The 51,676-nt window shown below is 44.3% G+C and carries 51 protein-coding genes; 47 read left to right on the top strand and 4 right to left on the bottom strand.

Annotated features, from left to right (window positions below; genetic code table 11):
* The 3 genes from ACKI5G_RS12360 to ACKI5G_RS12350 form a co-directional block, all read left to right on the top strand.
* On the top strand, window positions 1-625 hold a 625-nt coding region (locus ACKI5G_RS12360; protein ID WP_407400786.1), incomplete at its 5' end, for an ATP-binding protein.
* Window positions 626-726: 101 nt separating this feature from the next.
* Window positions 727-1,113: a hypothetical protein gene (locus ACKI5G_RS12355; RefSeq protein ID WP_407400785.1), complete on the top strand. Its 387-nt coding sequence runs from the start codon at window positions 727-729 to the stop codon at window positions 1,111-1,113.
* A 19-nt stretch (window positions 1,114-1,132) separates the two neighbouring features.
* Complete coding sequence (locus tag ACKI5G_RS12350) at window positions 1,133-1,675, top strand: M48 family metallopeptidase (protein WP_407400783.1); 543 nt, start codon at window positions 1,133-1,135, stop codon at window positions 1,673-1,675.
* Between the two features lie 46 nt (window positions 1,676-1,721).
* On the opposite strand, the gene ACKI5G_RS12345 is transcribed toward ACKI5G_RS12350, so the two are convergent.
* Window positions 1,722-2,627, bottom strand: a complete 906-nt coding sequence (locus ACKI5G_RS12345) for a DMT family transporter (protein ID WP_407400781.1) — start codon at window positions 2,625-2,627, stop codon at window positions 1,722-1,724.
* Window positions 2,628-2,915: 288 nt separating this feature from the next.
* Here ACKI5G_RS12345 and ACKI5G_RS12340 point away from each other — a divergent pair, with 288 nt between their 5' ends.
* The 35 genes from ACKI5G_RS12340 (at window position 2,916) to ACKI5G_RS12170 (ending at window position 41,366) form a co-directional block, all read left to right on the top strand.
* Window positions 2,916-3,773: a shikimate dehydrogenase gene (locus ACKI5G_RS12340; RefSeq protein WP_407400779.1), complete on the top strand. Its 858-nt coding sequence runs from the start codon at window positions 2,916-2,918 to the stop codon at window positions 3,771-3,773.
* Window positions 3,774-3,795: 22 nt separating this feature from the next.
* Window positions 3,796-4,410 (top strand): Holliday junction branch migration protein RuvA, encoded by a 615-nt coding sequence (gene ruvA, locus ACKI5G_RS12335; protein ID WP_407400777.1) that lies wholly within the window; start codon window positions 3,796-3,798, stop codon window positions 4,408-4,410.
* Between the two features lie 6 nt (window positions 4,411-4,416).
* Window positions 4,417-5,436, top strand: a complete 1,020-nt coding sequence (gene ruvB / locus ACKI5G_RS12330; protein WP_407400775.1) for a Holliday junction branch migration DNA helicase RuvB — start codon at window positions 4,417-4,419, stop codon at window positions 5,434-5,436.
* Window positions 5,436-6,056 (top strand): epoxyqueuosine reductase QueH, encoded by a 621-nt coding sequence (locus tag ACKI5G_RS12325; protein ID WP_407400773.1) that lies wholly within the window; start codon window positions 5,436-5,438, stop codon window positions 6,054-6,056. Before ruvB ends, ACKI5G_RS12325 begins: the two co-directional genes overlap by 1 nt.
* 10 nt (window positions 6,057-6,066) lie before the next feature.
* Complete coding sequence (locus ACKI5G_RS12320) at window positions 6,067-7,518, top strand: SpoIID/LytB domain-containing protein (protein ID WP_407400771.1); 1,452 nt, start codon at window positions 6,067-6,069, stop codon at window positions 7,516-7,518.
* A gap of 22 nt (window positions 7,519-7,540) precedes the next feature.
* Window positions 7,541-8,572, top strand: coding sequence for a tRNA preQ1(34) S-adenosylmethionine ribosyltransferase-isomerase QueA (gene queA, locus ACKI5G_RS12315; protein WP_407400769.1), 1,032 nt, complete (start codon window positions 7,541-7,543; stop codon window positions 8,570-8,572).
* Window positions 8,573-8,576: 4 nt separating this feature from the next.
* Window positions 8,577-9,143 (top strand): GTP cyclohydrolase I FolE, encoded by a 567-nt coding sequence (gene folE, locus ACKI5G_RS12310; protein ID WP_407400767.1) that lies wholly within the window; start codon window positions 8,577-8,579, stop codon window positions 9,141-9,143.
* Window positions 9,133-9,987, top strand: a complete 855-nt coding sequence (gene folP, locus ACKI5G_RS12305) for a dihydropteroate synthase (RefSeq protein ID WP_407400802.1) — start codon at window positions 9,133-9,135, stop codon at window positions 9,985-9,987. The genes folE and folP overlap by 11 nt, the downstream gene beginning before the upstream one ends.
* Complete coding sequence (gene folB, locus ACKI5G_RS12300; protein ID WP_407400765.1) at window positions 9,984-10,358, top strand: dihydroneopterin aldolase; 375 nt, start codon at window positions 9,984-9,986, stop codon at window positions 10,356-10,358. Before folP ends, folB begins: the two co-directional genes overlap by 4 nt.
* 61 nt (window positions 10,359-10,419) lie before the next feature.
* A complete protein-coding gene (gene folK, locus ACKI5G_RS12295; RefSeq protein WP_407400763.1) occupies window positions 10,420-10,932 on the top strand; it encodes a 2-amino-4-hydroxy-6-hydroxymethyldihydropteridine diphosphokinase in 513 nt (170 codons plus the stop codon).
* 13 nt (window positions 10,933-10,945) lie between these two features.
* Window positions 10,946-11,323: a hypothetical protein gene (locus tag ACKI5G_RS12290; RefSeq protein WP_407400761.1), complete on the top strand. Its 378-nt coding sequence runs from the start codon at window positions 10,946-10,948 to the stop codon at window positions 11,321-11,323.
* 528 nt (window positions 11,324-11,851) lie between these two features.
* On the top strand, window positions 11,852-12,469 hold the full coding sequence (locus ACKI5G_RS12285) for a phosphoribosylanthranilate isomerase (RefSeq protein ID WP_407400759.1): 618 nt from the start codon (window positions 11,852-11,854) through the stop codon (window positions 12,467-12,469).
* A complete protein-coding gene (gene trpC, locus ACKI5G_RS12280; RefSeq protein WP_407400757.1) occupies window positions 12,466-13,236 on the top strand; it encodes an indole-3-glycerol phosphate synthase TrpC in 771 nt (256 codons plus the stop codon). The genes ACKI5G_RS12285 and trpC overlap by 4 nt, the downstream gene beginning before the upstream one ends.
* Before the next feature lie 55 nt (window positions 13,237-13,291).
* Complete coding sequence (gene trpB, locus ACKI5G_RS12275; RefSeq protein ID WP_407400755.1) at window positions 13,292-14,476, top strand: tryptophan synthase subunit beta; 1,185 nt, start codon at window positions 13,292-13,294, stop codon at window positions 14,474-14,476.
* Window positions 14,476-15,270 carry a tryptophan synthase subunit alpha gene (gene trpA, locus ACKI5G_RS12270; RefSeq protein WP_407400800.1) on the top strand — a complete coding sequence of 265 codons (795 nt, stop codon included), beginning with the start codon at window positions 14,476-14,478 and terminating at the stop codon, window positions 15,268-15,270. Before trpB ends, trpA begins: the two co-directional genes overlap by 1 nt.
* Window positions 15,271-16,767: an anthranilate synthase component I gene (trpE, locus tag ACKI5G_RS12265; protein ID WP_407400753.1), complete on the top strand. Its 1,497-nt coding sequence runs from the start codon at window positions 15,271-15,273 to the stop codon at window positions 16,765-16,767.
* Window positions 16,748-17,323 (top strand): anthranilate synthase component II, encoded by a 576-nt coding sequence (locus tag ACKI5G_RS12260; RefSeq protein WP_407400798.1) that lies wholly within the window; start codon window positions 16,748-16,750, stop codon window positions 17,321-17,323. The genes trpE and ACKI5G_RS12260 overlap by 20 nt, the downstream gene beginning before the upstream one ends.
* A 256-nt stretch (window positions 17,324-17,579) precedes the next feature.
* Entirely contained in the window at window positions 17,580-18,623 is a 1,044-nt protein-coding gene (locus ACKI5G_RS12255) for a helix-turn-helix transcriptional regulator (RefSeq protein ID WP_407400751.1), read from the top strand.
* A 250-nt stretch (window positions 18,624-18,873) separates the two neighbouring features.
* Window positions 18,874-20,472 carry a ribonuclease J gene (locus ACKI5G_RS12250; RefSeq protein WP_407400796.1) on the top strand — a complete coding sequence of 533 codons (1,599 nt, stop codon included), beginning with the start codon at window positions 18,874-18,876 and terminating at the stop codon, window positions 20,470-20,472.
* Between the two features lie 140 nt (window positions 20,473-20,612).
* On the top strand, window positions 20,613-22,097 hold the full coding sequence (locus tag ACKI5G_RS12245) for a PTS transporter subunit EIIC (protein WP_407400749.1): 1,485 nt from the start codon (window positions 20,613-20,615) through the stop codon (window positions 22,095-22,097).
* 476 nt (window positions 22,098-22,573) lie between these two features.
* Window positions 22,574-23,521 (top strand): aspartate carbamoyltransferase catalytic subunit, encoded by a 948-nt coding sequence (locus ACKI5G_RS12240; protein WP_407400747.1) that lies wholly within the window; start codon window positions 22,574-22,576, stop codon window positions 23,519-23,521.
* Complete coding sequence (locus ACKI5G_RS12235) at window positions 23,518-24,810, top strand: dihydroorotase (RefSeq protein ID WP_407400745.1); 1,293 nt, start codon at window positions 23,518-23,520, stop codon at window positions 24,808-24,810. The genes ACKI5G_RS12240 and ACKI5G_RS12235 overlap by 4 nt, the downstream gene beginning before the upstream one ends.
* A gap of 2 nt (window positions 24,811-24,812) precedes the next feature.
* Complete coding sequence (carA, locus tag ACKI5G_RS12230; protein ID WP_407400743.1) at window positions 24,813-25,886, top strand: glutamine-hydrolyzing carbamoyl-phosphate synthase small subunit; 1,074 nt, start codon at window positions 24,813-24,815, stop codon at window positions 25,884-25,886.
* Between the two features lie 3 nt (window positions 25,887-25,889).
* Window positions 25,890-29,126 (top strand): carbamoyl-phosphate synthase large subunit, encoded by a 3,237-nt coding sequence (carB, locus tag ACKI5G_RS12225; RefSeq protein ID WP_407400741.1) that lies wholly within the window; start codon window positions 25,890-25,892, stop codon window positions 29,124-29,126.
* Window positions 29,127-29,135: 9 nt separating this feature from the next.
* Window positions 29,136-29,852, top strand: coding sequence for an orotidine-5'-phosphate decarboxylase (gene pyrF / locus ACKI5G_RS12220; protein ID WP_407400739.1), 717 nt, complete (start codon window positions 29,136-29,138; stop codon window positions 29,850-29,852).
* Window positions 29,852-30,445, top strand: a complete 594-nt coding sequence (gene pyrE / locus ACKI5G_RS12215; protein WP_407400737.1) for an orotate phosphoribosyltransferase — start codon at window positions 29,852-29,854, stop codon at window positions 30,443-30,445. The genes pyrF and pyrE overlap by 1 nt, the downstream gene beginning before the upstream one ends.
* A 236-nt stretch (window positions 30,446-30,681) precedes the next feature.
* The gene (locus ACKI5G_RS12210) at window positions 30,682-32,061 is read left to right on the top strand and encodes a YjiH family protein (protein WP_407400735.1); all 1,380 of its coding nucleotides are present in this window, start codon (window positions 30,682-30,684) and stop codon (window positions 32,059-32,061) included.
* A gap of 189 nt (window positions 32,062-32,250) precedes the next feature.
* Window positions 32,251-33,432 carry a type III PLP-dependent enzyme gene (locus ACKI5G_RS12205; protein WP_407400733.1) on the top strand — a complete coding sequence of 394 codons (1,182 nt, stop codon included), beginning with the start codon at window positions 32,251-32,253 and terminating at the stop codon, window positions 33,430-33,432.
* 88 nt (window positions 33,433-33,520) lie between these two features.
* A complete protein-coding gene (locus ACKI5G_RS12200) occupies window positions 33,521-34,354 on the top strand; it encodes a deoxyribonuclease IV (protein WP_407400794.1) in 834 nt (277 codons plus the stop codon).
* Window positions 34,355-34,478: 124 nt separating this feature from the next.
* Window positions 34,479-35,132 (top strand): GntR family transcriptional regulator, encoded by a 654-nt coding sequence (locus tag ACKI5G_RS12195; RefSeq protein ID WP_407400731.1) that lies wholly within the window; start codon window positions 34,479-34,481, stop codon window positions 35,130-35,132.
* Window positions 35,133-35,277: 145 nt separating this feature from the next.
* Entirely contained in the window at window positions 35,278-36,195 is a 918-nt protein-coding gene (gene garR / locus ACKI5G_RS12190; protein ID WP_407400792.1) for a 2-hydroxy-3-oxopropionate reductase, read from the top strand.
* A 16-nt stretch (window positions 36,196-36,211) separates the two neighbouring features.
* Window positions 36,212-37,636: a four-carbon acid sugar kinase family protein gene (locus tag ACKI5G_RS12185; RefSeq protein WP_407400729.1), complete on the top strand. Its 1,425-nt coding sequence runs from the start codon at window positions 36,212-36,214 to the stop codon at window positions 37,634-37,636.
* Between the two features lie 15 nt (window positions 37,637-37,651).
* A complete protein-coding gene (locus ACKI5G_RS12180; RefSeq protein ID WP_407400727.1) occupies window positions 37,652-38,497 on the top strand; it encodes a ketose-bisphosphate aldolase in 846 nt (281 codons plus the stop codon).
* A gap of 92 nt (window positions 38,498-38,589) precedes the next feature.
* A complete protein-coding gene (locus ACKI5G_RS12175; RefSeq protein WP_407400790.1) occupies window positions 38,590-39,930 on the top strand; it encodes a GntP family permease in 1,341 nt (446 codons plus the stop codon).
* 170 nt (window positions 39,931-40,100) lie between these two features.
* A complete protein-coding gene (locus ACKI5G_RS12170) occupies window positions 40,101-41,366 on the top strand; it encodes an NAD(P)/FAD-dependent oxidoreductase (RefSeq protein ID WP_407400725.1) in 1,266 nt (421 codons plus the stop codon).
* A 58-nt stretch (window positions 41,367-41,424) separates the two neighbouring features.
* On the opposite strand, the gene ACKI5G_RS12165 is transcribed toward ACKI5G_RS12170, so the two are convergent.
* Window positions 41,425-42,651: a nucleotidyltransferase family protein gene (locus ACKI5G_RS12165; RefSeq protein ID WP_407400723.1), complete on the bottom strand. Its 1,227-nt coding sequence runs from the start codon at window positions 42,649-42,651 to the stop codon at window positions 41,425-41,427.
* A 166-nt stretch (window positions 42,652-42,817) separates the two neighbouring features.
* On the opposite strand from ACKI5G_RS12165, the gene mnmA reads away from it, so the two are divergent.
* The 7 genes from mnmA to ACKI5G_RS12130 all read left to right on the top strand — a co-directional run bounded on the left by mnmA (window position 42,818) and on the right by ACKI5G_RS12130 (window position 48,786).
* On the top strand, window positions 42,818-43,894 hold the full coding sequence (gene mnmA, locus ACKI5G_RS12160; protein ID WP_407400721.1) for a tRNA 2-thiouridine(34) synthase MnmA: 1,077 nt from the start codon (window positions 42,818-42,820) through the stop codon (window positions 43,892-43,894).
* Between the two features lie 28 nt (window positions 43,895-43,922).
* Window positions 43,923-44,972, top strand: coding sequence for a hypothetical protein (locus tag ACKI5G_RS12155; protein WP_407400719.1), 1,050 nt, complete (start codon window positions 43,923-43,925; stop codon window positions 44,970-44,972).
* A 20-nt stretch (window positions 44,973-44,992) separates the two neighbouring features.
* Window positions 44,993-45,787, top strand: coding sequence for a hypothetical protein (locus ACKI5G_RS12150; protein ID WP_407400717.1), 795 nt, complete (start codon window positions 44,993-44,995; stop codon window positions 45,785-45,787).
* Between the two features lie 115 nt (window positions 45,788-45,902).
* A complete protein-coding gene (locus ACKI5G_RS12145; RefSeq protein WP_407400788.1) occupies window positions 45,903-46,790 on the top strand; it encodes an ABC transporter substrate-binding protein in 888 nt (295 codons plus the stop codon).
* A 24-nt stretch (window positions 46,791-46,814) separates the two neighbouring features.
* Window positions 46,815-47,579 (top strand): ABC transporter ATP-binding protein, encoded by a 765-nt coding sequence (locus ACKI5G_RS12140; RefSeq protein WP_027396933.1) that lies wholly within the window; start codon window positions 46,815-46,817, stop codon window positions 47,577-47,579.
* Window positions 47,567-48,310, top strand: a complete 744-nt coding sequence (locus ACKI5G_RS12135; protein WP_407400715.1) for an ABC transporter permease — start codon at window positions 47,567-47,569, stop codon at window positions 48,308-48,310. The genes ACKI5G_RS12140 and ACKI5G_RS12135 overlap by 13 nt, the downstream gene beginning before the upstream one ends.
* 176 nt (window positions 48,311-48,486) lie before the next feature.
* Window positions 48,487-48,786, top strand: a complete 300-nt coding sequence (locus ACKI5G_RS12130) for a late competence development ComFB family protein (RefSeq protein WP_407400713.1) — start codon at window positions 48,487-48,489, stop codon at window positions 48,784-48,786.
* An 84-nt stretch (window positions 48,787-48,870) separates the two neighbouring features.
* On the opposite strand, the gene ACKI5G_RS12125 is transcribed toward ACKI5G_RS12130, so the two are convergent.
* Both ACKI5G_RS12125 and ACKI5G_RS12120 read right to left on the bottom strand, forming a co-directional pair.
* Complete coding sequence (locus ACKI5G_RS12125; RefSeq protein WP_407400711.1) at window positions 48,871-50,241, bottom strand: pyruvate carboxylase subunit B; 1,371 nt, start codon at window positions 50,239-50,241, stop codon at window positions 48,871-48,873.
* Window positions 50,242-50,395: 154 nt separating this feature from the next.
* On the bottom strand, window positions 50,396-50,590 hold the full coding sequence (locus ACKI5G_RS12120) for a DUF896 domain-containing protein (RefSeq protein WP_407400709.1): 195 nt from the start codon (window positions 50,588-50,590) through the stop codon (window positions 50,396-50,398).
* Between the two features lie 327 nt (window positions 50,591-50,917).
* Here ACKI5G_RS12120 and ACKI5G_RS12115 point away from each other — a divergent pair, with 327 nt between their 5' ends.
* Window positions 50,918-51,187, top strand: coding sequence for an ACT domain-containing protein (locus tag ACKI5G_RS12115; protein ID WP_027396938.1), 270 nt, complete (start codon window positions 50,918-50,920; stop codon window positions 51,185-51,187).
* A 63-nt stretch (window positions 51,188-51,250) separates the two neighbouring features.
* Window positions 51,251-51,676: DUF711 family protein (locus ACKI5G_RS12110; protein ID WP_407400707.1), on the top strand; the 426-nt coding region annotated here is incomplete at its 3' end.

The raw sequence follows: 51,676 nt of genomic DNA, 5'->3' as shown, positions 1-51,676 counted from the left end.
TAATGGGGTGCTGTTTTTAGATGAATTGCCGGAATTCAGTAAACAGACACTGGAAGCTATGCGCCAACCCCTGGAGGACGGTGTGGTGAGCATTGCCAGAGTAAATGCATCACTTACTTTTCCATCACGTATCATTTTATGTTGTTCAATGAACCCGTGCCCTTGTGGTTATTACAATGATCCGGAAAAACAGTGCGATTGCTCCTATCAGGAAATCAGACGCTATAATCATAAAATTTCCGGCCCGTTGCTGGACCGGATAGATATTCAGATTCGTGTTCCCAGAGTAACCTATAAGGAATTGACAGCTACTGAAAAGGCTGAGCCATCGGCAGTTATCCGCCAACGGGTGGTGGCTGCTCGCCAGCGTCAGCTTAAACGGTTTGAAAAATATGGTATTGTATGTAACGCCCAGATGACCAGTGCCATATTAAAGGAAACCTGTCATGTTACCAAGGAGGCTCAGCAAATTCTTCGTTCAGCTTTTATAGAAAAGAATTTGTCCGCCCGTTCTTATGATCGCATCAAGAAGGTAGCCCAAACTATTGCGGACCTTGATAACAGTGATGAAATAAAGGGCATCCACCTGGCGGAGGCTATACAGCTGAAGAATGATATTAGATAATGCTATTAGAATTATAACGGGCTAATGACTTTTCTGTGCTAAGATTATATAATTAAGTTCAGAGAATTAGCTTCACTATTGATATGCAAGGGGGGATAGCGGTGAAGATGGATTCTGTACAAAACAACAGTAACGTGCTCTGGCAGCAGGCTCAGGAGAAGAAAAAGAGCAATAAAGGAGTTCCTGTCAGCGATGAATTTTCCAAGATGTTACAAAATATGAGGGAATATAAACCAGCCAATTACGATGACTCTATTAAGGTTGATGATAAAACTACGGTGACGACACAGGTATTGTCTGATGGTTCCACTCTTACCACTGTCAGAAAAGAGGGGAAGATTATCTCTCAGAGTAAAACCCCTGCGACTCATCCGGAAAAAAATCCAACAGTAATTTCAACAGAAACTGTAAAGGGACTTAAACAGGAAGATGAGGAACAGTCACAAAATGTGGTTAGCCCTGATGTGACAGCAAAAACAGTGATTTAAAAGAAATATGATAAAAGCAATGGCAAATTTGCCCAATGGGCATCCCGTGCCCTTTCGGGGCAAAACATACACCTTGGAAATAACCAGTACATTGGGAAAACCGATGGTAAAAATCGAAGAAGAACGGTTGATGGTGAACTTTTATGCACCTCATCCCAAGGTTCCGGTGCAGGTCCCATTAGTAAAGTGGTATCGTCAAAGAGCAAAAGAATATCTGACACAACGTGCGGCATTTTGGTCAGAAAAAATGGGAAAGGCCTACAATAAAATTTTCATTAAGGATCAGGAGTCCCGGTGGGGCAGCTGTTCCAGTCTGAATAACATAAACTTAAATTGGCGTATAATAATGGCCCCGGATGAGGTTATAGATTATCTGATAATTCATGAGCTGGCTCATTTGCAGGAAATGAACCATTCCAGACGATTTTGGCGGTTGGTAGGTCAGTATGACCCTTCGTTTAAAAAACACGTAAAGTGGCTTAGGGAAAATGGACGAGGATTATTTTTGATATTGCCAAAGCTGCCAGTCAGCATTATTAATAAGGTGACTTTTTATTGTTGAGTTACAAATATAGAGACAGTACAGTTGAAGAATGATATATAGCAGTCTATTTCCTATGAATAAGCGACAAATAAAGAACTGGGCAGAGTATCATCACAGTTCCAATGAATTCCGGCAACTGATATAGTACGTCCAGTAACCACACGGAAAGAAGAATGGCACTGACTGGTTCTACAAGCTCGTAAATGGCGGCTATATGTGGCTTTATGTACTTCAGGCTGGCCAGGAAGGTCCAAAAGGCAATGGCAGTGCCAAAGAGGACGGTGTAAACTACGTTGAAAATGGTAAAGGCATCCAGTTCTGTTGAATCGGTAATAGTCCATGGATGAACCAGCGGCAATAGAACTGTTCCGCCAAGTAAAAGTCCCCAGCCAGTTACATTTGAGGGACGGAAGGTTTTCATCAGGTAGCCTGGTTGTACGGTGTATACTACGCCAGCTATGGGGAGCATGATTCCGTAAATTATGCCATCTTCCGATACGGAAAGGGTGGTCATATCTCCGTGGGTGGCCATGACGGTGGCGCCGAGTACAGCGGAGGTGCAGCATAGGGCTTCATAAAAGTGGGGCAGGCGGCGTCTGCGTAAAGCCATCCAAAGAATGGTGGCAATAGGAGCAAGGCTTACAAATACAGTAGCCATGGCCGCATTCATGTGTTCAACGGCTGACAGATAGGCATATTGCACCCACATTATGGTAATAAAACTAAAAATAAGCATCTGACAGATATTCTTTGTACCCTTCCAAGGTGCGAAGAATTCTTTTTTATATATGAAATAATCTGCTATTAAAAGAACAATACCAGCAAAGAACATGCGCACCGTTACAACCCACATGGCCGGCAGGCCTTTATTCTGAAGCAGGTACTGGCTGGTAACTCCCATTATGCCCCATAGAATGGAACCCGTAATGGCAAGTGCCGCTCCTTTTTTTGCAGGAGACAGATTAAGCATTAATAATCACCTCTATTATTATGTGTAGCAAAACGTAAGTATTATATCATAGATGAATATTATTAGGATAAAATTAATGAATGTAGAACTGAAATCCCTTGATTATTTAAACCACAAAACTGAGATTTTACAATAACCTCTTTTTTTTACACACATTCAATATCCATAAATTAGGTTTTTATTCCTTTATTTAGGAATGTTTTTGGATTTCCTATTATGGTATAATATTAAAGATATTCTTTTACTGGAAATAGATGTTTTTTGAGATAGTTTTGAGGTGTTTGGCTTATGATTACTGGGAAGACGAAGACGCTGGCGGTTATTGGCAATCCTGTGGCCCATTCACTGTCACCGGTGTTTCAGAATGCGGCTATTGAGGCAGCAGGGCTGGATTACATTTATACTGCATTTCCCGTGGCGGATGGCAAGCTGGAGGCGGCGATAAATGGCATGAAGGCCATGGATATTTCTGGCCTTAACGTCACTATTCCTCACAAGGAAAGGGTTATGAAATACCTCGATTCTATTGACAAGGATGCGGAAATCCTTGGGGCAGTGAATACCATTGTAAATAAGGATGGCGTTTTAACTGGCTATAATACAGATGTAAAAGGCTTTGTCGGTGGTATGAAGGAGAAGGGCTTTGACCCAAAAGGGAAAAAGGCAGTCCTACTTGGTGCCGGCGGGGCGGCCAGGGCCATTATTTGGGGCCTGATTCAGGAAGGGGTTGCTTCTCTTACCATTGGTGTGCGTAATGTACCAAAGGTTCGTCCTCTTGTGGAATATTTCTCCAAATATATGGAAATAACCTTGCTGGAGTGGAGCACTGGGGAATTTGAGGCTGCGTTGGAAAGGACCGAGCTTCTCATTAATGCCACTCCACTGGGGATGTGCCCCTATGTGGAGGCTATGCCGCCTGTGAATTGGGACAGGGTGCCAAAGGGGATTTTGGCCTATGATATTATCTATACCCCGGCGGAAACTCTTTTCTTAAAGACAGCCCGTGAGCATGGTTGCGATATTCTCAATGGTGAGGCGATGCTTGTAGGGCAGGGGGCTGAGTCCCTGCGTCTTTGGACTGGTATTGAGCCGGATACTGAGGTGATGAAAAAGGCTTTGCGTCAGGCTTTGGAAGAACGAAAATAATAAATCGGAGTTTTGATTTTAGATGATTGGTTTTTTAAAGGGAAAAGTAGAATTCATTTTTATAGATTATTGCCTTCTGGATGTTGGAGGCGTGGGCTATAGGGTATTTGTGTCCAATAATACAAGAGCCAGACTCAGACAGGGGCAGGATACCATGCTGTTTACCCATCTCAGCGTTCGTGAGGATGCCATGCAGCTTTATGGTTTTTCCACCCAGGAGGAGTATGACCTGTTTCAGCTTCTTATTGCCATTAGTGGTATCGGACCAAAGGTGGCCATGGGTATTATTGGCGCTATCACTCCTGATGGACTGGCCCAGGCGGTGCAAAACAAGAATGTAAAGGCTCTTACCGCACTGCCTGGTATCGGCAAGAAATCTGCAGAGCGCATGATTCTTGAATTGAAGGATAAGCTGACCTTCAGCAGTAATAATGATGATGTACAGCATGTTGGAGGCCTCTTTGGTGAATCCCAGGTGGGCGAGGATATCTTAAGTGAGGCAACAGCGGCCCTTCTATCTCTTGGCTACAGTCAGGCGGAGGTCAATACAGCCTTCCAGAATATGGGAAAAATTGATCCGGAGTCTGATGTACAGAATGTAATTAAGTTGGCGTTAAAACAGCTTTCCAGGAGGTGATAGGGGATGGAGGAAATAAATTTTGGTGATGACCGAATTGTTACCATGAATGAGCAGTCAGGAGATGACTGGCAATATAGTCTGCGTCCCCGTCACTTGCGGGAATATATCGGTCAGGACAAGGCCAAGGATAATCTGGATATTTTTATTAAGGCGGCTCTTAACCGGCAGGAGGCCTTGGATCATGTGCTGCTTTACGGCCCTCCTGGCTTGGGCAAGACCACTTTGGCGGGTATTATCGCCAATGAAATGGGGGTTAATTTTCGCATAACCTCTGGTCCTGCCATTAATCATTCCGGAGATTTGGCAGCACTTTTAACTAATCTTAATGAACGTGATGTACTCTTTATAGATGAAATTCACCGTCTTTCACGAAATGTGGAGGAGGTGCTTTACTCTGCCATGGAGGATTTTGCCCTGGATATTGTTATCGGTAAAGGGCCAAGTGCACGCTCCATACGTCTTGATATTGCACCATTTACATTGATTGGCGCCACCACCAGAGCGGGAGCCCTGGCAGCTCCTTTGCGTGACCGCTTTGGAGTGATTTCACGTCTTGAATACTACAAGCCTGAGGATTTGGTGCTTATCATAAAGCGGGCGGCGGAGATATTAGATATTGGTATAGAGGACAAGGGGGCACTGGAAATTGCCCGTCGTTCCCGTGGTACTCCCCGTATTGCAAATCGCCTGTTAAAGCGTGTCCGGGATTTTGCTCAGGTAACAGGAGATGGGGTTATTACTGATCAGATTGCGGATGAAGCCTTGATGCGCCTTGAGGTGGACAAGATGGGCCTTGACCACACTGACAGACGTATGCTGGATTCCATGATAAAGAAGTTTGGTGGCGGACCTGTGGGTATAGATACTCTGGCGGCGGCCATCAGCGAGGAAAATGACACTATTGAGGATGTCTATGAGCCATATCTTTTGCAGCTTGGGTTTATAAACCGTACCCCAAGGGGGCGTACGGTGACCAGAGCAGGTTATGAGCACATGGGCATACCTTATCCGGAGATGGACTGATGAATTTATTGCTTCACATGTGCTGTGGGCCTTGCTCCTGCTACCCGGTCAAGAAGTTGCGGGAGGATGGTATCGAGCCTACGGGATATTTCTTTAATCCCAATATTCACCCTTATAGGGAATGGGAAATGCGGCTTAATGCGGCCAAGGATTTTGCCCGGAAGGTGGATATGGAAATAATCATTGATGAAAATTATATGCTTAGGGATTTCCTGAAAAAGGCTTTGGCAGCAGAGTCAGTGGAAAATGGTCGCTGTCGCATGTGCTACACCTGGCGTTTGGAGCAGGCGGCCAAATTTGCGGCGGAAAATGGCTTTGAGGCCTTTACATCAACCTTGTTTTACAGTATTTATCAGCAGCATGAGCTTATGAAGGAAACGGCTCAGCATTTTGCTGATATATATGGCGTGAAATTCTATTATGAAGATTTTCGTCACGGATGGCAGGAGGGCATTGACATCAGCAAGGAGCTGGAGCTTTATCGTCAGCCATATTGTGGGTGCATTTTCAGCGAGGAAGAACGCTATAGCAAAGCCATAAGAAAACAGCGGAAAAAGGAAGCCAAGGCCAGAAAAAGGGCTATGATGGAAGCGGCAGAAGGGGATAATGATAATATTTGAGGTGGATTAAATGATAAAAAAAGCTTTACATAAAAAAATTGCACAGTGTATGCTGGCAGCCTTTATTGGTTCCCTGGGAACCATAGTGATGACCTGCGGTATGCCATCTACTGAGGCCAGTGTTATCACTCCGGATACCGGTACCAAGCCAGCTGCAGTACCTAAGAAGACGGATCCGCCTAAACCAGCTTCTTCTTCAACTCATAAGGATGAGAAAAAAGAGGAGACTGCTCCAACCTGGAAGCGAAATGCCGGCGTGGATAATGTTATCAGAATTGGTGTTGGCACAGGAGTAGTAAAGGGGGTTATTAGCTCCGTAAACGGTATGAATGCCCTGGGGGGTGATGATGGCAAAAAATATGGTGATTATAAGAGCAATATAGCGGCCAGCATTTCTGCAGAGGGAAATAAACTTGTCGTAAACGGCAAAAACACCGGCGTTTCATCCTTGGTGTTTGCTCCTGTGGAGACAGCAACCAGTGGCAAGATTAAATATAATGGACACGAATATCGTGGGCAGATGGTGGTTAGTGCTGAAGGAGGTAAGCTTCTTATCGTAAATCGCCTGTCTTTGGAGGACTACATCAAGGGGGTACTGCCTTCTGAAATGACTCCATCCTGGAACAGCGAGGCCTTAAAGGCCCAGGCGGTGGCAGCAAGAACCTTTGCCTTATATACAAAAAATCAGAAAGCTCATCTGGGTTCCGGCTACGATCTTTGTGACTCCACTCACTGTCAGGCTTATGATGGACTTGCCAATGAAGCTGATTCAGCGTCAGCGGCGGTGGATGCCACCTATGGTCAGATTATGACTTATCAAGGTAAGGCAATATATGCACCATATCATTCTTCCTCCGGCGGATCTACGGAAAACTCCGAGGATGTTTGGGGTAACTATCTGCCATATCTGCGTTCAGTACGAGATGACGACAGCAAATCACCTTATCATAACTGGTCTGTACGTTTCACTGCGGCCCAGGTGCAAAAGCTGCTGAGTGCTGCTGGGAAAAATATAGGCAAGCTTAAGGGGATTTCCATGACAGCAGTGAAGGGCAGCTCCAGCGTCAATGGTGTATTGGCATCCGGCAGAGCAAACGGAGTAAAATTTGTGGGTACAGGTCAGACCATCGTATTGAGCGGTCAGGATGTACGGAAGATTTTCGGCCTTAAGAGCACCTATTTCAATATTCGCACCGAACGGCCAGCTACCATACCACCTATCAAGAAGGAGGTTAGAGGCACTGGTTCCACCCAGACCATTGATGTAGCTCCAGCGGCTATGCATGGCACAAATCTTAAGGTGGAGGGTGACAATGTAGCCATAATTTTTGATGGCCACGGCTTTGGTCATGGCTTGGGTATGGCTCAATACGGTGCCAAGGCTATGGCAGATGCGGGCAAGAAATTTGATGAAATATTGCATCACTACTATACAGATGTGGAAATCACAAAGCTGTATTAATATATGGGAGATAACTTAAAGAATGAAATTAACGGAATTTGACTATGATTTACCAGAGGAGCTTATTGCCCAGACACCGGTGGAGCCTAGAAATTCTTCCCGTCTTATGGTGCTGGATCCTGTGGATGAAACTATAGAGCATAGACATTTTTATGATTTAAAGGAATATTTGGAGCCGGGGGATACCCTGATTTTTAATGATACCAGAGTTTTGCCGGCAAGACTTTTGGGCTGGCGCGAGGGCACTGGCGGTAAGGTGGAGGTTTTCCTTCTCAGACGTATTGACGGTGATACATGGGAAACCTTGGTAAAGCCAGGCAGAAAGGCCCGTGAGGGCCAGGTGGTCCGCTTTAGTGATGAGCTTACGTGTACTGTGCAGGATAGTACAGATTTTGGTGGCCGTATTGTAAAATTTAACTACGAAGGTATTTTCGAGGAGATACTTGACCGCCTGGGTGAGACGCCGCTGCCTCCATATATCCACGAGAAGCTGGAGGACAGTGAGCGCTATCAGACGGTATATTCCCGTGAAAAGGGATCCGCAGCAGCACCTACAGCTGGTCTCCATTTTACCAAGGAGCAGATGGCAGAATTAAAGGATATGGGGGTAAACTTGGGCTTTGTTACTCTTCATGTGGGGCTGGGAACCTTTAGACCAGTAAGTGTTGATAACATTGAAGAACATGTTATGCATAAGGAATATTACAGTATTTCCCAGGAGACGGCAGATCTCATAAAGGCCACAAAAGCGGCAGGGAAGCGGGTTATTGCAGTTGGTACCACCTCTATCCGAACCCTGGAATCTGCGGCTACATCTGTGGGAGAGATAAATGGACGTACTGATTGGACAAATATCTTTATTTATCCTGGATATGAGTTTAAAATAGTAGATGGGATTATTACAAATTTCCATCTGCCGAAGTCAACCCTTATAATGCTAATCAGTGCCTTTGCGGGACGTGAGTTTGTGCTGAAGGCTTATGAAGCTGCTGTGAAGGAGAAATATAGATTCTTTTCATTTGGGGATGCTATGATGATAAAACGGAAGGGATAATTCGATGAACAAAAAAGCTGTACAGGCCATGCAGGATTTTCTTGAGGCGGTGGGAGTTGATCTCAGAGCTTCAGGAATGGAAAAGACCCCTGAACGGGTTGCGGGGATGTATGAGTATCTGTTCAATGGAATAGGTGTCAGTACTGATGATGTGTGGGGAGAGCTTTTCAAGGTAGAAAATGAAGGCATAGTGGCTGTAAGGGATATCCCATTTTATTCCATGTGTGAACATCATTTGGTGCCATTCTTTGGTAAGGTATCCATTGCTTACAAGCCCCATGAAGGTTCTATTGCTGGCTTTAGTAAGTTTACACGTATGGTGGAAATTATTTCTCATCGGCCACAGCTTCAGGAGCGCATGACTGAGGATATCGCCAGGGCTGTGGAGCAGGGACTGAAGGCTGATGGCGTGCTGGTAATCGTGGAGGCACAGCAGCTTTGCATGATTATGCGTGGAGATATGGCTCATGGTTCAAAGACAATAACATCTTCAACCCGTGGCTGTTTCAAGAGTGACAGGGATAGCTATCATCAGGCCTGGAATATGTTAGGATGGGATAATAATGAGTAAGAGAGTTTATAAGTGGACCGATGGAAAGTGTTTGGAGATTGGCTCCAGAACGCTGATTATGGGGATTTTAAATGTTACCCCGGATTCATTTTCCGACGGTGGAAAATGGAATACTGTGGATCATGCCTTGCAGCACATGAAGGATATGGTTGACGCAGGGGCTGATATTATAGATATAGGTGCTGAATCCAGCAGACCCGGTTTTAAGACCATGTCTGCAGAGGAGGAAATAGAAAGACTGAGTCATTTTTTGGAGCCGGTGCTCAAGGAGTGCCCGGTGCCTGTTTCCATAGATACCTTTAAGGCTGATACCGCTGAATATGCAGCCTCGAAGGGGGTACATATTCTGAATGATATTTGGGGCCTTCAGTATAGGGAGGAGCCGGGGAAAATGGCCCGGGTAGCTGCCAAATATGATTTGCCGGTGGTGGTTATGCACAATCGGGATTCCAAGGAATATGATATGGATATAATGGATTCCATGAGAGAATTTTTCCGGGATAGCATTAAGATCGCCAGAGAAGCCGGCATGAAGGAGGAAAAAATCATTCTTGATCCGGGAATTGGCTTTGGCAAAACCGTGGAAGGTAATCTTTATGTAATGCAAAATCTGGAAAAAATAAAAAATATAGATGGCCTGGACTACCCTGTATTGCTGGGGACCAGCCGCAAGAGCTTCATTGGCAATACCCTGAATTTGCCTGTGGAGGAAAGGATGGAGGCTACTGGAGCCACCTGTGTTATGGGCATAATGAAGGGATGCGAGATTATGCGCATCCACGATGTTTTGCCTATTTCCCGTATGTGCCGTATAACAGATGCTATTTTGGAGGCGAAAGCGTGAAGGATAGTATTTTTCTTGAGGGTATGGAATTCTTTGGCAGACATGGGGTATTGCCGGAGGAACAGCGGCTGGGACAACGCTTTATTGTTGATTTGGTCATGAATTTGGATTTGCATAAGGCAGGGTACACAGATGATTTGGAGGCAACTGTCAATTATGCAGAGGTTTTTGCCAGGGTTAAGGAAATCGTGGAAGGGGTTCCGGTTAAATTGCTGGAATGTTTGGCGGATAGAATTGCCCAGGCAGTATTTGAAGGCTATTCTTTAGTGGAAAGCTTGGAGGTCACCATTCATAAGCCCGGGGCTCCAATACCCGGTATCTTTAAAGATGCTCAAGTAAAAATAAGGCGTCAGCGACAGGAATATATTTAAGTGTTTTAAATATAGAGAGTTATGTTTTTGTGTATTAAGCGCGAGTAAAGGAATGAGTGAAATGAAGAAGACGTATGAGTGCTACATCAGTATCGGTTCCAACATGGGGGATAAGGAAGCGACCATCAGAAAGGCCATTAAAATGTTAGCGGCTTCAGACAAAATTCATTTGGTCAGTGTATCATCCTTCTATGAAACCCCACCATGGGGTAAATCAGATCAGCCGTTGTTTTTTAATGGAGCCCTCTGTGTGAGAACAGAGCTTGAACCTATGGAGCTTTTACATGTGTGTCAGGATATAGAAAAGCAGCTGGGCCGTGTTCGTCATACTCATTGGGGACCTCGTACCATAGACCTGGACCTTCTTTATATTGATGGGGTGGAGATGGATACGCCGGAGCTTACACTGCCTCATAAGCACATGCTGGATAGGGCATTTGTGCTGGTTCCTTTGTCTGAGATTGCCCCGGGACTGCGTATAAAAGGTAAATTTATTGGCGATTACCTCATTCATACCAGGGATAAGGATGATATGGTGCTGATTAAGAGAATACGCCAAAGACGAGAAGCGTAAGGAGTGAACAGTTATGATTTGTCAGAAGTGTGGCAGCCAGCTTAATATGGATGGTACCTGTCCTAATTGCGGACAGGGTAATGTGCGTATTATGGAAAAGTCTGAGATTAACGCTTATGACGGCATAACTATTGAAGAAAACAGCTATGAGCAGGAGAGTGCCGGGACTGGAAAAAATGATAACCAATTTGGCGGTTTTGGTGGTTTTGGTGGCTACGGCAGTGGGCCTCGGATCATTCGCTTTTCTGGCAGTGGCACTCTAACCAAGCTGTTATTTGCAATAGCCATCGCTCTGCTGGTGGCCGGTCTTGTTTTTGTTGCCTTGCCCTTGATGGTTTTGGCCGTAATTATTGGTCTGGCAGTTTATATGGTTTACAGTTTTTTAACATAAAAATAATAAATATACAAAAGTTTACATTTTTTGTTGACAGCCAGTGAAATTTATATTATTATAGCGGTGTTGATAATTAAATATTCAAATCATTGATTGGGAAATAGTAGCTATTCCAACTTTTGATAGCGAGCAGGTGCCGAATATTATTCGGAGGTGGAATGACCTGTGAAAAGCGTTTAGTGAATGGTCCCAAGAGAGTCCACCGAAAGCATTGGATGTGATTAGGCTGGAACGGTTGCCACCGTTATTGGGCTGCGGTATCGGACCAAGTTCCCGTACTTAAGAGGGTGATATTACCAGTGGCATAAACATTTTATCTCGGTAAGGGATGAGATGTTTTTTTATTACACGAATAATATCACTGAAATTGGGTGGCACAGCGAAACCATTTCGCCCCATGTAGAGCTTTAAGCAGCTTTACATGGGGCTTTTTATTTAGAGCTTCCACTTTGGAAAAGCATCTAAAGGTACCAGGAGCAAGGCTCCGTCGGTTTCAGTGCAGCTGACGGATGAGGTGACAAAGATATGGCAAGAGTAAAGATATGTGGCATAAGGGAAATGGAAGCTGCCAGAGCAGCAGGTGGGGCGGATTTCATGGGTTTTATTATGAGTGACAGGTTCAGGCGTTATTGTCCACCTGCTGCAGTAAAGCATATCTGCAATACAGTACAGGGACCAAAAAAAGTCGGAGTATTTGTGGATCAGCCCATTAATGAGGTTAATGCAATAGCTGAGTATTGTGGCCTTGATATGATACAGCTTCATGGACATGAAAGCATGGAGTACGCTGAGAAAATACAAAAGCCCATTATAAAAGCATTTCGCTATGGCGAGGATTTCTCACTGGAACGGGCTGAGGCCTTTCCGGCAGAGTACATTCTTATAGATAGTTACAGCAAAGCGACTGTGGGAGGCAGCGGCATCAGCTTTAAATGGCGGGAGGCCGCCAGTACCATAAAGAAATTAAAAAAGCCGTATATTATCGCCGGAGGAATATCTGCTGAAACATTGCAGGAAGCCATTAAGATATTTGATCCCTATGGTATAGATGCCTCCGGGTCCATGGAAATAGATGGAAGAAAGTCGCCAGAGCTGATAAGGGAATTTTTGGCGGTGGCAGGAAAGAAAGTGGTGGAAACATGAGAGATTATTTAGCAGAAATTGTTGCACAAAAAAGGGATATTGTGGAAGCCGCAAAAGAGCAGCTGTCCTTGAAGAATTTGAAGAAACGACTGGAAAAGGGTACCTTTGCCATGTGCTCCCAGTTTCAGAAAAGGGAGTGGAACCTTATAGCTGAGTGCAAGCTACAGTCCCCGTCCAAGGGAAAATTCAATCATCCATATTCAGTTTTGGAATTGGCCAGGATGTATGAAAAAAATGGCGCCAGCATGTTGTCGGTACACACGGATCCTCACTTTTTAGGGAAGAATGAGGATTTGGTGGAGGTCAGAAGGGCCGTAAAAATCCCTATCCTTCGTAAGGATTTTATTATTGATGAGTACCAGATTTATGAGGCCAGAATGCTGGGGGCTGATGCGGTTTTACTCATAGCAAGAATACTTGAAGAAAAGCAGCTGGAGGATTATCTGAATCTGACATGGAGTCTGGGGATGGACGCCTTGGTAGAGGTGCATGACAGGGAGGATATGGAAAAGGCCATGAAAACACCAGCCAAGTTTATCGGTATCAATAACCGAAACCTGAAGCTGTTTAAAACCACTATTGATAATACCTTGGATCTTTTGCCTTTGGTGGAGGATAATCGGACTGTTATCAGTGAAAGTGGTATACATACCCTGGATGAAGTGAGGATGCTTCATGAAGCGGGAGTAGATGGCATATTGGTGGGTGAGGGCTTGTCCACGTCAAAGGATGTGGAAAAAGCCACCCGGGATTTTGCCCTATTATGAAAAAAATAGTAATGAAGTTATAGCGTGTGAAAGAGATTTGTAGGAGGAAGAAAGTATGTCAAAGGGAAGATTTGGAAAATATGGTGGTCAATATGTACCTGAAATTGTAATGCCGGTATTAACGGAGCTGGAGGCAGCCTATGAAAAATATAAGAATGATCCGGATTTTTTGGCAGAGTTAAGGAAATATTATGTGGAGTATGCGGGGCGTCCAACACTTCTCTATTATGCGGAGAGGCTCACCAAGCACTATGGCGGGGCAAGGATATTTTTAAAGAGAGAGGATTTACTTCATACAGGGGCCCATAAAATTAACAACGCGTTGGGGCAGGTGCTGCTGGCCAAGAGAATGGGCAAAAACAGGGTTATTGCAGAAACCGGTGCTGGCCAGCACGGTGTGGCCACAGCAACAGTGGCAGCTCTCTTTGGAATGGAGTGCAAGGTGTTTATGGGGGCAGTTGACATGGAGCGTCAGAAGCTGAATGTTTTCAGAATGAAGCTCCTGGGAGCTGAGGTGGTGCCTGTAACAACAGGAACCTCCACTTTAAAGGATGCCACCAGCGAGGCTATTCGCTACTGGGCAGCACATATTGAGGACACTCATTATATTATCGGTTCTGCTGTGGGGCCTCATCCATATCCAACCATGGTTCGAGATTTCCAGTCAGTTATTGGCAAGGAAATCAGAGAACAGATTAAGGAGGAGGCCGGAGGGCGCCTGGATTATCTTATTGCCTGTGTGGGCGGTGGCTCCAATGCCATCGGTACCTTCTATGAATTCAGAAATGATGAGAGTGTAAAGAAGTTTGGCGTGGAGGCAGCTGGCCGTGGCCCTGCTGTAGGGGATAATGCCCAGACCCTTTCCAATCCTGCCAGTCGTCCAGGGGTCCTTCACGGTGCCTACAGCTATTTGGCCCAGGATGATGATGGTCAGGTTATAGAGGTGTATTCCATTTCCGCAGGTCTTGATTATCCAGGGGTAGGCCCGGAGCATGCCATGTTCCATGAGAAGGGCGTGGTGAAATATGTGGGTATCGACGATAAGGAGGCTTTGGATGCCTTCCAGCTTCTTTGCCGTGAGGAGGGTATTATACCAGCTGTGGAAAGCTCCCACGCTTTGGCATATCTTGAAAAGCTCATGCCGAATACAAAGAAGGATGAAGTGGTGGTAGTTACCCTGTCCGGCCGTGGTGACAAGGACGTACAGCAGGTGGCAAAGGTATTGGGAGAGGAGATTTGATTATGAGTCGTTTACAGGATAAATTTAATGAGCTTCAGTCTGCACAAAAAAAGGGTTTGGTTATTTATCTTACCGCGGGCATTCCCGATGCCGCTGGCACCCTTGAGGCAGTAAAAACAGCAGTGGATAATGGGGCTGATGTTATAGAGCTGGGTATTCCCTTCTCCGATCCTATGGCTGACGGCCCGGTTATTCAGTCAGCTTCATATAAGGCAATACAGAAGGGCATGACCCTAAAAAAAGTGCTGGAGCTGGTTCGTGAGATTCGTAAGTTTACCCAGGTTCCTATTTTGGGCATGGGCTATATAAATGTTATGCTTAATTATGGCTTTGAAAAGCTGGCAGAAGATGCCAAAACAGCAGGCATTGATGGCTTTATTGTTCCCGATGTTCCCCATGAGGAGTCCGGGGAAATGAAAAGGGTATGCAAGGAGCAGGGACTTCATTTGGTGGAATTCGTAACACCTGGAACCACCGACAAGCGAATAAGTGAGACCTGTACTACGGCAGATGGCTTTATTTATTGCGTATCTGTAAACGGGGTAACTGGTGTCAGAAAGATTGATTACAGTCCCATTAATAAGGTCATTGAACACGTTAAGAAGCAAACAGATACCCCGTGTGCTGTAGGATTTGGTATTGGTTCCCCTGAGGCAGCGGTGGCTGCCGCTCAGAAGGCAGATGCTGTTATTGTGGGCTCGGCTGTGGTAAAGCTGGTAATGGATAACAAACTGAATGAGGCCGGTAAACTCATTGGCGATATTCGTCATGCTTTGGATAAGAAGGTGAACTAAATGAAGCTGACCCCATCATTGGAGGATTTTAAGGAAAAAGCTAAAAAAGCAAATATGGTGGCCCTCAGCATGCCGATTTCCACAGACCTCGATACTCCAGTGTCCATTTTTTACAAGCTGGTGGGTGAGGAAAAGGGATTCCTTCTGGAATCTGTGGATGCTCACCAGAAATTTGGGAGATTTTCCTTTATAGGAGCAGAGCCTTTTATAAAATTACAGGTATATAAAGACCGCCTTATGATTCAGGAAGAGGACGAAATGCGGGCAGTGGACGGTGATCCTACAACAGCTATAAACAAGTATATGGCTGGTCTTAACAGTGCCATCGGGAATTTTGAGCTGCCTCTGACCAATGGCGGTGCTGTAGGATATTTCAACTATGAAATATCTGCTGTGTTTGACAGGGTCCGTAATGTGCAGGTGGAAGACGAGGAGCTGTTGGGGCAGTTTATGATCTGCCGCATTCTCATGGTTTTTGACCAACAGAAAAATGCCTCCCAGCTTATTTATCTGGCCAGTGTGAAAAATGGGCAGGATCTGGATGAAGTGTACGAAAAGGCAGAACAGCGAATGAAGGAGCTGGAGGAAAAGCTGTATGCAGCCGTAAAGACCCCAAAGGTAAAGGTGGCAAAGCGTAAGGAAAAGGTGGATTTCCTTGGTAAATACGGGAAGATGCCTGCTGATTTTGCTGCTACAATAAAGAAATGCAAGGACTATATTGTGGCGGGGGATATTTTTCAGGTGGTGCCTTCCAGGCAATTTCGGGAAAAGATTACCAAGCCAGCCTTTCACTTCTATCGTCGCCTTCGTCAGGTAAATCCTTCTCCCTATATGTTTTATCTGAATTTTGGCAAGAAAAAGTTTGTGGCGGCCTCCCCGGAGATGCTGGTAAAGGTGGCGGGAAAGCAGGTTTATACTTATCCTATTGCCGGAACCCGTCGACGTGGAGCTTCTGAGGAGGAGGATCAGGCTCTGGAAAAGGAGCTGAAGGCAGATATAAAGGAGCGGGCAGAGCATTCCATGCTGGTGGATTTGGCCAGAAATGATATTGGCCGTATCAGTGAGCCTGGCAGTGTGGTGGTAACCAAGCTGCAGGAGGTGGAACGATTCTCCCATGTGATGCACATGGTATCTGAGGTTATGGGGACCTTGAAAAAGGGCTTTACATCAATGGATGTTATAAAGGCCTGCTTCCCGGCAGGGACAGTAAGTGGTGCTCCAAAGCTGCGGGCCATGGAGATTATTCAGGAGCTGGAGCCAGTGAAACGTGGAGCCTATTCGGGTACAGTGGGATATATGGATTTCAATGGCAATATGGATATGTGTATTACCCTGAGGACAATGGTTATTGATGGAGACAATGCCTTTATTCAGTCCGGGGCTGGTATAGTGTATGATTCCCAGGCTGAATTTGAGTATAATGAAATTCTGCAAAAATCCAAGGCTATGTTTAAGGTTGTGGAGGAGGTGGAGAATGATGTTGTTACTTTTAGATAACTATGATTCCTTCACCTACAATGTATATCAGCTGCTGTGTGACTTAGGGGCCGAGGTGGAGGTAATCCGCAATGATATGGCCACAGTGAAGGAAATTGCAAAAAAGGGCTATGAGGCTATAGTAATTTCTCCAGGACCAGGTGTTCCCAGGGATGCGGGAATTACGGAGGAGCTTATAAATACTATGAAGGGCAAGGTGCCGATTCTTGGGATATGCTTGGGGCATCAGGCAATTGGAGAGGTTTTCGGCGGCAGGGTAACTGGTGCTGGTGAAATCTGCCATGGTAAGACTTCACCAATTACCCATAATGGAACAGAAATATATAGGGACCTGCCTCAGCAAATAGAGGTGGGCAGATATCATTCACTTATCGTGTCAAGGGATGGGTTGCCGGATTGTCTGGAGGTAACCTCGGAGCTGGCAGATGGTACTATTATGGGCTTAAAGCATAAAGAATATCCTATTTATGGGATGCAATTTCATCCCGAATCTATCCTGACACCCCAGGGTAGAACCATGATGGAGAATTTTTTGTCATTAATTAATTTAAAGTGAAAAGTTTTAGATATAGTTTTATGCTTTATTTTTTAGAAGGTATTGTCATATCCCCCGACAATATCTTCTTTGTTTTCCTTGACGGCAGTGGAATAATGTGATAATACATAATAAATTGAAGTGTGGGCGTTTTTTTGCTATGAAATCTTAGTGAATCAAATCCAAAGGATGCAGATGAGCTTTAGATTTCGTGTAAGGGCGTAGTGCAAAATATCATTTTGCACGGAGTTTACTATCTTGAATGGGAGGGATTTTCGTGGCATACGATTATATAAATGACGGCAACATTGATGCTGACGCCTTGCAAAAGGGAATAAAGGGCAATAAAAAGGCCCGTATGCTGCAGCTTCTGAAAATGCTTAATGAAGAAACTGACGAGAATCACCCTATTTCCACAAATGAAATTATTGCCAGAATGAAGGAACTGGGGCTGGAGGTTAACCGCAAAACTGTAAAGGATGATGTGGACCTTCTAATTGCCTTTGGCTATGATGTGGTAATAATAAAATCCTCCAACAATTCTTTTTATATGGGGGAGAGAAATTTTGAGTTGTCCGAGCTCAAAATGATGGTGGATGCCATTTCTGCTTCCAAAATTATTTCTACCAAGGCCAGCAATGCCCTTATTGAAAAGCTGCAGCATCTGTGCAGTAAATATCAGGCGGATGAGCTGCTTTGGAACAGGGATGTAAATATAAGCATTAAGCCATATAGCAAGAATGTTAATCTGATTATTGACAAGCTCACCAAAGCCATCGGCAAGAAGCGGCGAGTAAATTTTAAGTACAATGAGTATAATATAAATAAGGAGCTTCAGCCACGTCACGATGGCAAGGTTTACGATATAAGTCCATATTTTCTGGTGTGGAATGAGGACCATTACTATCTGGTGGGCAATGAGTACAGCACCAAAACCACCAAGACCTTCCGTATAGATCGTATCGATGGTTCCTCACTGGTGGTTTCCAAGGAACAGGCTGTGAGAAAGCCGGAGCGGGATCTGCTTTCCAAGTATTCCCAGCGTACCTTTAGCATGATGGCTGACGAGAAAAATGAGCGTACGGTGGTGCTTCGTTGCAAAAATAATATGATTACCATTATGGTGGACCGATTTGGTGTAGATGTTGATACCAAGGTACGGGATAGGGAACATTTCGATTTGACAGCAAAGCTGTATGTGACCAAGGGCTTTTTTAGCTGGCTTGCCAAGTTTGGTGATGATATCAAGGTAATTAGTCCTCCTCAGGTGGTCAATGACTATAAGGAATATCTTGAAAAAATACTCGTGCAGTATAAATAACGATTAAAGGTGACTGTTTCGGCAGTCGCCTTTTAAATTTATGACTTTACAAAAATGATATAAATATCCTATAATGGAGTGTAATGAGCTGTTCGGATAAATAATCTTATTAGATTTGTGAGACGGTTAATACGGTTCGGATTTAATCATAAATGTGTTTATATAATTAAATATGGAGGTGTGATTTTTGCCAAAAGAGAAAAAATTACAGATTATTCCTTTGGGCGGATTAGGTGAAATCGGCAAAAATATGACAGTTGTGCGGTACGGCGAAGAGATACTGCTTATTGATGCCGGTCTGATGTTTCCAGATGAGGAAATGCTGGGTATAGATCTGGTTATTCCTGATTTTACTTTTCTGGTGGAGAACCGGGAGCACGTTAAGGCAATTGTGTTGACCCATGGTCATGAGGACCATATCGGGGCACTGCCTTATGTGCTGAAGGAGATAGACGCGCCAGTGTACGGTACAAGACTTACCCTGGGTATCCTGGAAGGACGTTTGAAGGAAAATGGAGTAGGCAATGATATGTTACGTCCCGTAAAGCAGGGTGACAGTATCAAGGCTGGCTCCTTTAACGTGAATTTTATTCGCGTGAACCACAGTATTCCTGATGCCGTGGGTCTGGCTATTACAACCCCTATGGGTACCATCGTTCATACTGGTGATTTTAAGCTGGACTACACTCCAATTGACGGAAAAATGACGGATTTCAGACGTTTTTCCGATTTGGGCAACAAGGGTGTACTGGTTTTGATGGCGGACAGTACCAATGCTGAACGCCTTGGGCATACTCCTAGTGAAAGCACTGTTGGTGCTTCCTTTGAAAAGGCCTTTCATAATGCAAATTCCCGCATTATAGTAGCTACCTTCTCATCCAATGTTCACAGAATACAGCAGATTATTAACACGGCTGTAACCTATAAACGCAAGGTGGCTGTTTTGGGGCGCAGCATGGTAAATGTTGTGAATATTTCCCGAGAGCTGGGTTATATTACCGCTCCTGAAGGAACAATTATCGATATTGACGAAATCAATAATTATCCGGCTAATCAGGTTGTGGTTATTACCACAGGCAGTCAGGGGGAGCCTATGTCTGCACTGACTCGTATGTCCCAGTCCGATCACCGCAAGGTGGGTATCGTTCCAGGGGATACCATTATTATTTCTGCTACTCCTATTCCAGGAAATGAAAAGCTGGTTTCCAGAACCATAGATAATCTTCTGAAGCTGGGGGCTCATGTGGTATATGGCCGTGAAAATGGCATCCATGTATCAGGTCATGCCAGTCAGGAGGAGCTTAAGCTTATGCACAATCTGGTGCGTCCGAAGTTCTTTATCCCGGTTCATGGTGAGTACCGTCACTTGGTTAAGCATGCCAAACTGGCCCAGGAGCTGGGGATGAAGAAGGAAAATATCTTCATCGGTGAAAATGGCCAGATTTTGGAATTTACCAAGAACAAGGGCGTAGTAGCCGGCAAGGTTACCTCTGGCCGTATCTTGGTTGACGGTCTTGGTGTAGGTGATGTTGGCAATATCGTTCTTCGTGACCGCCGTCAGCTGTCCCAGGATGGTATCATTATCATCGTGGTTACCATGGACAAGGAACAGGGCGTTGTAGTTGCTGGTCCTGATATTGTCAGCCGTGGCTTTGTTTATGTTCGTGAATCCGAAGAGCTCATGGAGGATGTTCGCACCCGAGTGGAGGAAGCTCTGGCCCGCTGTGAGGATGAAGGCATTACCGAATGGTCCGGTCTGAAATCCGCCATGCGTGACGCACTGGGGCGCTATATTTTCGAGCGTACCCGCCGCCGTCCAATGATTTTGCCAATTATTATGGAAATTTAATACTGAAGTTAAGATTAGACGCATCTTTTTTTGAAGGTGCGTCTTTTTTAGTTGGAGCAGAAGGACTATAGCATTCAATGTAGAATTCCTTAGGTCGGGACTAATAATAAAGACCGCGAAAAAGAAAGGGGTTATCTTAAATGAAATTTCTTCAAAAAATAGGGAAGTCGCTGATGCTTCCTGTGGCGTGTCTGCCCTTATGCGGTATTCTTATGGGGCTGGGGTATCTGCTGTGTCCGGCCTCCATGCAGGGTGGGGAAATAACTGGCCTGGTGCCTACTATCGGAATATTTCTGGTGAAGGCAGGGGGAGCCTTGATTGATCACATTGCCCTGTTGTTTGCCGTGGGTGTCGGCGTGGGCATGGCGGATGACCAGAATGGCACCGCAGGCCTCACGGCGCTGGTTTCCTGGTTGATTATTACCACCCTTTTGCAGGCCGATTTTGTGAAGCTGCTAGCACCTGCCATTGCCGACCAGCCAGCATCTCTGTTGGCGTTTCAGAAGATTGAAAATCCTTTTATCGGTATATTGGCGGGTATAATAGGTGCCCAGAGCTATAACCGTTTCAAAAATACGGATTTGCCGGAATGGCTGGCCTTTTTCAGCAGAAAAAGAAGTACAGTTATCATATCTGGCCTGAGCTCAATTTTGGTGGCGGCAGTGCTGTTTTTTGTATGGCCGGTGCTGTTTGGTGCTTTGGTAAGTCTGGGACAGGGTATTGCTGGTATGGGAGCTGTTGGTGCAGGTATCTACGCCTTTCTGAATCGTCTCCTTATACCGCTGGGGCTTCATCATGCCCTTAACAATGTTTTTTGGTTTGATACTATTGGCCTTGGTGACCTTACACATTTTTGGGCCGGTCACACTGATGCAGATGTTCCATGGTCGTTGGGTATCTATATGTCCGGCTTCTTCCCATGCATGATGTTTGGTATTCCGGGGGCAGCACTGGCGATTATTCACTGTGCGGACCGGAAAAAGAGGAAATATGTGGTGGGTATTTTGGGCTCAGCAGCATTATGCTCCTTTGTATGTGGTATTACCGAGCCCTTTGAATTTGCCTTTATGTTTGTGGCACCAATGCTGTATGTGGTTTACGCCCTGCTGTACGGACTTTTCAGCTACGTAACGGCACTGGCTGGATTTAGGGCCGGCTTCTCCTTTTCAGCCGGTGCTACGGACTTGATGTTCTCATCCTCTTTGCCGGCGGCGCAGGATACTTGGCAGATTGTACCATTGGGCTTGGCGGCATTTGTGATATTCTATGTTGTTTTCCGGGTGTTGATACGCAAATTCAACCTTCCTACGCCGGGAAATGAGGCAGAGGATTCCAATGATATGGCTGATGCCTTGGAGACAGCAGGTGACAGGGCCGATGTGGTGGAAGGCGTAGATATTGCTTCACTTCTTGCTGCTCTTGGAGGGAAAGATAACATTCTTATATTAGATAACTGTGCCACAAGGCTGCGGCTTGAGCTGAAGGATGACAGCGTTGTTGATGAAAAGCGGCTAAAGGAAGCCGGTGCCAAGGGTGTCATAATGCTGGGGGAAAACAGTGTGCAGGTCGTTATTGGCATGAAGGTTCAAAAGGTGGCCGATGCGCTCGATGAACAGCTGAAATAATTTTTTAAAAAGTCGCATTTCAGACGACACTATCAATAATTCCATTATTGTAAAAATGATATTGTTATTATTTTAAAGTAATGTACATTCATCAAATTACTGAGATGTGGAATATAGATTTATCGGCTATATCCAACAAGGGAAAGATGGAGAAGCGATTTGATTATGTGGTAAAACAGATAGCATGATTTATGGTATTGAAACTAATTTTTACGGAAGTAGTGGAAGTTCCTTGCTTTCGTATCGGCTATGTGTTATAGTGTTTACAGTTGAATAATGACCTTTGAAATTAGTCCTGTGAGGCTGATAAAGGAAGCTGGTAAGATAGTGCGCTATCAAAATTACTGGGATAACTGTATCTAAAAGCATTTATAGCTTTCTTGTGCCTCGGCATGAGAAAGCTTTTTTTATGGGAAAAGTTATCATAACGTACATTTCACAGCTGGTCGGGTCAAAAGTATAAAGGAGTGATTGTCTTGGATAATTCTAAAGTAAACCTTCGGGGGAAAGATGTGCTGGCTCTGGCAGATTTTTCCAAGGAGGAAATCCAGGTGATTCTGGAAAGTGCCAAGGAGATGAAAAATATTATTCATCGTGACATCAAAAAGGTGCCGGCTCTGCGTGGCAAGTCCATTGTGACTCTGTTCTATGAGCCAAGTACCCGTACCCGTTCATCCTTTGAACTGGCTGGAAAGTATTTGGGAGCTGATGTGGTAAATATTACCGCCGGTACCTCCAGTATCGTAAAGGGGGAGAGCCTTCGTGATACCCTTTATACCGTGGAAGCTATGGGAGTAGATGCCATCGTTATGCGTCACAAGGCCGAGGGCGCTGCTGAATACGCTTCCAAGGTGGCAAGCCCGGTAATCATAAATGCTGGTGATGGTGCTCACGCTCACCCTTCCCAGGGCTTGTTGAACCTCTTTACTGTGCAGGAGCACAAGGGATATCTTGAGGGCCTGAAGTACGTTATTTTAGGCGATATTACCCACAGTCGCGTTGCCCGTTCGGACATTCAGGGGATGCGGAAAATGGGGGTTGAGGTTCATTTGGCTGGACCTAGAACACTTATGCCAAGATTCCTCTTTGAGGAAGAGGGTATTGTGATTCACGATAATGTGGAGGAGGCAATCAAGGATGCGGATGTAATCAATGTCCTCCGCATTCAGCTGGAGCGCCAGAAGGCTGGCCTTTTCCCATCTCCAAGAGAATATGCCCGTATCTACGGTCTTAATGATAAGCGTTTGGCTCTGGCCAAGGATGATGTGCTTGTACTGCATCCAGGACCAATGAACAAGGGCCTGGAAATTTCTCCATTCGTAGCTTATGGTGACCACTCCGCTATTCAGGAGCAGGTTCAGAACGGTGTAGCAGTTCGTATGGCTATTCTGACCCACGCGTTGATTGGAGGTAACAAGGCATGAAAACATTGATTAAGGGTGGCAGAGTAATTGATCCTGCCAATTCATTTGATAAGGTTGCTGATGTATTAATCGAGGATGGCAAAATCGCCAAGGTGGCAGGAAATATTAAGGGTGCCGCTGATGAAGTTATTGATGCTGAGGGCAAGATTGTGTGCCCTGGGTTTATTGATATGCACGTTCATCTCCGTGAGCCTGGCCAGGAAGCCAAGGAGGATTTTGAGTCCGGGTCCAGAGCTGCGGCAGCAGGTGGATATACCACAGTAGCAACCATGCCAAATACTAACCCTGTAGTGGACACCGCGGCTATGGTGCGTTCTTTACAGAAAAGAGCTGAGGATGCAGCTGTGGTTCATATAGAGATTATTGGTGCAGTTACTAAAGGCCAGAAGGGCGAGGAAATGGCAGAGATGGGGGATATGACCCAAGCTGGTGCTGTGGCTTTCTCCGATGATGGTCATTTCACCAAGTCTGCCAAGGTAATGCTTAACTGCTATGATTATCTGAAGTCCTTTGATAAGGTAATCATCAACCACGAGGAGGAGCCAAGCCTCATCGAGGAAGGCGTAATGAATGAAAGTCACAGAAGTGCCATGCTTGGCATGAAGGGTCGTCCTACCGTGGCTGAGGATATTGCAGTGTATCGTGATATTGCTCTGGCTGAATATGCAGGGGCCAGAGTTCATGTGGCACATATAAGCTCTGCCAATGCGGTAGATTTGGTGCGTCAGGCTAAGAAGCGCGGGGTTAAGGTTACTGCTGAGGCTACTCCACAGCATTTGACTATGACTGATGATATGGTAAATCTATTTGACAGCTCCACCAAGGTTAATCCGCCACTGCGTCAGCAGAAGGACGTGGAGGCAGTGCTTGAGGGCATTAAGGATGGCACTATTGACTGCATCGTAACAGATCATTCCCCACATGCTCAGGAAGAAAAGGACAGAGAGTATATTTATGCACCAAGCGGCTTCCCTGGACTGGAAACCTCCCTTGGCTGTCTTATGACTGATTTGGTGGCTACTGGCAAGCTGGATTTGGTTACCATGATTTCCAAGCTCACTGCTGAGCCAGCTAAGATTTTCGATTTAAATGCCGGAAGCCTCTCTGTAGGTATGCCTGCTGATATAACTGTAATTGACCCTGAATTGGAATGGACCGTTGATGAAAAGAAATTCTATACCAGGGGCTCCCATTCTCCGTTTATTGGCCGTAAGTTCAAGGGCAAGGCTGTTAAGACCCTGGTGGACGGCAAGCTGGTAATGGACGATGGCGTAGTTTTGGAGGTGTAATCTTGAAAGGAAAACTTATTCTCGAGGATGGCAGCGTCTTCACTGGAGATCTGTTAAATGAATACAAAGCCACCGGCGAGGTGGTGTTTAATACTGGTATGACCGGTTATCAGGAGATACTTACTGACCCATCCTATTGCAGTCAGATTGTTACCCTGACATTCCCCCTAATTGGCAATTACGGTGTGGCAGATAAATTTATGCAGTCCAGAAAATCCTTTGTCAACGGATTCATTATCGGTGAGCTTTGTGATGAGGGCAGCAACTGGCAGAAGGAAAATGAGCTGGCAAAGTTTTTGAATGACCAGAAGATTCCTTGCCTTTATAATGTTGATACCCGTGCAGTTACAAGAACCATCCGTTCCCAGGGCTGCATGAAGGGCATTATCGTATCCGAGGATGCCAGCCAAGAGGAAATAGATAAGCTCATGGGTGTGCCAATCAAGCTGGATGTGGTGGCAGAGGTTACTACTCCCGAAACCTATGTAATGGATAATGATGGCCCTCATGTGGTGGTAATGGATTTTGGCATCAAGCAGAATATATTGAATTCCCTCCACAATCTTGGCTGCAAGCTCACAGTAGTGCCTGCTGATACCAAGGCTGATGAGATTATGGCCATGAATCCTGATGGAATTTTCCTCTCCAATGGTCCTGGAGATCCTAAGGATGTTCCGGAGATTATTGAGGAAGTGAAGAAGCTCATTGGCAAGAAGCCAATGTTTGGTATTTGCTTGGGACATCAGCTGATTTCTCTGGCTCTTGGGGCAAACACCTATAAATTGAAGTTTGGTCACCGTGGCTCTAACCAGCCAGTAAAGAATCTCCTTAACGGCCGGGTTCATATTTCTTCCCAGAATCATGGCTATGCTGTAGAGGAAGCATCTTTGAAGGAGCTTCCGTTGGAGGTTACTCACATTAACGTTAATGATGGCACTGTGGAGGGTATGCGTCATACATCTCTGCCATTGTTCTCCGTCCAGTATCACCCTGAGGCTTCCCCGGGTCCTGACGACAATATGTATCTGTTCGATCAGTTCTGGACACTTTTAACCGGCGAGACAAAGGGGGAATAATCAGTGCCAAAGAAGGAAAATTTGAAGAAGGTTATCGTTATTGGTTCCGGCCCGATTATTATCGGACAGGCGGCTGAGTTTGACTACGCAGGCTCCCAGGCTTGTCGAGCCCTTAAAGAGGAAGGCTTGGAGGTTGTATTGGTAAACAGCAATCCAGCCACCATTATGACAGATAAGCACATGGCGGACCGCGTATATATTGAGCCATTAACTGTAGAGTTTATGGAGCATATTATCAGCAAGGAAAAGCCGGATGGACTTTTGGCTACATTGGGCGGCCAGGCGGGTCTGAATCTTGCTGTACAGCTTTCTGAACAGGGCATTTTGGAAAAGTACAACGTGGAGCTTTTGGGCACTTCCTTAAAGGCCATTGAGCAGGCAGAGGACAGAGAGCTGTTTAAGGAAACCATGAACAAGCTGGGTGAGCCTATCCCTGAGTCCACCATTGTTGAGGACGTGGAGTCCGCCGTACAGTTTGCCAATGAAATCGGCTATCCTCTTATCGTTCGTCCTGCCTATACTATGGGTGGCACTGGCGGCGGTATTGCTGACAATGAGGAAGAGCTGGTGGACATCGTCATAAAGGGACTTAAGTATTCCATGATTGGTCAGGTCCTCATTGAGCGTAGTGTGGCCGGCTGGAAGGAAATTGAGTACGAGGTAATGCGTGACGGCAACGACAACTGTATTACCATCTGTAATATGGAGAATTTCGACCCTGTAGGTGTTCATACCGGTGACTCCATTGTTGTGGCACCTTCCCAGACACTTACAGACCATGAGTATCAGATGCTGAGAAGTGCCAGCATTCGCATTATCCGTGAGCTGGGTATTGAGGGCGGTTGTAATGCCCAGTATGCTCTGGATCCTAATTCCAATCAGTATTATGTAATTGAAGTAAATCCTCGTGTAAGCCGTTCTTCAGCATTGGCCTCCAAAGCAACCGGTTATCCTATTGCCAAGGTATCTGCCAAGATTGCCATCGGCTACAGTCTTGACGAGATTACAAACGCTGTAACCCAGAAGACCAAGGCCTGTTTTGAGCCGGCTCTGGACTATTGCGTGGTTAAATTCCCACGCTGGCCTTTTGATAAGTTCGTATATGCAGACAAGACTCTGGGAACCCAGATGAAGGCTACTGGAGAGGTTATGTCCATTGACAGAAACTTTGAGGGAGCTATCTTAAAGGCAGTCCGTTCCCTGGAAATCGGTGTACACCGTCTTCACATGGAGGATATGGATGCCTGGGATGATGAAAAGGTTATTAAGGCCTTGTCCAAGTGCAATGATGAGCGCCTCTTTGTAATAGCTGAGGCCATGCGCCGTGGCATTGTTGATGTGGATGGGATTCATAGCATTACTAAAATAGATAAATGGTTCCTGCGGAAAATCAAGAAGATTACCGATTTGGAGCTTAGAATTCAGAATGAGCAGATTACTCCTAGTCTTATGCTGGCTGCCAAGGACGTTGGACTGGCTGACCGCTCCATTGCAGAACTGGCGGGAAAGACAGCTGATGAAATCCGTACACTGAGAAAGACCATGAACATTCTGCCATGCTACAAGATGGTAGATACCTGTGCTGCTGAGTTTGAGGCTGCAACCCCTTACTATTATTCCACCTTCCATGCCCAGGAGGATGAGGTGGATACCTCCAGCAAGCGTCGCAAGGTTTTGGTACTGGGCTCCGGACCTATACGAATCGGTCAGGGCGTAGAGTTTGACTATTGCTCAGTACATTCGGTATGGGCTCTCCGTCAGATGGGCATAGAGGCAATTATTGTCAACAATAACCCTGAGACCGTATCCACTGACTTCGATATTTCCGACAGACTTTACTTTGAGCCACTGACCTCTGAGGATGTTCTTAACATCATTGACAAGGAAAAGCCAGAGGGTGTTATCGTACAGTTTGGTGGACAGACGGCTATTAATTTGGCAGAGGATCTCAGCAAGGCTGGGGTGAAAATCTTCGGTACTTCTGTAAATGATATTGATAGGGCAGAGGACAGAGAGCGCTTTGACGAGGTGCTTACTCAGACCGGTATTCCTAGACCACAGGGCATCAGCGTAACCAATTTGGAGGATGCCATAAAGGGTGCGGCTGAAATCGGCTATCCTGTAATGGTTCGTCCTTCTTATGTATTGGGTGGCCGTGCCATGGAGATCGTTTATAACGAGGAAGAGCTTATTGACTATATGGGACGTGCAGTAAAGGTAACACCGGAGCATCCTGTTCTGGTGGATCGCTATATGCAGGGCACCGAGGTGGAAGTGGATGCTATTTCCGATGGTGTGGATGTAATCATCCCAGGCATAATGGAGCATATTGAGCGGGCCGGTGTTCATTCCGGTGATTCTATTGCTGTGTACCCACCACAGACTCTGCCACAGAAGGTAAAATATACCATTGTGGATTATACCAAGCGCCTGGCAGTGGGCCTCCATGTAAAGGGCCTTATGAACATTCAGTATGTTGTGGCCAATGATGAGGTCTTCGTAATTGAAGTAAATCCACGTTCCTCCCGTACAGTACCATTCCTCAGCAAGGTAACAGATGTTCAGATGGTGGATATTGCCACCCAGATTGCTATGGGCTCCACAATTAAGGAGCTTGGCTTCAAGCCAGGTCTGGTAAGCCCTAAGCATTATGTGGCAGTAAAGGCCCCAGTATTCTCCTTCAATAAGATGGCCGATGTGGATATATCCCTTGGGCCGGAGATGAAGTCCACTGGCGAGGTTATGGGTATCGACTACCACTATAACCGTGCTCTGTATAAGGCTATGACTGGTGCGGGCATGAATATTCCTGTAAATGGAACAATCCTGTTCACTGTGGCTAACAAGGACAAGGACGAAATGAAGCAGCTGGCCAAGGCCTTCTCCGAGCTGGGCTTTAAGCTGGTGGCTACTGCCGGCAGTGCCAAGGCCATTAAGTCCATGGGCATTGATGTTGAGGTAGTGGGCAAGATGCATGAACGCAGTGTTGACATTATCCAGCAGATCAAGAAGGGCCGTATCCACATGGTAATCAATACTATGACCCAGAATCAGGGCAAGAGCGTAGTACACGACGGCTTCAAGATTCGTCGTGCTACGGTGGAGCATGCTATCCCGTGTCTCACTTCTCTGGATACCGCCTGGGAGGTGCTGAATGTACTGGAGTTCATGCGGGAGCGCCGCTTGGTTTATAGCCTGGCTATTCAGGATTATGTAGGCGGCGGCTACGATTTAGCTTAAGGAGGAAAAATGGCAGATAATCGTTTGATTGTAGCCCTTGATTTTCATAAATTTGAGGATGTGGAGAAGCTGGTAGATACCTTGGGGGACAGCGTCAGCTACTACAAGGTAGGCATGGAGCTTTTCTACAGCGAGGGAGCCAAGGTTATTTCTTACCTAAAAGAAAAGGGCAAGAATATCTTTTTGGACCTGAAGCTCCACGATATTCCAAACACTGTGGCTGAGGGACTTTGCTCTCTCATGGTACAGGGGGCGGATATTATGAATGTTCACGCCTCTGGTGGCTTTACCATGATGAAGACAGCGGCAGATAAAGTTCATAAAAAGGCTGAGGAGATGGGGATTCCATGTCCAAAGCTGATTGCGGTAACTATCCTTACCAGCATAAATCAGGAGGATTGGCAGGGCCTGGGTATGCAGCGGGAAATTCGTGAGCAGGTGGTTCGTCTGGCCAAGCTCACCCAAGAGGCTGGACTTGATGGGGTGGTGGCTTCCCCTCAGGAGGCAGCAGCCATTCGTGAGGTCTGTGGCCCGGATTTTCTCATAATCACTCCTGGGGTGCGCCCAGCGGGAGCCAGCATTGACGACCAAAGCCGAATTGCAACTCCTGAGGCAGCACTGAAAAATGGCGCTACCCATCTGGTGGTGGGCCGTCCTATCCGTGCTGTAGAGAATCCGAGGGAAGCTGCGGAAGCAATTATTAAAGAAATGGAGAGGGTAAACTAATGGCAGAATTAAAAGCTCTTACTGAAAAAGAAGTAGAGGATATGCTTCTGGAAACCGGTGCAATTATGGAAGGTCATTTTCTTCTTACCTCCGGCCTTCACAGCCCACGCTATGTGGAGAAATTCAATGTGCTTCAGAAGCCTGAATACACCGAAAAGCTGTGCCAGGCCATGGCAGCCAAGTTCGTTGACGCCAATATTGAGACCGTGGTGGGTCCTGTAACCGGCGGCATTCTGCTGGCCCATGAAACCGGCAAGGCTTTGGGTACCCGTGCTATTTTCACCGAGCGTGAAAACGGCAAGATGACCTTCCGTCGTGGCTTTACCCTCCATGAGGGTGAGCGTGTTCTCATCGTTGAGGATATTGTTACCACCGGCGGTTCCATTCGTGAGGTTATTGATGTGGTTAAGGAGCATGGTGGCATTCCGGTGGCTGTAAGTATGCTGGTAGACCGCAGCGGTGGTAGGGCAACCTTTGGTGATGTGCCAAGCACTGCCCTTTTGCACATGGATGTTCAGACCTATGAACCTGATAACTGCCCACTCTGCCAAAAGGGGATTCCAATGACCAAACGTGGCAGGACAGGAAAATAATTTGCTAATAGAATAAGAAAAGCTGTAGATACCGTCAGGGGAATGTCTTCCTCTGGCGGATTTTTTTGCTAATTATCCATTGCATAAAATTCCATAATAATGTATTATATTATGCGTTGGTGTTCTGAATTAAAATTCACTATTAACCCATATTTTTTGGATAAAAATTAATTTTATGTGAATTTCATGAATATAGAAAAATTGGAACAATTAATTTATACACGAAAGGGATATTTATGCAGGCTATGGTAGAAAAGCAGGATGTAGCACAGCAGGAAACTTCAGAAAAGGGTTACAATATTTCGGATATTTTTAAATTTTTAGGGTGTTCATTATTTGGCTGCTTTATGTTTTTATATCCTTGGGATACCACAGGGGGGACATATAATACAGCTCTCAGCGTGCTGACGGAGGCACTGGATAAGGCCATTCAGGAAAATGTTCCTTGGCTCCTCACGGTAGTGGTGGTATTCTCTGCTATAAGTGCTTTGGTGGGCTGCTTTTGGAAGATTCAGAAATCTGGCAGATTCAGCTGGATTTTTCCACTGATGTTTGTTTCAAAGCCATATATGTTGACCCGTCTTATTGCCTTGGCAGTAACTATATGCGTTGTGTTTGAGGTTGGGCCTGAGGCAGTTCGCAGTGAGGACGTTGGGGGCAGCATGGTTTCTTTGGCGCAGACATTGATTGCAATTGCTGTAACCCTGAGCTTTGTACTTCCTTTTCTTACCGACTGTGGTATCATGGAATTTATGGGTATATTGTTGAGGCCGCTGATTCTCCCATTGTTTAAGGTTCCGGGCCGTGCCTCTGTGGATCTTATTGCTTCTTGGCTTGCTTCCTCCAATACGGCTGTATTGATTACGGGTAATCAGCACCAAAATGGCTATTATAGCAAGCGTGAAGCTGCTTCAATTATGACAAATTTCTCGTTGGTATCCATTCCTTTTTGTATGGTAATTGCCGAGACGTTGAATGTAACCAATCATTTTTTGTTGCTTTATGGTTCTGTTACTGCTATTGGTCTGCTGCTGGCCATGATAGGTGTCCGTATTCCACCATTGTCCAATATTCCGGATGAATATTGCGGTGAGAAAAATATCAATGAGGAAGTGCCTGAGGCCTCATCTTTGCTTGGGTGGGCATGGTTAGCGGCCATGAAACGTGCCAAAAAGTTTGGTTTTATGAATGCGCTGGATGCTGCCGGCAAAATGACTATTGGTATTATTATGGACCTTATTCCAATTGTTATTGCTTGGGGTACCTTGGGATCTCTGCTTGTTAATGAGACCTCTATTATGCAGTGGATTTCTTATCCTATGGGAGCGTATATGAGTTTCCTTGGTATCGAGGGAGCTTTTGATATTGCACCAGCAACTTTGGTTGGATTTATTGATATGTTTATTCCAGCCCTTATTACCAGCCCGGATTTTCCTGTGCAGACCCGCTTTTTGGTAGCAGGCCTGTCTTTGGTGCAGATTATATATCTCACCGAGGTGGGAAGTATTATTGTAAAGTCCAATGTGGGACTTGATATCAAACGCCTTTTTGTAATTTTTCTGGAGCGAACAATTATTGCTTTGCCTTTGCTGGCATTTATATCCAAATCTTTGTAAATTAATACATTGTTTTAATTGGGATCGGGTAACGGTCCCTTTTTTTATTGTCAATGTATGTAAAAAAATACAATAATATGAATTTTTCTATTGTAGAATACTGTTGAATGTAATAAAATACACTCTGAAAGTATATTTCATTATATTAGGTATACTTAATATTTATAGAAAAGGTCGTGTTAATGTGATATGAAAAGTTTCAGACTTACCGAAAAGGAAATGAACGCAATGGCAGAACGGATTCAGACCCCGTTTCTGGTAACATCACTGGATAAAGTGGCAGAGAACTACCGCTTCCTGCGGACTCATTTGCCTCGGGCTAGTGTATATTACGCTATAAAGGCAAATCCTACGCCAGAGGTTTTGCAGATGCTGGCAGAAATGGGCTCCCATTTTGATGTGGCCTCCGCTGGTGAAATTGAAGCACTGGCAGAGCTGGGGATTGATGGTTCCCGCATGATTTACGCCAACCCTGTTAAGGATGCTAAGGGATTGCAGGCATCTGTGGATAATGGAGTGAATCGCTTTACCTTCGATGATGAATCCGAGATTACAAAGATGGCTGATGCTGTTCCGGGTGCTGATGTGCTGGTTCGTATACAGGTTCGCAACAATAAGGCGTTGGTGGATCTGAATACCAAGTTTGGGGCGCCGATGGATGAGGCGCTGGAGCTTTTGGAGCAGGCAGAAAAGGCTGGTCTTCATGCCAGGGGGATTTGCTTTCATGTAGGCAGTCAGTCCCTTTCAACAGCGGCTTATGAAGAGGCTCTGCTCTTGGTTCGTAATCTTTTCGATGAGGCTGAGGCCCGTGGTATGCATTTAACCGATTTGGATATCGGCGGTGGCTTCCCGATTCCTGATGCTGATGGACTGGCCGTGGATTTGGCAGCAATGATGGCGTCCATCAACCACCAGCTTGATCGCCTTTTTCCAGATACAAAGGTGTGGATGGAGCCAGGAAGATTTATGTGTGGTACAGCAGTAAATCTGGTAACATCTGTAATTGGCACAAAGAATCGAGGGGGCAACCCTTGGTATATTCTTGATGAGGGGATTTATGGATGCTTCTCTGGTATAATGTACGACCACTGGACATATCCTTTGCATTGCTTTGGTAAGGGACCCCTTAAGGCATCTACCTTTGGTGGCCCAAGCTGTGATGGTATAGATGTGCTTTATCGTGACTTTATGGCACCCAAGCTGTCTGTAGGAGACAGGGTATTGGTAACTGAAATGGGTTCCTATACCAGTGTCAGTGCGTCCCGTTTTAATGGCTTTGAGTTGGCTCCTAACTTTATTTTTGAGGAGCAGCCTGAGTGTGCCGCCAGATCGTCTGATGAGGTGGAAGAAACAGACGATGTGGCTATTTAACGGGTCAAATATATGATTATTCTACCGCTAATTTGATTTTTATTTGGTCAGATTAGCGGTAAATTTTTTAAGGGAAGGGTATATGGAAATGCTTAATATTGGAAATCATGTGTCTTCCTCAAAGGGCTATTTGGCCATGGGTAAGGAAATTACCGGCATAAACGGTAATGTATTTGCTTTTTTTACCAGAAATCCGCGGGGTGGTAAAGCTAAAGAGATTGATGAATCTGATGTAAAAAAGTTTTTGGAATACAAGAAGGATCATAATATTGGTACTTTAGTAGCCCACGCGCCATATACATTGAATCCATCTGCTGCAAAGTCGGAGCTTCGAGAATTTGCCCACAATGTTATGGCTGATGATTTGGTGCGCATGGAATATACACCTGGTAATCTCTATAATTTTCACCCGGGAAGTCATGTCCAGCAGGGGGCAGAGGTGGCTGTTGAACTTATTAGTGAGCTGCTCAATAATGTGTTGAAAAAGGAACAAAGTACAACTGTGTTGTTGGAAACCATGTCAGGTAAGGGTACTGAAGTAGGTCGCAGCTTTCAGGAGCTTAAGGCCATTATTGACAAGGTTGCTTTAAAGGATCAGCTTGGAGTATGCCTTGATACTTGTCATGTATACAGTGCTGGTTATGATATAGTCAATAATCTTGATGGCGTGCTAAAGGAGTTTGACGAGGTTATTGGCATTGACCGTCTGAGGGCAATTCATCTTAATGACAGCATGACACCATTTGGGTCCAATAAGGATCGCCATGAAAGGATAGGCAAGGGCACTATTGGATTTGAGGCATTTGTAAGGATAATAAATCATCCTCAGCTGAGACACTTGCCATTTATATTGGAAACTCCAAACGATAATGCAGGCTACGCCCATGAAATATCTATACTTCGTCAGGCATACAAAGAATAATATGCTTGGTGTATAATGCGAAATATTCACACAAAAATATAAAAAATGAAAAAATAATAAAAAGTGATTGCAAAATGTGTGTTGTGTGTAGTATACTACATACAACAAGGGAGGGTATCATAACATGATAAAAAAGGTATCCTATAAAGATCAGGTATATGATTATTTGCGTCATGCTATTGTAGATGGCACTCTTCATGAGGGTGAAATATACTCAGAGCAGATGATAGCAGACCAGCTGAATGTTTCCAGGACTCCGGTTCGTGAGGCGGTTCAGCAGCTTAGAAATGAAGATTTTATAGAGGTGTATCTGAATCGTGGCTTTGGCATAAAGCCGGTTTCAGTGGAGCTTGTCAATGAAATTATCCAGGCTCGGGAAACAATAGAGGGCTGTACGCTTCGCTGTCTTGCGGATGGCTTAAATACAAAAAAAGGACAGGACGCCATTGCTATAATGGATGATTGTCTGGAAAATACCATGAAAAAGCTGCGGGGGCAGGATAACCATTATGAGTATATGCAGGCAGATGTGGTATTTCATGAAGCCAGTATAAATTATACGGGGAATATTTATTTTATCCGTATGTTTCATATGATGCAGGCCCAGGTGGAAAGAATTACCATCAGTTCACTGGCTTTCCAAAATCGTCATGAGATGGCCTTTCATGAACATGAAAGCATTTTGAAGGCACTTAAGTCCGGTGACGGCGATGGAGCAGTACAGGCACTGCATGAGCATATGGATAAAACTCGGGAATTACTAAGCAAGCATGTATAACGCTATACAATGTGATTTTGTTAGAAAAAAGGGGTAAAGCATATCCCTTTTTTATAGGCAAGAGTAGTATGCTACATGCTACATTGTTTTAACATTAAGTAGTATGCTACACATCACATACTAAAATAAGGGTAAAATAAGAGAGATTTTTTTAAGGGAGGAAGTTTTTATGTCAAAGGTAGGTTTTATTGGTCTCGGAATCATGGGTAAGCCTATGGTTCGTAATCTTCTTAAGGCAGGTATCGAAACAACTGTATATGATATCAATGCCGAGGCTGTGGAGACTCTGGCAAAGGAGGGTGCAAAGAAGGGCAGCTCTCCTAAGGAAACAGCTCAGGGACAGGATGTAGTTATTACAATGGTTCCTAACGGCAAAATAGTTGCTTCTCTTTTGCAGGGTGAGAATGGAATTTTAGCAGGTGTAAAAGAAGGAACAATAATTGCTGATATGAGTTCTGTAACCCCTGTTGAGTCCAAACAGTTTGCCCAGTGGGCACAGGAAAAGGGCTGTGATTTCCTTGATTCGCCAGTAAGCGGCGGTGAGCCTGGTGCCATCAATGCAACTTTGGCATTTATGATTGGCGGCAAAGAAAGTGTCGTGGAAAAGATGAAAGACGTGTTCGATGCCATGGGTACATCTGTTACTGTTGTAGGCCCTAATGGCAGCGGGTCTGTTACCAAGCTGGCAAATCAGGTTATTGTTAATTTGAATATTGCAGCCGTTTCAGAGGCTTTGGTTCTGGCCCAGAAGGCAGGTGCAGATCCTAAAAAGGTTTATGAAGCCATTCGTGGAGGCTTGGCTGGCAGCGTGGTACTGGATGCCAAGGCACCTATGATGTATAGTCGTAATTTTAAGCCAGGTGGGACATTGGCCATAAACTTAAAGGATATTACCAACGTTATGGATACTGCAAAGAGCTTGGAGGTTCCTCTCGTTCTTACCAGTGAACTGCAGCAGATTATGCTTAGTCTGAAGGCAACTGGTCATATTATGGATGACCACAGCGGCATTGTTCAGTTCTATGAGCATATTGCCGGTGTTGAGGTAAAAACTGCTGAGTAAGTTGGGAGGGTCAGTTATGGCAAAGGTTTTAAAAAGTGAGCTTTTTGCAAAAATTAAACAAGTGGATGAGGCTAAAGTTGATGCTGCTTTACAGGTGGCATTAAAAGATTTTGATAAGAAAATCGTAGTTTTGGATGATGACCCAACCGGTGTTCAAACTGTTCACGATATTTCAGTATATACTGATTGGACAGAGGAAAGCATTGCAGCTGGCTTTGAAGAAGCCAATTCAATGTTTTTTATCCTGACCAATTCCCGGGCATTTTCTGCTGAATATACCAAGGAACAGCATACTATTATGGCACAGCGTATAGCAGCAGAGGCAAAGAAGCGTAATCAGGGCTTTATGATTATAAGCCGCAGCGATTCCACACTTCGGGGACATTATCCATTGGAGACAGAAACCTTGCGCAAGGTGGTAGAAGCTGAGGGGAGTCAGCTTATTGATGGTGAAGTATTAATGCCATTCTTCAAAGAGGGGGGGCGTTTTACCATTGAAAATGTCCATTATGTGCAGGAAGATGAATATCTGACTCCTGCTGGGGAAACGGAGTTTGCCAAGGATAAGACCTTCAGTTATACCAAGTCCAATATGGCTGAGTATATTGAGGAAAAAACCAAGGGTCAGTTTAAGAAGGAATGTGTTACTTGCATTTCCCTTGATGACCTTAGGGATTTCAATATAGATAAAATTTCAGATCAGCTTCTGGCTGTTAAAGACTTCAATAAAGTAATTGTTAATGCTGTTGATTATGTAGATGTGAAGGTCTTTGCAATTGCTTTAATAAAGGCCATGAATAAGGGTAAGAGCTTCATGTTCCGTACAGCAGCGGCCTTTACAAAGATTATTGGCGGTGTTTCGGACAAACCTCTCCTGACCCGTGATGAGCTTGTTGCCCCTGGCAATAATAATGGGGGACTTATCATTATCGGTTCCCACGTCCAGAAAACTACCAAGCAGTTTGAAGAGCTTAAAAAGAGTCCATACGTAAAATGTATTGAATTTAATCACATGCTGGTTTTGGAGCCTGAAAAGCTGGAAGCTGAACTGAAAAGAATTGTTGAAGAAGTGGAGAATGATATCCAAAATGGGCAGACAGTTGTGGTTTATACAGGACGTAAACGGTTTGATGCAGGCTCTGAGGAAGAATCTCTGCGGGTATCAGTAAAGATTTCCGAGGCTATCACCAGTATCGTAAATCGTATTTCCATTCAGCCAAGCTTCCTTATTGCGAAGGGTGGCATTACCTCCAGTGATGTGGGCACCAAGGGATTATCTGTAAAGCATGCTCTCGTTATGGGGCAGGTGGCTCCTGGTATTCCTGTATGGAAAACCGGCACTGAGAGTAAATTCCCGAATATGGCCTATGTGATTTTCCCAGGCAATGTGGGAGCTGTTGATACTCTTCGTAAGGTTGTGGATATGCTTTGTACTAAGTAATAGGAGAATGTAGTTATGTTGATGAATTTGCGAGAAATTCTGCAATTGGCTGAAGAGAAAAAAATGGCCGTTGGTTCCTTTAACGTGTATAATGTGGAATCTATACAGGCAGTTATGTCAGCAGCTCACAATACTGGCTCACCGACAATTGTATCCTTTGGAGAAAGCTATGATAAGCACATGCCATTGGAGGCTATGGCTTCATTGTTTAAGTTTTATGCTGAAAATAGTGATTTGCCGCTGGTGCTTCATCTTGACCACAGTAAAAATAAGGAAACAATTTATAGGGCATTAAAGGCTGGGTTTACTTCCATTATGTATGATGGTTCAGCAAAACCATTGGAGGATAATATTCAGGAAAGTCGTTATGTGGCAGAGGTTGTCCATGGCATGGGGGCCAGCTTGGAAGGGGAGCTGGGATATATGAATCCAGAGGACGGTACCCCTACTGTTCCCGGAGAGCAAGGGAGCTTCACGACAGTAAATGATGCCAGGGAATATTCCAAGAAAGCTGGTGCCGATGCACTGGCTATAGCTATCGGCAATGCCCATGGCATATACAAAGGAGAACCGAAGCTGGACCTAAACCGCCTTGATGATATCAATAAGGCTGTTAAGATTCCATTGGTTTTGCATGGAAGCTCTGGTATTCCAGAGAGTCTGCTGCGTCAGGCAATAGATTTGGGCATAAGGAAAATCAACATAAATACTGAAGTATCTACTACAGGTGTTAAAACTGCAAGGGAGTTTTTGGCTGCTCATACAGAGGCAAATACAAGATTTGAAGCTGTAACCAAGGCGGCTGAAAAGCAGATGACAAAAGTGGTAGAGTCATATATGAATTTGTTTAATAAGGCTTAAACAGAAAAAGTGGGGCTGATGTCTTTTAGGGGATGACATCAGTGTTATAAAGCTAAAAAAGAATTTTATGTAAGGGGGAGATTCTTTTGTTAATGGTTATTTTCTTAAGTGGTATCATTTTATTGATGCTGCTGATTATCAAGTTTAAGGTAAATCCATTTTTGGCATTAATTTTAACATCCTTGGTTATTGGAGTAGCGGCAGGATTGCCAGTACCAAAAATCTTAAGCAGTGTATCATCAGGATTTGGAGGTACACTGGGTGGTATAGGTATAGTAATCGCCTTAGGTATAATGCTGGGTGAGTTGTTGTATCAAACTGGTGGAACTGAAGAAATAGCCAGCTTGGCACTTCGAAAAATAGGTGTAAAAAATTCACCTTTGGCTATGGCCTTGACTGGTGTTATAGTAGCCATTCCTGTGTATTTTGATGCAGCCTTTGTAATCCTTGTAAATCTTGCCCGTCAATTATCTGAAAAGACTGGTATTCCATTGGCAAGATTCGTAACAGCTCTGGGTGTAGGCCTTATTATTGGTCATTGTATAATCATTCCTACTCCAGGCCCAATGGCTGTTGCAGGGGCATTAAATGCTTCCGTTGGTTCCTTCGTTCTATATTCTATCATTGTTGCCGTACCAGCTGCTTTGGTGGGTGGTGTGCTGTATTCCAAGCTGACAGTAAAGCATTTCTTTCCAGAGCAGTGCGGACACGAAAAAATGGATGTTGATGTATCTGAGGACTATGGACGGTCCAGTGAGCATTGTTCCGGAACTCTGGCTATACTGCTGATTTTGTTCCCTATTATATTGATTCTGATTGGTACAGTTGCCGGTGCTGTTTTGGATAAGGAATCTACCCTTGGTATGATTTGCGCATTTATTGGTGACAAGAATGTTGCCCTGTTCCTTGGTGTAGTTGCCGCATTAATGGCTCTGAAGAAATATTTTAAGTCTCCTGCAGAAGAGATGATTACTGGTGCAGCCAGTCAGGCTGGTATGGTGCTCCTGATTACAGGTGCAGGCGGAAGCTTTGGTGCTCTTATTAACGCCACCGGAATTGGTGATTACATTGTCGCCACAATGCATGATTTTAATGTACCACTTATCATTCTTGGTTTTACTCTTAGCCAGATTCTTCGTGCTGCCCAGGGCTCTGCTACCGTAGCCCTTGTTACAACTGCAGCAATTGTTGCCCCATCTATTGAATCTATGGGGGCTTCCCCGATTCTTGTTGGTTTGGCTATTTGCTGCGGCGGTGTAGGCTTGTCTTTGCCAAATGATTCTGGCTTCTGGGTTATTAACCGTTTCTCCGGCTTTACCTTCCCACAGACGATGAAGGCGTGGACAATCGGTGGATTTGTGGCTGGCCTTACAGGATTGGTGATTATTTTGATTCTCAGCATGTTCCAGAATGTACTGCCAGGTCTTATGTAATTAATCTTTGAATAGTCCATTTATTATCCCATATTTTCATTATATAAATGTCCCTACAAGACTTTTGTAAAAAAGCTTGTAGGGATGATTTATATATGTATATTATTTATTGCAAAGATGTGGTATAATAACTTGTCTTAATAGTAATAGCTAAAAAGGAGCGATATGTATTGACTGAGAAAATACCTCATGTTGTTATAGTTGGTGCAGGGTTTGGTGGCGTTGCAGCCATGAAGGCTCTTAAAAATGAAAATGTAAAGATTACATGGGTGGATAGAACCAATTATCATCTGTTCCAGCCATTGTTGTACCAGTTATCTACGGCGGTGCTTTCCACAGATGATATTTCCTTCCCGGTTAGAGCCATGTTCCGTAAGCGGAAAAATATGGATCTGTTTATGGCCAAGGCCATTGGCATTGACGGCAAAAATAAAATTCTCCATACAAACCACGGTGATATATCCTATGATTATCTTATTGTGGCGGCTGGTGCCACTAATAACTTTTTTGGCATGGAAAATGTGGAGAAATATTCCTATGGTATGAAGACTATTCAGGAAGCCCTTCATATCAGAAATCATGCCCTTCATATGTTTGAACGTGCCAACAAGCAGGAAGACAGCGAAGAGGAGCGCCGTAAAATGCTTACCTTTGTATGTGTAGGTGGTGGCCCGACAGGCGTAGAGGAAGCTGGAGCATTGGCAGAGCTGGTGGCCGTTCAGAAGCTTGATTATCCAAATCTGAACTTTGATGAAGTTAGCATAAAGCTCATAGAGGCCACAGACAAGGTTTTGCCTATGATGCCTGAAAAGCTTCAGAAATATACTCTTGAGGTTTTGAAGAAAAAGGGCGTTGAGGTTATGCTGAATACCCAGGTGGCAGATTGCAGCGAGGATGGACTTACCCTAAAGGATGGTACCTTTATTCCAAGTAGGACTGTAATCTGGGCGGCTGGTGTCAGGGCCCATGATTTGGCATCTACCATTGGAACTGAGTGTGACAGGGCTGGCCGTGTAATTGTGGAAAAGACATTACAGGTCCCAGGCTATCCAGAGATTTTTGCCATCGGTGATAATGCTCACTTCTTACAGGATGGCAGACCTTTGCCAACAGTGGCTCCAGTGGCTAATCAGGAGGCCAGGGCTGCGGCGGATAATATTGTTCGCATGATTAAGGGTGAAAAGCTGCGGGAATTTGTCTACAAGGATTATGGCAGCATGGCTACTATTGGCCGTTGTGAAGCGGTAGTTTCCTGGGGCTTCTTGAAAATCGGTGGCTTTTGGGCATGGATGATCTGGATGTTCCTGCACTTGTTACGGTTGGAGGGCGCCCATGAGGATATTACCGTAGGCATAAAATGGTTCTGGAACTTTATTTCTGGTACCCGCCTTGGTCGTATAATTACTAACATTAGATTTGAAGAGCTGGAAAAGTAAATACTAACCTTAAATAAAAATGTCGCCGAACTGTTATTGGAACAAGTTGGCGACTTTTTTAATTACGTTCAATATAAATCGGTGACATGGTAAAGTCCTTATTTAGCTCTGGTGAGTTTTGACAGAGCTGACATAGATTATTGTACTGAATATCATAATACAATTGCTTGTGGAGAGGTGTTGGCAGGTTTTTGCTGATAAAATCCCGACGGTTGATGTACTGGGTTATTTTGGTAACAACAGGTATGGAAGCCGTCTTTTTTATTTCCTTTATCATATTTCGGCCACGGTTATCAAATGCCAGAACCCTTGCGTAAGCTACCCCTGTATCATCTGCCTCATTCATCAGTGTTTTTTTTACGTCCAACAGAATAGTGTGAATAAGACGGTTGATTCTTGTTCTTTGGTAGCGTTTTCCGATAAGCTGGTTGGTAAATTCTGTAAGGGTAGGGGAAGCGGCTGCCTCAATCAGCTTGTATTCAAGACCCTCATTGATGGAGTATATATCCCTGAGTTTTTCAGGAGGGGTGTGTAAAATTTTTAATTGGAGGGCAGGATATAGCTTATCCAATGAACCCAGATCATTTGGCGTTAGCCTTGACAGCATTTCGAAGGTGTTTTTAGGTACAACCTTGGATAATTCACCGGTTTTGGATTGTGTCATCATTTTTCTTATGGCAGTGCCGCTGGCATATCCTTCTACAGCTTCCATGTCATTGTGGGCAGTGCCGATTCTTTTAAGTGGCATGATATCAATACTGGAGCTTAACTTCTTAAGTGCCTTTATATATTCAATAGCTAAAATGGTATTAGGCTCCTTTAAAACATCAACCTCTATGTCAGTAAGTTCAGATATAATTTGGGCTGTGGCTGTTGCATAGGAAACGCCTTGCTTTAACATGAATTGGAGCTTGTCCCTATGGGTTGAAATATCAATGGAAGCGGCTTTACGCAGCATATCAATATCAGGATATTCTGTGCTGAAAGCCAGCTTGTCCATTACGCCTAACTGATGTAAAAGAGAAATGCCTCCAAAGGCAAAATGCTGGGCACTGCGGCATGAAAAGATAGCGGGTATTTCCAGAACCAGATTGGCACCGTTTTCAATTGCCAGAAAGGCCCGTTGCCACTTGTCCAATATTGGCAATTCGCCCCGTTGACTAATACCACCGCTGATACAGGCGATGATATTGGTATCATTGCCCAATTTATCCCGTATTATATTTATTTGATAAAGATGTCCATTGTGAAATGGATTGTATTCTGCAATTATACCAGTAATCATATTAAGCTCCAAGGTAGATAATAGTTCTTAGGTTATTTTAGCAGAGTTAAAAAGAATCATAAATGGTATAGGCGATATTTTTTCATAAAATGGAAAAATCGAAACAATAGGCGTATAATAAAGTAGGTGAATAAGGTATGCAAGTTTCCTTAGGAGGTTTACTATTATGAAGAAAAAAGTGGCTGTGGCCATGAGCGGTGGTGTTGATAGCTCTCTGGTAGCTACACTTTTAAAGGAAGAAGGCTATGAGGTTATTGGTATTACCATGCGCCTAAGTGATGAAGGGCGTGGTTTTTGTCTTTCTCCGGAGGCTGAGGCGGCAGCGCTGCTTTCTGTAAAGGATGCACAAAGAGTTGCTGAGCAATTGGGGATTCAGCATTATGTGGCTGATTTCCGGGATATGTTTAAAACCAAGGTGATAGATTATTTTTTGGATGAATATGCACAGGGGCGTACACCTAATCCTTGTGTGGCCTGCAATCCTCAGATAAAGTTTGGGGCCCTTTTAAATAAGGCCCAGGAGCTGGGAGCTGATTTTTTTGCCACTGGTCATTACGCCCGCATTAAGCAGGATGAAAATGGCAGATATGGTCTATATACTGGTGTAGATAAGCACAAGGACCAATCCTATGCCCTATACCGTATAAAACAAGAGGTTTTAAAGCATATAATTTTGCCGCTTGGGGAGTTTACCAAAGTGAAAACCCGGGAATTGGCAGAGAAATATGACCTGGTGGTGGCTAAAAAGGCTGAAAGTCAGGAGGTTTGCTTCGTTCCTGATGATGATTATAAGGCCATGCTGAAAAGGTTCCGTCCTCAATGTTTGAAGCCAGGAGATATTGTGGATCTTCAAGGCAATGTGTTGGGCCATCATGAGGGGGTACCTCTGTATACCATTGGTCAGCGCAAGGGATTGGGGATTGCATATCCGGAGCCACTTTATGTAGTTAAGCTGGATATGGCTAAAAATCAGGTGGTTGTTGGCAATAATCAGGCTGTATTTGCGGATAGCCTTATTGCTGAAAAAATGAATTGGCTGGCCTTTGATGAACTTAAGGAAGCAATTAAGGTGAACGCCCGCATTCGTTATGGTGCAAGAGAGGGAATGGGGGTCGTGGCACCACTTGATAATGGCAGAGTAAAGGTTACCTTTGATAATCCACAAAGAGCTGTAACGCCTGGACAGTCTGTAGTTTTCTATAATGGAGACCAGGTTGTGGGCGGCGGAATCATAGTTGAATAATTATTATATATAAAGGGAAGTGTCTAGTATGAGCAGCTTTGCACAATCTGTAAAGTACAGACTATTTGCTATTCTGGTAGTGGCCGTAGTGGCTGTAATTGGCGGTGTATGGTGGTACGCGGCATATTATACTAATACGCCGGAATATACCATACAGATGATTCAGGAATGTATAGAGAATCACGACAAGGATAAGATTAAGAAATATATAGATTTTGACCACCTGTTGGATACCAGTAGCGATGCTCTGCTGGAAGGATTGGTGGATGCCAGCATACCAGCTGTGGGGGATGCCAAGGATGCAGTAAGCAGTTTTAGCCGCATGTTTAAGGCTCCTGTGATTATGAGCTTGCAGATGGCTATTGATAATTATGTTGAAAATGGTCAGTGGGCCAAGAGCAACGGTACTGAGGGGATGGGCACTGTAGATGCAGATATGGTGCTGCAAAAGTCAGGCCTGGGAGCAACCTCCTTCAGAAAGCTGGACAGTATGGCTGTGGATAGTGATAATGGTACGGCTGTTGCCAAGGTACGGGTGTTCCAGGAAGAAGCCAACGAGGAATTTATCCTTGATGTGGAATTTGTAAAGAAGGATGATGGAGGCTGGCAGTTATATGAAATCACCAATTTAAAGGATTTTATTACCATGGTGAACCATTCCCGCCGTGATAATGTCAAGCAATATCTTGATCAATCCTCTACAATTATGTCCAATCATGATAGCAAGGTAATGTCCTTGGAGCAGGAGGTAAGCAGCATTCTTAATGGTGGTTCACTGGGAAACGCTGATACCAGAAAAGATCTTAAAAATATTATGGAAGACAAGGTGGTTCCTGAGTGGCAGACCAGAAAGAGTGAGCTGGAGGCTATGAGCGTGCCACCGGCAGCTGGCACACTCCATAGGCTCAGAATTAAGATTTGCGATTTGCATATTGAGTATGCTAAGGGCTATGCTAAATGGATGGATGATAAAAATGCTTCTACCATCAGAACAGCTGATGCCGCACTGAAGCAGGCCAGAACTCTGGAAAAGGAAGCAGAGCTCTTGACCAAGCAGGTAAATTCACATATTAAGTAATAATAAGGAAGAGTAATTAAATGAGTGACAATTTTGATAAGACCCAGCCTATACCAAGGGTAACAGATGATATGGCAGACCAAAAAACTCAGCTGATTAATTATAATCAGGTGAGAAGGTTGGAGCCAATTAATGTAAACCAGAGACAGCTGTTAAATAACGGTGCAGGCCATCATCAGCAGACCCCACCGCCTAAACCACCCAAAAAGAGCGGTAAGGGAAAACTGGCCTTTACTCTGATTCTGGCCTTTGTAGTGGCTTTGTTGGCGGGGCTGTTTATTTCAGGATATATGAGTGAGCAGACCAGCAGGGAGACGCAGCTGAAGACTCAGCAGGAGCTCTCGGACCGTGAGGCCAGAAATGCCGAGGGAAAACAGAATGACCTCAGCTCCAAGAAAAAGCAGCTGGATCAGCGTATTAAGGATTTGGAAGCCCAGCAGCAGGCAGCAAAATCAGAGGCTGATAAGCTAAAGGGCAAAAATGAGCAGATTGATAAGGCCAAGAAGGATAAGTCAGGTGCTGAGAAGGTAATTGATAAATTTACCGGCAAGGACGCCAAGGATGAAAAGGCCGCCAAGGAATCTGCCAGGGAAGAGGAGCAGGCCTTAAATAAGGTGGAGGAGCTAAACCGCTCTATTCAGGAAGCCAAGGAAACCTATGAGGAGGTTAATCGTCAGCTGGATGAATTGGAGGCTATGCGCCAGAAGGCTATAAGGACCAAGGAAGAGGCTGAGAGGGTTTACAACGAAAACAAGGGGCTTATTGATACTATTGTTCATTATGTGGAGCAGGGGATATCCCTTTTTAGTAGATAATAGAACTGAATTGGCCTGGAAAAGGATTTGTTGTTAAATCAATATTAATATGGAGGTTTTTACATTGAAAAAATATTTATTGTTGGCAATATCACTGATTTGTGTTTTTGCAGTAATGGTATCTGGTTGTGGTAATAAGCAGTCTGATAAGGAATTGCAGGCCGTAACTGTTGGTGTAATGCCGGATATTGATTCTGTGCCAATTATTATTGCCCAGGAAAAGGGATATTTTGCTGAAGAGGGCCTTAAGGTCAATATTCAGCAGTTTAAGAGTGCCATGGATAGAGATGCAGCTCTTCAGAGCGGTAATCTGGATGGTGCCATTTCTGACCTTTTGGCCGTTGCCTTTGCCAAGAGTGGTGGCTTTGATGTTAAGGTTACTGCCTATACTGATGGCGATTACAAGCTCATCGCCGGCAAGAATGAAAATGTAGCTTCTCCAAAGGATTTGGCTGGCAAGGATGTGGCAGTGTCCAAGAATACCATCATTGAGTATGTAACTGACCAGATTTCTGTATCCCAGAGTATGAAGGAAGATAGCATTAATAAGGTGGTTATTCCTCAGATTCCAACCCGTCTTGAAATGCTTCAGAATGGAAAGCTGGCGGCGGCGACTCTCCCGGAACCAATGGGAAGTATTGCGGTGGCTAATGGCTGTAAGTTCATTACTGATTCCGAGCAGCTGGGCATCAACCCTGGTGTTATGATGTTTACTGCCAAGTGTGTGGATAATAAAAAGGCTGAGCTTCAGGCCTTCTATCGTGCTTATAACAAGGCTGTAAAGTATCTTAATGAGCATCCGCAGGACGAATATATGGACCTTATTATTGAAAAAAGTGGCTTCCCTGCAATCGCCAAGACTGCCCTGCAGCTGCCTAAGTATCGTGAAGCTGGACTTCCTCAGGAAAAGGATGTAGTTGACTGCATGAAGTGGATGAATTCCAAGGGCCTTATTAAGCAGGAATTCTCCTACAAGGATCTGGTGGTCGATTTATTTAAATAATCAGTTAGATAGTTGGTTTCAGACATGATTAGTATTGAAAATTTATCAGTAAATTATAAATCTGATAGTGATGTCTATACGGCTATATCAGGAATTAATCTTACAATTCCGGAGGGTGGTACCTTGGCGGTTATTGGTCCTTCAGGCTGTGGGAAGTCAACATTGCTGAAGGCCATTGCCGGTCTCATTCCGGAGTATGAAGGTACCATCAAAATAAATGGAGATGAGGTTAATCCCAAAAAGCAGACCATTGGCTTTATGCCCCAGAATTATGGTCTGCTTCCTTGGCGTACGGTTATAGACAATATAAGGCTGGGGATGAAGATAAAGCGGGCACCGGAGCTTTTGGACCGCAAGGTTTTAAAGAAGCTGATGCGTCAGCTGGGAATTGAAGGCCTGGGACATCGTTATCCTACAGAGCTTAGTGGCGGCCAGCAGCAACGAGTGGCATTGGCCAGAGTCTTTGCACTGCAACCTGATGTGCTTTTAATGGATGAGCCTTTTTCCGCTCTTGATGCCATTACACGGGAAGAAATGCAGGATATTTTTTTGAAGTTGTGGCAAAAGAATAATGTTTCCACTATTTTTGTTACTCATTATGTGGAAGAGGCACTGTACCTTGGTCAGAGGATTGCCATATTGTCAGCCAGCTCTGGTAATATAAATCGTATTGTTGATAATCCACTTTTTGGTGGCAAGGACATTCGTCAAAATCCTGAATTCTTTGAAATGAGTCTAAAGCTGAAAAATTCTATTAAGAAGGACTGGAATCAGGCATGGGAAAATTAGTGAGTTTATGGTATCTTTTGGCAGCTGTTGTGTTGACCGTGGTTTGGTTTGTGGTATCACAGCTGGTGGATTTGCCGATTATTCCATCTCCGGTTCTGGTGGTGGAGAATTTAGCTGATATATTCATGAAATATATAGCCATTCATAGCCTATACAGCCTTTGGCGTATCGGAGCCGGGCTTCTTTTGGCAGTAGCTGTAGGACTTCCTTTGGGGGTAATAATGGGATATTTTCCCCAGACCGACCGTTTTTTGGCTCCCGTTGTTTATCTTACATATCCTATTCCTAAAATTGCTCTGCTTCCTATATTGATGCTGTTATTTGGGGTAGGTGAGCTTTCCAAGGTATTTATGATATTCCTTATTATAGTGTTTCAGGTTGTGGTGGCTGTCCGTGACGGTATAAGGGCTATTCCCAATGAAACCTATTATCCATTGTATTCCCTTGGTGCTTCCTTTAAGGATATTTTCTTTGAGGTATTATGGCCTGCCTCCCTGCCAAAATTTATTACGGCAATAAGGGTAGCATTGGCCACAGCAATTTCTGTACTGTTTTTTACTGAAACTTTTGGCACCCAGTATGGAATGGGGTATTTCATTATGGATGCCTGGCTAAGGGTGAATTATCTGGAAATGTATTCGGGAATTGTGGTACTTAGCTTATTGGGACTTATTCTTTTTACTACCATTGATCTTATTGAAAGAAATGCTTGCCATTGGCAGTATAAATAAGATATAAATAAAGTAGAATAGTGTAAAAGTGAAACTTTTGGTCTGATGAATTTTATATATAGTATGCATTATAATAGCTATATATAATAATATATAGCTTGAATAGTTATAGGATGAATTATCCAAAAAAGAGAAAAGAGCGAAAATTTTACACAAAAATGAAGGGGGGATAGGAGATGGCTGTTGAAGTAAAAAATGTGGTGGAAATCTTTGTGGACCAATATTTGGACAAGACCTTGGACAATATTCCAGGGGTTTGTCGCTGTGAGCAGTGCGTTGCTGACATTAAGGCGATTACATTGAATTCCATGAAACCAAAGTATGTCAGCAGTTCAAGGGGAGAAGTGCTTAGCAAGCTGAAGGCTTTCGATCAGGGGAATCAGGTGGAGCTGCTTTGCATCGTAAAGAAAGCAGCAGACATGGTTATGACCAACCCACACCATGAGGTCGTAAAGAAAAAAGGTAATGTCCTATAGCTATTTTGGTAATCAAAAAGACCTATCGCATTGCGATAGGTCTTTTTTGTTAGTTTAGGGTATTTTAAATATTATGCGGAAAAATTATCTATTGTTCTTGAAGAATTCCAATGCTACTGGTGGGAACAGAGCATAGGAGAGTACATCTTCCTCAGAAGCATTTGGATAACCCTTCTCAGCCAGCTCTGCCTTGAAGTCAGCTACCTTAGGCTCCTTGGCATCTGCTACAGCACAGTCAGTGATCATGTCCTCAGGCTTAATCTTCATAGCCTTAAGAACTTCTTCCTTAACTGGCTTTGGAGTCTTACCGAACTTACCACGGGCCAAATCCTTAACCTCGTTAGGAACCATGGTGTAGCGTGGCTGACCATTAGCCATCATAATAACGTTCATGGTAGCCATGGTACCAACAATCTGAGAAGATGGAGTTACAAGTGGAGGGAAACCAAGGTCTTCACGAACCTTAGGCATCTCGTCCAGGAGCTCCTGATACTTGTCAGCAGCGCCCATTTCCTTCAGCTGGTTAACCATGTTGGAAAGCATACCGCCTGGAATCTGGAAATCCAATACTTTTGGATTAACATCGAAGTAACCAGGGAGGTTGAATTCCTTCATGATTTCCTTCTTAACACCCAAGAAGTGCTTAGCAATAGGCTCCATTACCTGACGATCAAGCTTGGTGTCTCTTTCCAGACCTTCCAGAGTAGCAATCATAGTCTCAGTACAAGGCTGGGAAGTATCGTTGGCAAGTGGAGAAAGTGCGCAGTCAATGATGTCAACGCCTGCTTCAATAGCCTTCAGATAAGTCATGGAACCGAAACCAGAGGTGTAGTGAGTGTGAAGCTCAATTGGGAGACCAACCTGTGCTTTCAGCTTTTTAACCAAATCCTCGGCTACATAAGGCTTCAACAGACCGGACATATCTTTAATACAGATGGAGTGAACGCCCATCTTCTTCAGCTCAATTGCCAAATCTACGAAGGTTTGGTTGGTATGGAATGGGCTGATGGTGTAAACAAGACAGCCCTGTACATGTGGCTTCTCTTTTGCTTTCAGAGCTGCATCAATAGCTGTGCGGAGATTAGTTACATCATTCAGTGCATCGAAAATACGGAATACGCCAACACCGTGCTCGGAAGCCTTGTTAACGAAAGCGCGTACAACATCATCAGAGTAGTGGTTGTAACCCAGAAGATTCTGGCCACCCAGCAGCATCTGAATAGGAGTCTTCTTGAGGTGAGCCTTAAGAGTATCAAGGCGCTCCCATGGATCCTCGTTCAGGAAACGAAGGCAGCTATCAAAAGTAGCACCGCCCCATGCCTCAAGAGCGTTGTAGCCGATATTGTCAAGAGCTTCTAACTGAGGAAGCATCTGACCAATACGCATACGGGTTGCCAACAGTGACTGATGGGCGTCACGGAGAACGGTTTCAGTAATTTTTACTGGATTTGACATATTATAACATCTCCTTAAAAATATAATATTAAATTCCCCGAAATATATTGCTTATCCCCTTAAGCAATCTTCAATTCAAGTATAAGTTGTATGATAATTTTTGTCAAACAAATTTGCCAGTAATTAATACCAAATAATGCCATTCGCTACTAAATTAGTGCTGCATATTTTTAGGAAGCTCATCCACAATTTCAATATTATCCAAAACGGATTTCATATTTTCTCTGAAGCTCACCAAATAAGCCTGGCGAAGCTCAGTCTGGCGCTCCTTTTCTTCAGGGGTAAGGCCCACAGAGCGCTGCTTTCTGGATAAAGCGTTTATTTCTTCAATCAGTTCTTTGGTAATCATGTTTCCTCCTAATTATACGTCAAATCAAATACTGAGATATTATAACGCAGTTGTTCAAATTTTTCCATTTATGGAAAAATATTCTTAATTAGGCGTTTCAACGAGACATTAGGTATTATTGTCGAGTTATAACGCAGCTGTTCAATTTTTTCCATTTATGGAAAAAATTCCTATTTAGCATTTTCCATTTCTCTAGTTTATGGAAATTTGCCCACTAGAAGTTTTAGAAAAGTGTTAATAAATAATCATAATTATGGTATAATCATAAAATACTGTAAAGATATTCTATTACAGCGAAAAAATCGGATAAAGGGAGAGAATAGGATTATGAAATTAGTAGTAACCATCTTTGGAAAAGACCAGGTAGGCATTATTGCCAATGTAAGTAATATCTTGGCTGCGAAGAAGGTAAATATTACCAGCGTAAACCAGAATATTGTGGATGGTTTTTTTAACATGATTATGATGGCTGAGCTTACCGATTCCTCTGTAAAATTGGCAGAAATTCAAAAGGAGCTCAAAGAAAAGGGGCACGAGATGAACCTTGAAATAAAGGTTCAGAATCAGGAAATTTTCAATATCATGCATAATGTATAAATGTATGGTGTGAAGCATGATTCGTATGAAAGTTAGTATTGTGCCATTTTGGAGGGCTGTTTTGTGATTACAATTGATAATATCTTAGAAACAAATCGCATGATTACGGAGAATAAGCTGGATGTCCGTACCATTACCATGGGCATTTCTCTCCGCGACTGTGCGCATCCAAATATTAATCAGTTCTGTAAAAATGTATATGACAAAATTACCAAAAGCGCTGAGTTTTTGGTAAAGACCGGTGAAGATATTGAAGCCAAGTATGGTATTCCTATTATTCATAAGCGTATTTCTGTAACACCTATAGCTATCGCTGCTGAGGCTTGTGAAACAGATTCCTTTGTTCCCGTTGCCGAGGTTTTGGATAAGGCGGCAAAAGAGGTGGGGGTAAACTTTATTGGTGGCTTTTCTGCCCTGGTAGAGAAGGGCTTTACCAAAGGAGACAAGATTCTTATTGACTCTATTCCACAGGCACTGTCCACCACAGAT

This window comes from Anaerovibrio sp. (genome assembly GCF_045637405.1).
Lineage (GTDB): Bacteria > Bacillota > Negativicutes > Selenomonadales > Selenomonadaceae > Anaerovibrio.
This window is presented reverse-complemented; position numbering and strand designations above follow the sequence as displayed.

Bases quoted from the DNA above. Each gene is read 5' to 3' on its own strand.
- ACKI5G_RS12350 (WP_407400783.1), top strand. From the start codon at position 1,133: ATGGCAAATTTGCCCAATGGGCATCCCGTGCCCTTTCGGGGCAAAACA.
- ACKI5G_RS12345 (WP_407400781.1), bottom strand. From the start codon at position 2,627: ATGCTTAATCTGTCTCCTGCAAAAAAAGGAGCGGCACTTGCCATTACG.
- ACKI5G_RS12340 (WP_407400779.1), top strand. From the start codon at position 2,916: ATGATTACTGGGAAGACGAAGACGCTGGCGGTTATTGGCAATCCTGTG.
- ruvA (WP_407400777.1), top strand. From the start codon at position 3,796: ATGATTGGTTTTTTAAAGGGAAAAGTAGAATTCATTTTTATAGATTAT.
- ruvB (WP_407400775.1), top strand. From the start codon at position 4,417: ATGGAGGAAATAAATTTTGGTGATGACCGAATTGTTACCATGAATGAG.
- ACKI5G_RS12325 (WP_407400773.1), top strand. From the start codon at position 5,436: ATGAATTTATTGCTTCACATGTGCTGTGGGCCTTGCTCCTGCTACCCG.
- ACKI5G_RS12320 (WP_407400771.1), top strand. From the start codon at position 6,067: ATGATAAAAAAAGCTTTACATAAAAAAATTGCACAGTGTATGCTGGCA.
- queA (WP_407400769.1), top strand. From the start codon at position 7,541: ATGAAATTAACGGAATTTGACTATGATTTACCAGAGGAGCTTATTGCC.
- folE (WP_407400767.1), top strand. From the start codon at position 8,577: ATGAACAAAAAAGCTGTACAGGCCATGCAGGATTTTCTTGAGGCGGTG.
- folK (WP_407400763.1), top strand. From the start codon at position 10,420: ATGAAGAAGACGTATGAGTGCTACATCAGTATCGGTTCCAACATGGGG.
- ACKI5G_RS12290 (WP_407400761.1), top strand. From the start codon at position 10,946: ATGATTTGTCAGAAGTGTGGCAGCCAGCTTAATATGGATGGTACCTGT.
- ACKI5G_RS12285 (WP_407400759.1), top strand. From the start codon at position 11,852: ATGGCAAGAGTAAAGATATGTGGCATAAGGGAAATGGAAGCTGCCAGA.
- trpC (WP_407400757.1), top strand. From the start codon at position 12,466: ATGAGAGATTATTTAGCAGAAATTGTTGCACAAAAAAGGGATATTGTG.
- trpB (WP_407400755.1), top strand. From the start codon at position 13,292: ATGTCAAAGGGAAGATTTGGAAAATATGGTGGTCAATATGTACCTGAA.
- trpE (WP_407400753.1), top strand. From the start codon at position 15,271: ATGAAGCTGACCCCATCATTGGAGGATTTTAAGGAAAAAGCTAAAAAA.
- ACKI5G_RS12260 (WP_407400798.1), top strand. From the start codon at position 16,748: ATGTTGTTACTTTTAGATAACTATGATTCCTTCACCTACAATGTATAT.
- ACKI5G_RS12250 (WP_407400796.1), top strand. From the start codon at position 18,874: ATGACAGTTGTGCGGTACGGCGAAGAGATACTGCTTATTGATGCCGGT.
- ACKI5G_RS12245 (WP_407400749.1), top strand. From the start codon at position 20,613: ATGAAATTTCTTCAAAAAATAGGGAAGTCGCTGATGCTTCCTGTGGCG.
- ACKI5G_RS12235 (WP_407400745.1), top strand. From the start codon at position 23,518: ATGAAAACATTGATTAAGGGTGGCAGAGTAATTGATCCTGCCAATTCA.
- pyrF (WP_407400739.1), top strand. From the start codon at position 29,136: ATGGCAGATAATCGTTTGATTGTAGCCCTTGATTTTCATAAATTTGAG.
- pyrE (WP_407400737.1), top strand. From the start codon at position 29,852: ATGGCAGAATTAAAAGCTCTTACTGAAAAAGAAGTAGAGGATATGCTT.
- ACKI5G_RS12210 (WP_407400735.1), top strand. From the start codon at position 30,682: ATGCAGGCTATGGTAGAAAAGCAGGATGTAGCACAGCAGGAAACTTCA.
- ACKI5G_RS12205 (WP_407400733.1), top strand. From the start codon at position 32,251: ATGAAAAGTTTCAGACTTACCGAAAAGGAAATGAACGCAATGGCAGAA.
- ACKI5G_RS12200 (WP_407400794.1), top strand. From the start codon at position 33,521: ATGCTTAATATTGGAAATCATGTGTCTTCCTCAAAGGGCTATTTGGCC.
- ACKI5G_RS12195 (WP_407400731.1), top strand. From the start codon at position 34,479: ATGATAAAAAAGGTATCCTATAAAGATCAGGTATATGATTATTTGCGT.
- ACKI5G_RS12185 (WP_407400729.1), top strand. From the start codon at position 36,212: ATGGCAAAGGTTTTAAAAAGTGAGCTTTTTGCAAAAATTAAACAAGTG.
- ACKI5G_RS12180 (WP_407400727.1), top strand. From the start codon at position 37,652: ATGTTGATGAATTTGCGAGAAATTCTGCAATTGGCTGAAGAGAAAAAA.
- ACKI5G_RS12175 (WP_407400790.1), top strand. From the start codon at position 38,590: ATGGTTATTTTCTTAAGTGGTATCATTTTATTGATGCTGCTGATTATC.
- ACKI5G_RS12165 (WP_407400723.1), bottom strand. From the start codon at position 42,651: ATGATTACTGGTATAATTGCAGAATACAATCCATTTCACAATGGACAT.
- mnmA (WP_407400721.1), top strand. From the start codon at position 42,818: ATGAAGAAAAAAGTGGCTGTGGCCATGAGCGGTGGTGTTGATAGCTCT.
- ACKI5G_RS12155 (WP_407400719.1), top strand. From the start codon at position 43,923: ATGAGCAGCTTTGCACAATCTGTAAAGTACAGACTATTTGCTATTCTG.
- ACKI5G_RS12150 (WP_407400717.1), top strand. From the start codon at position 44,993: ATGAGTGACAATTTTGATAAGACCCAGCCTATACCAAGGGTAACAGAT.
- ACKI5G_RS12145 (WP_407400788.1), top strand. From the start codon at position 45,903: ATGGTATCTGGTTGTGGTAATAAGCAGTCTGATAAGGAATTGCAGGCC.
- ACKI5G_RS12140 (WP_027396933.1), top strand. From the start codon at position 46,815: ATGATTAGTATTGAAAATTTATCAGTAAATTATAAATCTGATAGTGAT.
- ACKI5G_RS12135 (WP_407400715.1), top strand. From the start codon at position 47,567: ATGGGAAAATTAGTGAGTTTATGGTATCTTTTGGCAGCTGTTGTGTTG.
- ACKI5G_RS12130 (WP_407400713.1), top strand. From the start codon at position 48,487: ATGGCTGTTGAAGTAAAAAATGTGGTGGAAATCTTTGTGGACCAATAT.
- ACKI5G_RS12125 (WP_407400711.1), bottom strand. From the start codon at position 50,241: ATGTCAAATCCAGTAAAAATTACTGAAACCGTTCTCCGTGACGCCCAT.
- ACKI5G_RS12120 (WP_407400709.1), bottom strand. From the start codon at position 50,590: ATGATTACCAAAGAACTGATTGAAGAAATAAACGCTTTATCCAGAAAG.
- ACKI5G_RS12115 (WP_027396938.1), top strand. From the start codon at position 50,918: ATGAAATTAGTAGTAACCATCTTTGGAAAAGACCAGGTAGGCATTATT.